60 protein-coding genes and 1 riboswitch (1 of these 61 running past the window's edge) are annotated in these 57,671 nt (G+C 38.3%); of the genes, 31 read left to right on the forward strand and 29 right to left on the reverse strand.

Going from position 1 to position 57,671, the window contains the following annotated elements; translation table 11 throughout:
• Positions 1-867 precede the first annotated feature (867 nt).
• Positions 868-2,004: a cob(I)yrinic acid a,c-diamide adenosyltransferase gene (locus AN486_RS04280; RefSeq protein ID WP_053541050.1), complete on the forward strand. Its 1,137-nt coding sequence runs from the start codon at positions 868-870 to the stop codon at positions 2,002-2,004.
• Positions 2,005-2,598: 594 nt separating this feature from the next.
• Complete coding sequence (gene ruvB / locus AN486_RS04285; RefSeq protein WP_039201976.1) at positions 2,599-3,699, forward strand: Holliday junction branch migration DNA helicase RuvB; 1,101 nt, start codon at positions 2,599-2,601, stop codon at positions 3,697-3,699.
• An 80-nt stretch (positions 3,700-3,779) separates the two neighbouring features.
• Here ruvB and AN486_RS04290 read toward each other — a convergent pair whose 3' ends face one another.
• Positions 3,780-4,136, reverse strand: coding sequence for an STAS domain-containing protein (locus AN486_RS04290; RefSeq protein WP_205748510.1), 357 nt, complete (start codon positions 4,134-4,136; stop codon positions 3,780-3,782).
• A 527-nt stretch (positions 4,137-4,663) separates the two neighbouring features.
• Here AN486_RS04290 and AN486_RS04295 point away from each other — a divergent pair.
• Positions 4,664-5,293, forward strand: coding sequence for a DedA family protein (locus tag AN486_RS04295; protein WP_027402852.1), 630 nt, complete (start codon positions 4,664-4,666; stop codon positions 5,291-5,293).
• Between the two features lie 132 nt (positions 5,294-5,425).
• Here AN486_RS04295 and AN486_RS04300 read toward each other — a convergent pair whose 3' ends face one another.
• The gene (locus AN486_RS04300; protein WP_168635972.1) at positions 5,426-6,625 is read right to left on the reverse strand and encodes an argininosuccinate synthase; all 1,200 of its coding nucleotides are present in this window, start codon (positions 6,623-6,625) and stop codon (positions 5,426-5,428) included.
• A 109-nt stretch (positions 6,626-6,734) separates the two neighbouring features.
• On the opposite strand from AN486_RS04300, the gene AN486_RS04305 reads away from it, so the two are divergent.
• The gene (locus AN486_RS04305; protein WP_290599439.1) at positions 6,735-7,721 is read left to right on the forward strand and encodes a glycosyltransferase; all 987 of its coding nucleotides are present in this window, start codon (positions 6,735-6,737) and stop codon (positions 7,719-7,721) included.
• Between the two features lie 77 nt (positions 7,722-7,798).
• Here the strand turns inward: AN486_RS04305 and psbN are convergent, their stop codons facing one another.
• The 5 genes from psbN to AN486_RS04330 form a co-directional block, all read right to left on the reverse strand.
• Positions 7,799-7,936, reverse strand: coding sequence for a photosystem II reaction center protein PsbN (psbN, locus tag AN486_RS04310; RefSeq protein ID WP_027402855.1), 138 nt, complete (start codon positions 7,934-7,936; stop codon positions 7,799-7,801).
• A 123-nt stretch (positions 7,937-8,059) separates the two neighbouring features.
• Entirely contained in the window at positions 8,060-8,704 is a 645-nt protein-coding gene (gene pth, locus AN486_RS04315) for an aminoacyl-tRNA hydrolase (RefSeq protein WP_053541046.1), read from the reverse strand.
• Entirely contained in the window at positions 8,701-8,961 is a 261-nt protein-coding gene (locus AN486_RS04320) for a TatA/E family twin arginine-targeting protein translocase (protein ID WP_053541045.1), read from the reverse strand. Before AN486_RS04320 ends, pth begins: the two co-directional genes overlap by 4 nt.
• Positions 8,962-9,116: 155 nt before the next feature.
• Complete coding sequence (gene psbH / locus AN486_RS04325; protein ID WP_015078233.1) at positions 9,117-9,320, reverse strand: photosystem II reaction center protein PsbH; 204 nt, start codon at positions 9,318-9,320, stop codon at positions 9,117-9,119.
• A 379-nt stretch (positions 9,321-9,699) separates the two neighbouring features.
• Positions 9,700-10,125, reverse strand: coding sequence for a GxxExxY protein (locus AN486_RS04330; protein WP_015078232.1), 426 nt, complete (start codon positions 10,123-10,125; stop codon positions 9,700-9,702).
• 275 nt (positions 10,126-10,400) lie between these two features.
• Here AN486_RS04330 and AN486_RS04335 point away from each other — a divergent pair, with 275 nt between their 5' ends.
• From AN486_RS04335 to AN486_RS04350, 4 genes are all read left to right on the forward strand, one after another.
• Complete coding sequence (locus tag AN486_RS04335) at positions 10,401-11,009, forward strand: hypothetical protein (protein WP_168635970.1); 609 nt, start codon at positions 10,401-10,403, stop codon at positions 11,007-11,009.
• Positions 11,009-11,482, forward strand: coding sequence for a DUF2726 domain-containing protein (locus tag AN486_RS04340; RefSeq protein ID WP_168635969.1), 474 nt, complete (start codon positions 11,009-11,011; stop codon positions 11,480-11,482). Before AN486_RS04335 ends, AN486_RS04340 begins: the two co-directional genes overlap by 1 nt.
• Before the next feature lie 227 nt (positions 11,483-11,709).
• A riboswitch (TPP riboswitch) is annotated at positions 11,710-11,806 on the forward strand.
• A gap of 7 nt (positions 11,807-11,813) precedes the next feature.
• Positions 11,814-13,187: a phosphomethylpyrimidine synthase gene (thiC, locus tag AN486_RS04345; RefSeq protein ID WP_015078229.1), complete on the forward strand. Its 1,374-nt coding sequence runs from the start codon at positions 11,814-11,816 to the stop codon at positions 13,185-13,187.
• Positions 13,188-13,295: 108 nt separating this feature from the next.
• On the forward strand, positions 13,296-13,946 hold the full coding sequence (locus tag AN486_RS04350) for a hypothetical protein (protein WP_290599440.1): 651 nt from the start codon (positions 13,296-13,298) through the stop codon (positions 13,944-13,946).
• A gap of 59 nt (positions 13,947-14,005) precedes the next feature.
• On the opposite strand, the gene AN486_RS04355 is transcribed toward AN486_RS04350, so the two are convergent.
• Positions 14,006-14,356: a type II toxin-antitoxin system PemK/MazF family toxin gene (locus AN486_RS04355; protein WP_053541042.1), complete on the reverse strand. Its 351-nt coding sequence runs from the start codon at positions 14,354-14,356 to the stop codon at positions 14,006-14,008.
• A complete protein-coding gene (locus tag AN486_RS04360) occupies positions 14,346-14,576 on the reverse strand; it encodes a hypothetical protein (protein WP_027402862.1) in 231 nt (76 codons plus the stop codon). Before AN486_RS04360 ends, AN486_RS04355 begins: the two co-directional genes overlap by 11 nt.
• Before the next feature lie 126 nt (positions 14,577-14,702).
• On the opposite strand from AN486_RS04360, the gene AN486_RS04365 reads away from it, so the two are divergent.
• Positions 14,703-14,858 carry a hypothetical protein gene (locus tag AN486_RS04365; RefSeq protein ID WP_190382823.1) on the forward strand — a complete coding sequence of 52 codons (156 nt, stop codon included), beginning with the start codon at positions 14,703-14,705 and terminating at the stop codon, positions 14,856-14,858.
• A 74-nt stretch (positions 14,859-14,932) separates the two neighbouring features.
• On the opposite strand, the gene AN486_RS04370 is transcribed toward AN486_RS04365, so the two are convergent.
• Positions 14,933-15,346 (reverse strand): putative toxin-antitoxin system toxin component, PIN family, encoded by a 414-nt coding sequence (locus tag AN486_RS04370; protein ID WP_053541041.1) that lies wholly within the window; start codon positions 15,344-15,346, stop codon positions 14,933-14,935.
• Entirely contained in the window at positions 15,336-15,584 is a 249-nt protein-coding gene (locus AN486_RS04375; RefSeq protein WP_053541040.1) for a hypothetical protein, read from the reverse strand. Before AN486_RS04375 ends, AN486_RS04370 begins: the two co-directional genes overlap by 11 nt.
• A 178-nt stretch (positions 15,585-15,762) precedes the next feature.
• Between AN486_RS04375 and AN486_RS04380 the strand changes: the two genes are divergently transcribed.
• Positions 15,763-16,656: a hypothetical protein gene (locus AN486_RS04380; RefSeq protein ID WP_168635968.1), complete on the forward strand. Its 894-nt coding sequence runs from the start codon at positions 15,763-15,765 to the stop codon at positions 16,654-16,656.
• Positions 16,657-16,763: 107 nt separating this feature from the next.
• Positions 16,764-18,524, forward strand: coding sequence for a DUF262 domain-containing protein (locus tag AN486_RS04385; protein ID WP_290599441.1), 1,761 nt, complete (start codon positions 16,764-16,766; stop codon positions 18,522-18,524).
• 75 nt (positions 18,525-18,599) lie between these two features.
• Here AN486_RS04385 and AN486_RS04390 read toward each other — a convergent pair whose 3' ends face one another.
• Entirely contained in the window at positions 18,600-18,731 is a 132-nt protein-coding gene (locus AN486_RS04390) for a hypothetical protein (protein WP_290599442.1), read from the reverse strand.
• A 43-nt stretch (positions 18,732-18,774) separates the two neighbouring features.
• Between AN486_RS04390 and AN486_RS04395 the strand changes: the two genes are divergently transcribed.
• From AN486_RS04395 to AN486_RS04410, 4 genes are all read left to right on the forward strand, one after another.
• Positions 18,775-18,966 carry a hypothetical protein gene (locus AN486_RS04395; protein ID WP_168635965.1) on the forward strand — a complete coding sequence of 64 codons (192 nt, stop codon included), beginning with the start codon at positions 18,775-18,777 and terminating at the stop codon, positions 18,964-18,966.
• A complete protein-coding gene (locus AN486_RS04400) occupies positions 18,959-19,303 on the forward strand; it encodes a type II toxin-antitoxin system PemK/MazF family toxin (RefSeq protein WP_290599443.1) in 345 nt (114 codons plus the stop codon). Before AN486_RS04395 ends, AN486_RS04400 begins: the two co-directional genes overlap by 8 nt.
• A 144-nt stretch (positions 19,304-19,447) precedes the next feature.
• Positions 19,448-19,708 (forward strand): hypothetical protein, encoded by a 261-nt coding sequence (locus AN486_RS04405; protein ID WP_053541036.1) that lies wholly within the window; start codon positions 19,448-19,450, stop codon positions 19,706-19,708.
• A gap of 222 nt (positions 19,709-19,930) precedes the next feature.
• On the forward strand, positions 19,931-20,470 hold the full coding sequence (locus AN486_RS04410) for a DUF4351 domain-containing protein (protein WP_234413255.1): 540 nt from the start codon (positions 19,931-19,933) through the stop codon (positions 20,468-20,470).
• Between the two features lie 166 nt (positions 20,471-20,636).
• Here AN486_RS04410 and AN486_RS04415 read toward each other — a convergent pair whose 3' ends face one another.
• Both AN486_RS04415 and AN486_RS04420 read right to left on the reverse strand, forming a co-directional pair.
• Complete coding sequence (locus tag AN486_RS04415) at positions 20,637-21,884, reverse strand: OFA family MFS transporter (RefSeq protein WP_053541035.1); 1,248 nt, start codon at positions 21,882-21,884, stop codon at positions 20,637-20,639.
• 431 nt (positions 21,885-22,315) lie between these two features.
• Positions 22,316-22,555, reverse strand: a complete 240-nt coding sequence (locus AN486_RS04420; RefSeq protein ID WP_053541034.1) for a hypothetical protein — start codon at positions 22,553-22,555, stop codon at positions 22,316-22,318.
• A gap of 15 nt (positions 22,556-22,570) precedes the next feature.
• Between AN486_RS04420 and AN486_RS04425 the strand changes: the two genes are divergently transcribed.
• From AN486_RS04425 to AN486_RS04455, 7 genes are all read left to right on the forward strand, one after another.
• Positions 22,571-22,783 (forward strand): hypothetical protein, encoded by a 213-nt coding sequence (locus AN486_RS04425; protein ID WP_027402869.1) that lies wholly within the window; start codon positions 22,571-22,573, stop codon positions 22,781-22,783.
• 5 nt (positions 22,784-22,788) lie between these two features.
• Complete coding sequence (locus AN486_RS04430) at positions 22,789-23,190, forward strand: hypothetical protein (RefSeq protein WP_053541033.1); 402 nt, start codon at positions 22,789-22,791, stop codon at positions 23,188-23,190.
• A 306-nt stretch (positions 23,191-23,496) separates the two neighbouring features.
• Positions 23,497-24,270: an imidazole glycerol phosphate synthase subunit HisF gene (hisF, locus tag AN486_RS04435; RefSeq protein WP_039203271.1), complete on the forward strand. Its 774-nt coding sequence runs from the start codon at positions 23,497-23,499 to the stop codon at positions 24,268-24,270.
• Between the two features lie 99 nt (positions 24,271-24,369).
• Positions 24,370-24,561, forward strand: a complete 192-nt coding sequence (locus AN486_RS04440; RefSeq protein WP_168635959.1) for a hypothetical protein — start codon at positions 24,370-24,372, stop codon at positions 24,559-24,561.
• A gap of 101 nt (positions 24,562-24,662) precedes the next feature.
• Positions 24,663-25,349 (forward strand): hypothetical protein, encoded by a 687-nt coding sequence (locus AN486_RS04445; RefSeq protein ID WP_290599444.1) that lies wholly within the window; start codon positions 24,663-24,665, stop codon positions 25,347-25,349.
• A gap of 85 nt (positions 25,350-25,434) precedes the next feature.
• Positions 25,435-26,208 (forward strand): DUF1350 family protein, encoded by a 774-nt coding sequence (locus AN486_RS04450; protein WP_290599445.1) that lies wholly within the window; start codon positions 25,435-25,437, stop codon positions 26,206-26,208.
• 7 nt (positions 26,209-26,215) lie between these two features.
• On the forward strand, positions 26,216-27,352 hold the full coding sequence (locus tag AN486_RS04455) for a SpoIIE family protein phosphatase (RefSeq protein WP_053541030.1): 1,137 nt from the start codon (positions 26,216-26,218) through the stop codon (positions 27,350-27,352).
• Between the two features lie 191 nt (positions 27,353-27,543).
• Here the strand turns inward: AN486_RS04455 and AN486_RS04460 are convergent, their stop codons facing one another.
• Positions 27,544-27,870 (reverse strand): STAS domain-containing protein, encoded by a 327-nt coding sequence (locus AN486_RS04460; protein WP_081424327.1) that lies wholly within the window; start codon positions 27,868-27,870, stop codon positions 27,544-27,546.
• 203 nt (positions 27,871-28,073) lie between these two features.
• Entirely contained in the window at positions 28,074-28,742 is a 669-nt protein-coding gene (grpE, locus tag AN486_RS04465) for a nucleotide exchange factor GrpE (RefSeq protein ID WP_053541028.1), read from the reverse strand.
• Between the two features lie 1,147 nt (positions 28,743-29,889).
• Between grpE and AN486_RS04470 the strand changes: the two genes are divergently transcribed.
• Entirely contained in the window at positions 29,890-31,467 is a 1,578-nt protein-coding gene (locus AN486_RS04470) for a SpoIID/LytB domain-containing protein (protein ID WP_290599446.1), read from the forward strand.
• A gap of 75 nt (positions 31,468-31,542) precedes the next feature.
• On the opposite strand, the gene AN486_RS04475 is transcribed toward AN486_RS04470, so the two are convergent.
• The 7 genes from AN486_RS04475 to AN486_RS04500 all read right to left on the reverse strand — a co-directional run bounded on the left by AN486_RS04475 (position 31,543) and on the right by AN486_RS04500 (position 42,250).
• On the reverse strand, positions 31,543-31,842 hold the full coding sequence (locus AN486_RS04475; protein ID WP_039201987.1) for a ferredoxin: 300 nt from the start codon (positions 31,840-31,842) through the stop codon (positions 31,543-31,545).
• 395 nt (positions 31,843-32,237) lie between these two features.
• Positions 32,238-32,537: a ferredoxin gene (locus AN486_RS04480; RefSeq protein ID WP_053541026.1), complete on the reverse strand. Its 300-nt coding sequence runs from the start codon at positions 32,535-32,537 to the stop codon at positions 32,238-32,240.
• A gap of 218 nt (positions 32,538-32,755) precedes the next feature.
• Positions 32,756-32,977, reverse strand: coding sequence for a four helix bundle protein (locus tag AN486_RS26605; protein WP_335337402.1), 222 nt, complete (start codon positions 32,975-32,977; stop codon positions 32,756-32,758).
• A gap of 16 nt (positions 32,978-32,993) precedes the next feature.
• On the reverse strand, positions 32,994-33,173 hold the full coding sequence (locus AN486_RS26610) for a four helix bundle protein (RefSeq protein ID WP_335337401.1): 180 nt from the start codon (positions 33,171-33,173) through the stop codon (positions 32,994-32,996).
• A gap of 52 nt (positions 33,174-33,225) precedes the next feature.
• A complete protein-coding gene (locus AN486_RS04490; protein WP_290599447.1) occupies positions 33,226-34,611 on the reverse strand; it encodes an MFS transporter in 1,386 nt (461 codons plus the stop codon).
• A 98-nt stretch (positions 34,612-34,709) separates the two neighbouring features.
• Entirely contained in the window at positions 34,710-41,114 is a 6,405-nt protein-coding gene (locus AN486_RS04495) for a non-ribosomal peptide synthetase (RefSeq protein WP_290599448.1), read from the reverse strand.
• A 161-nt stretch (positions 41,115-41,275) separates the two neighbouring features.
• A complete protein-coding gene (locus AN486_RS04500) occupies positions 41,276-42,250 on the reverse strand; it encodes a sterol desaturase family protein (protein WP_290599449.1) in 975 nt (324 codons plus the stop codon).
• A 556-nt stretch (positions 42,251-42,806) separates the two neighbouring features.
• On the opposite strand from AN486_RS04500, the gene AN486_RS04505 reads away from it, so the two are divergent.
• Complete coding sequence (locus AN486_RS04505) at positions 42,807-43,805, forward strand: Gfo/Idh/MocA family oxidoreductase (RefSeq protein WP_290599450.1); 999 nt, start codon at positions 42,807-42,809, stop codon at positions 43,803-43,805.
• Between the two features lie 11 nt (positions 43,806-43,816).
• Complete coding sequence (gene map, locus AN486_RS04510) at positions 43,817-44,587, forward strand: type I methionyl aminopeptidase (protein ID WP_168635951.1); 771 nt, start codon at positions 43,817-43,819, stop codon at positions 44,585-44,587.
• Positions 44,588-44,733: 146 nt separating this feature from the next.
• Here map and AN486_RS04515 read toward each other — a convergent pair whose 3' ends face one another.
• The 3 genes from AN486_RS04515 to AN486_RS04525 all read right to left on the reverse strand — a co-directional run bounded on the left by AN486_RS04515 (position 44,734) and on the right by AN486_RS04525 (position 48,866).
• Positions 44,734-45,159 (reverse strand): protease inhibitor I42 family protein, encoded by a 426-nt coding sequence (locus AN486_RS04515; RefSeq protein ID WP_290599451.1) that lies wholly within the window; start codon positions 45,157-45,159, stop codon positions 44,734-44,736.
• A 284-nt stretch (positions 45,160-45,443) separates the two neighbouring features.
• Complete coding sequence (locus AN486_RS04520; protein WP_290599452.1) at positions 45,444-46,631, reverse strand: C1 family peptidase; 1,188 nt, start codon at positions 46,629-46,631, stop codon at positions 45,444-45,446.
• 921 nt (positions 46,632-47,552) lie between these two features.
• Positions 47,553-48,866 (reverse strand): pentapeptide repeat-containing protein, encoded by a 1,314-nt coding sequence (locus AN486_RS04525; protein WP_039204852.1) that lies wholly within the window; start codon positions 48,864-48,866, stop codon positions 47,553-47,555.
• Positions 48,867-49,346: 480 nt separating this feature from the next.
• Between AN486_RS04525 and AN486_RS04530 the strand changes: the two genes are divergently transcribed.
• The 4 genes from AN486_RS04530 (at position 49,347) to AN486_RS04545 (ending at position 52,735) form a co-directional block, all read left to right on the forward strand.
• Positions 49,347-50,090 (forward strand): tetratricopeptide repeat protein, encoded by a 744-nt coding sequence (locus AN486_RS04530; RefSeq protein WP_053541019.1) that lies wholly within the window; start codon positions 49,347-49,349, stop codon positions 50,088-50,090.
• A gap of 365 nt (positions 50,091-50,455) precedes the next feature.
• Positions 50,456-51,160, forward strand: a complete 705-nt coding sequence (locus AN486_RS04535; protein WP_290599453.1) for a 16S rRNA (uracil(1498)-N(3))-methyltransferase — start codon at positions 50,456-50,458, stop codon at positions 51,158-51,160.
• The gene (locus AN486_RS04540) at positions 51,157-51,774 is read left to right on the forward strand and encodes a TIGR04282 family arsenosugar biosynthesis glycosyltransferase (RefSeq protein WP_290599454.1); all 618 of its coding nucleotides are present in this window, start codon (positions 51,157-51,159) and stop codon (positions 51,772-51,774) included. Before AN486_RS04535 ends, AN486_RS04540 begins: the two co-directional genes overlap by 4 nt.
• Before the next feature lie 196 nt (positions 51,775-51,970).
• Entirely contained in the window at positions 51,971-52,735 is a 765-nt protein-coding gene (locus AN486_RS04545) for a WecB/TagA/CpsF family glycosyltransferase (RefSeq protein WP_168635947.1), read from the forward strand.
• A gap of 301 nt (positions 52,736-53,036) precedes the next feature.
• On the opposite strand, the gene menH is transcribed toward AN486_RS04545, so the two are convergent.
• A complete protein-coding gene (menH, locus tag AN486_RS04550) occupies positions 53,037-53,852 on the reverse strand; it encodes a 2-succinyl-6-hydroxy-2,4-cyclohexadiene-1-carboxylate synthase (protein ID WP_053541015.1) in 816 nt (271 codons plus the stop codon).
• Positions 53,849-54,232, reverse strand: coding sequence for a metal-sensitive transcriptional regulator (locus AN486_RS04555; RefSeq protein ID WP_053541406.1), 384 nt, complete (start codon positions 54,230-54,232; stop codon positions 53,849-53,851). The genes menH and AN486_RS04555 overlap by 4 nt, the downstream gene beginning before the upstream one ends.
• A gap of 253 nt (positions 54,233-54,485) precedes the next feature.
• On the opposite strand from AN486_RS04555, the gene AN486_RS04560 reads away from it, so the two are divergent.
• Positions 54,486-55,697, forward strand: coding sequence for an HhoA/HhoB/HtrA family serine endopeptidase (locus AN486_RS04560; RefSeq protein ID WP_053541014.1), 1,212 nt, complete (start codon positions 54,486-54,488; stop codon positions 55,695-55,697).
• Positions 55,698-56,185: 488 nt separating this feature from the next.
• Here AN486_RS04560 and AN486_RS04565 read toward each other — a convergent pair whose 3' ends face one another.
• A complete protein-coding gene (locus AN486_RS04565) occupies positions 56,186-57,448 on the reverse strand; it encodes a mechanosensitive ion channel family protein (RefSeq protein WP_027402898.1) in 1,263 nt (420 codons plus the stop codon).
• Positions 57,449-57,646: 198 nt separating this feature from the next.
• Between AN486_RS04565 and AN486_RS04570 the strand changes: the two genes are divergently transcribed.
• Positions 57,647-57,671, forward strand: the 5' portion of a protein-coding gene (locus AN486_RS04570; RefSeq protein ID WP_053541013.1) for a hypothetical protein. It continues 785 nt past the right edge of the window; only the first 25 of its 810 coding nucleotides appear in the window; its start codon is at positions 57,647-57,649; the stop codon falls past the right edge of the window.

Consider the following 57,671-nt stretch of genomic DNA (forward strand, 5'->3'; position numbering starts at 1 on the left):
GGAGGTAGGGGGGGTAGGGGAGGGAAGAACAGAAGTTTTTTCCGATCATTACTCGTCAAAATAAATTTGACGAACTACTGACGAACTACTAATGTTAAGTTGCCAGTTAGGTAAATCGTCAGAATCAGGATATACTCAAAACGGTTGGAACCTGGACTTTTGTAAAATCACGAAAAACCTAGATTTGTAGGGGTAAAGCAAGAGCTTCATTGGTGTCAACTTAAGCTCAAATCCCTACCACATCTCGTTCCTAGTCTCTGACTAGGAATGCAGTTGATGAGGCTCTGCCTCTAATATTATTGAAGGCAGAGCCTTCTAGAATTCATTCCCAGTCAGAGACTGGGAATGAGATGACTTGAGTTCTTTGCGGCATAGAGGTTTTACGTTAAGTTGACACCAATGGGGAACAGGGAACTCTTAACTGGGAACAGGAAGAGAGTTTTGAGTGATTTTACTTTTCTTCACATACCTTTAAATTTTTCTGTTCACCTACTTAGTTTCGTTAAGATAACAGAATTGCCACAAGAGGAACACGGTAGCGTTGGGAGCTTCGCGTCTTCAGACCGCAGGGGAAAACGCACACGGGCGAATTGATTGCCTTCAATATTCGTGATACAATTAAATCGTCACTAAAGACATAAAAAGCTACCGGGGGACTCTCGGAAAGTTACGCTTGTCAGTTCGGCTTCGCTCACCGCAAGCAGATATGATTTTGCCAGTAATGGCAAACAGGATCAGGGCAAGAACCGTACATCTAAGGTAATACCTGAAAAGCGGATATTATTCGAGCAGTTGTCTTTACAATTATTCGATTAAGAATCCCCGCGTCTTTAGACCGGGGAGTGTCAATTTATAGCTTTTCAAAAAATGACAAGGAACGGTATCGGTATTCGCACAGCGCAAGTCCGTTCTGAGCGGCTTACGGGTCAAATTCACGTCTATGATGGTATTGGGAAAGGTAAGTCCCAAGCGGCTTTAGGGGTGGTTTTGCGCTCTATTGGGTTGGGAATCAATACACCTAGTGATTCTAGCCGGGTTTTATTGTTGCGGTTTTTGAAAGGGCCAGAACGGGATTATGATGAGGATGGAGCGATCGCCGCATTACAGCGCGGGTTTCCCCATTTAATTGATCAGGTTCGCACCGGAAGAGCCGAATTTTTCGGTCATGATCAAATTACAGCTTTTGATCGAACAGAGGCTGCAAGGGGTTGGGATGTAGCCAAAGGGGCGATCGCTTCGGGGTTGTATTCAGTAGTTGTCCTGGATGAAATTAACCCGGTTTTGGATTTGGGTTTGCTGTCAGTGGATGAGGTAGTAAAGACTTTAAAATCTAAACCCCAAGAACTGGAAATCATTACGACTGGACGCGCAGCACCGCCACAATTATTGGATATTGCGGATTTGCATTCGGAAATGAAACCCCATCACCACCCCACAGCCGCAGAACTTTTCATTGAAGGCATTGAAATTTATACAGGTGCAGGTAAGGGTAAATCTACCAGTGCTTTAGGTAAAGCTTTACAAGCAATTGGTAGAGGCATCAATCATCCTGGTTCTACTCGTGTATTAATTATGCAGTGGCTCAAAGGCGGTAGTGGTTATACTGAAGACGCAGCGATCGCCGCCTTACAACAATCCTATCCAGAAATTGTAGATCATCAACGCTGTGGACGGGATGCCATTGTTTGGCGGAATTCTCGTCAAGATTTAGACTATATAGAAGCGGAAAGAGGTTGGGAAATTGCCAAAATAGCGATCGCCTCTGGTGTCTATAAAACAATTATTCTTGATGAACTCAATCCCACTGTTGATTTAGAATTGTTACCCGTTGATCCCATTGTTCAAGCCCTGCTACGCAAACCTCGTGATACAGAAGTGATCATCACCGGGCGCTGTCAAAACCAACCCGCTTATTTTGATTTAGCTAGTATTCACTCTGAGGTTTACTGTCATAAACACTATGCAAATCAAGGCGTAGAATTGAAGCGTGGAGTTGATTTCTAAAGATACAGCGGTTTTCAGTTAGAGAACTCCACAAAAAAGATGAACTGCTTGCAGCAGCGCTAGTTCCCTCCGGGACGCTCTCGCGTTCGCTATCCAATCTTGTGGGATGGGCATCTTGCCCGTCCTTGTATTATTGGCAGGCTTTTCGGCCTGCACCACAAGAAATTTTGGGATATTTTTTTAATTGGAAGTCTCTTATATGAGTTACATCTTAGCCCCCTCTCGAAGAGCGGGGAGGGGTTTGGGGGTGGGGTCATTGGACTTCATAACATCGGTAAGTGCTGTATGGGCAGGGTTTTCCCGTCCTCATTTTCCTATTCCCTCTTTGTCCAATTAGCTTTGAAACCATCAAAAAGCTATCACTTTTCCCGATTCGAGACTATTCTTATCTCCTTCTGATTCTTCCTCCTGACTCCTGACTGGGCGCAGGCCCTGCGCCCCTACCTCCTGACTCCTAGCCCTCAATTTATTAATAGTAAATTTACAAAATTAAATAAATATCTGTATTCTCAATGAACCCCAAATATCCTATACTGAATCTTACCTATAAATAACTAAACCCCCATTTCTGTACTTCTGAAATCCCTGAAAATTATGGCGATTATCTCCTCCAAAAAACAGCCTCCAGAACCCAACGGAGAACCCAAAAAGCAACGGGAATCAGCCAAAGTACCCCCCGCAGAAAATCTGTTGCAATCAGAAGCTGCCATTAATGAACAAGGGAAACCAGAAGAAAGTATTCGTCCCCAGCGCTTTGCTGATTACATCGGCCAAAAGGATTTAAAGGATGTCTTAGATATAGCCATTAAAGCCGCTAAATCTAGGAACGAAGTCATGGATCATTTGCTGTTGTATGGACCACCAGGTTTAGGTAAAACCACAATGGCGATGATTTTAGCCTCAGAAATGGGGGTAAGTTGCAAAATTACCAGCGCCCCAGCTTTAGAACGACCACGAGATATCGTGGGGTTATTGGTGAACCTGAAACCAGGAGATGTGTTATTTATAGATGAAATTCATCGTTTATCACGGATGACAGAGGAAATTCTCTATCCAGCAATGGAAGATTGTCGCCTAGATATTACAGTAGGTAAGGGTTCTAGTGCCAGAATTAGAAGTATACCTTTGTCTAAATTTACCCTAGTCGGGGCAACAACCCGCGTCGGAGCTTTAACTTCCCCATTGCGCGATCGCTTTGGCTTAATTCAAAAGTTGCGTTTTTATGAAGTTGCTGAACTTACTCAAATTGTGGTTCGCACTGCCGAATTATTACAAACTTCAGTTAATTTAGACGGGGCTACAGAAATAGCCAAACGTTCACGAGGAACACCAAGAATAGCTAATAGACTACTAAAAAGAGTTCGTGATTATGCAGAAGTAAAATCTTTTATAGAAATAAATGAAACTGTAGCAGCGGAAGCATTGCAGCTATTCCAAGTTGATCCTTGCGGTTTAGATTGGACAGATAGAAAAATGCTCAGTGTGATTATTGAAAACTTTAATGGTGGTCCAGTCGGTTTAGAAACCATCGCTGCTACCACTGGGGAAGACACCCAAACCATTGAAGAAGTTTATGAACCATATTTAATGCAAATAGGTTATTTAAGTCGGACACCCAGGGGGAGAATAGCCACTAAAGCAGCCTATCAACACATGGGTTTTAAACCCCCTAATGAGCAGTTATCATTACTGTAGCCTAAGATCCCCGACTTCTCTAAGAAGTCGGGGATCTAGAGAAGTCGGGGATCTGAAAAGAATAAAAATACTGATTTAGTCTAAACTCCAGTTGCTACTGGCTGTTGATTGGTAACAGGAGCAAAAATATCTTCGTAACTTGGGAAAATTTCAAATACTGAATCAAGCTGGGTAAGTTCCAAAATCAACTTAACTGGAGCTTTAACATTGCAGAGAACCAACCGACAACCAATTTGACGCGCTGTGGTAAGTCCCTTGACAAGTGGGACCAATCCAGAACTATCCATGAAATCTACATTTGCTAAATCTATAACCCAGAGTTGGTGATGCTGAGGTTCAATAGCAGCCATCTGTTCGCTCAAGACTGTACCACTATCCAGGTCTATACTACCTTGGGGTTTGAACAAAATCACTTGGCGTTCTTGTGTAAGAGTCATAAATTTAACTGAGTATTTAAAACACAAAAGAAAGGGCAAACTGACATCCATACTGTTTATAATTCAACCGCATAATGACTGTTTTCGCAAAGTTTATGAGAATTAACAGCCGGACAGTTGAGAAAAAATTTTCCAGTATTTATGCCGTATAATTTGTTGATATGTTTTTTTAGTATAAGCATAAATTACCACTAATTTCGGTAACGAACTTATCATTATCTCAAATTATCTATAGCAATCCGGTTTGATTGGTCATTGGTCATTGGTCATTGGTCATTGGTGAAAAATATTCTTCTTTCTTCTTTCTTCTTTCTTCTTCCCCCTGAACTCCTGATAGCGCAGCGTGGCGTTAGCCATACTCCTGACTCCTGACTCCTGAACTCCTGACTCCTGACTCCTGATAGCGCAGCGTGGCGTTAGCCATACTCCTGACTCCTAACTCCTCCTATTGCGGTTTGATTGACACCCTAGCCAAAAGCAAGCAAAGATATGGTAAAGGTAAAAATTTGTAAACTCGGTGGTGCTGGATGTCTTTTGAGCTACTTTCACTAGAAAACATCCAAGAAATTGCTCATAATTATGGTTATTTAGCAATTTTTTTGGGAATATTGCTAGAAAATTTGGGCATTCCTCTTCCTGGCGAAACCGTAACAATTGTTGGTGGTTTCCTTGCTGGTAGTAATGAATTAAATTACTGGCTGGTTCTCGGTAACGCTGTGGGGGGTGCTGTAATTGGTGGCAATTGCGGCTATTGGATTGGTAGAGTTGGTGGTTGGCCTTTTCTGCTGCAAGTTGGCAAGATTTTCCGCATTTCCGAAGTCCGACTGCTGAGTATTAAAGAGCAATTTACGGAAAACGCTGGTAAGGCTGTATTTTTTGGTCGCTTTTTTGCCTTATTGCGGATTTTTGCTTCACCACTTGCAGGTATAGCGGAAATGCCCTTTGGCAAATTCCTGATTTATAACTTAGCTGGAGCGACTGCTTGGGGTAGCGTCATGGTGACATTAGCTTTTTTCGCGGGAAGAATTATTTCCCTAGAACAATTGGTAGCCTGGGTAAGTAAATTTGCAATTTTGGCGTTACTTATTTTAGTTGCTGTGATTGCTGTACCAATTTGGTTAGAGTCCCGCGAAGTGAAACAGCAAACTGAAGAATAGGTAAGAGGTAGGGGCGCAGGGCCTGCGCCCATTCAGAAGTATGGCTAACACCACGCTTCGCTATCAGGAGTATGGCTAACGCCACGCTGCGCTATCAGGAGTTCAGGAGGAAGAAATTTCTCCCCCTACCCTTTACTTGTTGCCCTGCGCCCAAATGCGGGTAGGTAGTCCCCAAACGTAGATAAAGCCTTCTGCGGCTTTGTGATCGAATTGATCTTCTGCGCCGTAGGTGGCTAAATCGGGGGTGTAAAGAGTATTGTCACTCCAGCGCCCAACTATGACGGCGTTACCTTTGAAAAGTTTTAACCGCACTACACCGGAAACTCTTTCTTGTGTTTGTTGAATAAAGGCATCTAATGCTGCTTTGAGTGGACTATACCAAAGTCCGTTGTATACAATTTTGGTATAGGTTTCTTCTATGCCTCGTTTGTACTGAGTGACATCTGCTGTTAAGGTGAGGCTTTCTAAGTCACGGTGGGCGTTAATCAAAACTATCATGGCTGGTGATTCGTAGATTTCCCGTGATTTGATGCCTACTAAGCGGTTTTCAATCATGTCAATCCGCCCAATACCATGATTTCCCACGATTTTATTGAGTTGTTCAATTAACTCAACAGGCTCTTTTGATGTGCCATTGATAGTGGTAGGAAGCCCTTTTTGGAAACCAATTTCTAGATATTCCGGTTCATTGGGAGTATCAGCTATGGCTTTGGTCATTTCATAAATTTCTTCCGGTGGCTCGTTTGCTGGGTCTTCCAATGTACCAGCTTCAATACTGCGACCTAGCAAGTTTTTATCTATACTAAAAGGAGAGGATTTTTTCACGGGTGCAGGAATACCAAATTTCTCACCATAGGCGATGGTTTCCTCCCGACTCATACCCCATTCTCTGGCTGGCGCTAGAATTTTCAGGTTAGGGTTGAGGGCTGTACAGGAAACATCAAAGCGTACTTGGTCGTTACCTTTACCTGTACAACCGTGAGCGATCGCATCCGCACCATATTTTGCAGCCGCCTCTACCAGTATCTTAGCAATCAAGGGACGAGCCAGGGCTGTACCAAGAGGATAGCGGTTTTCATAGAGCGCATTGGCTTGAATCGCCGGAAATGCGTAGTCTTTAACAAATATATCCTTAACATCCGCTACCAAGGATTCACTTGCACCGGATTTAAGAGCTTTTTCTCGAACTGGTTCTAATTCATCTCCCTGACCTAAATCTGCTGCTAGGGTAATTATCTCCTCTACTCCCCACTCTTGCTTGAGATAGGGAATGCAAACAGAAGTATCAACTCCACCAGAATATGCTAGAACAACCTTTTTAGCGCGACCCATGAATTTCTCCACTTAGGAAAACAAAGAATGAGTCATTATTATATCTGACTTGCCTAGCGGATATTTTTTTATGCAACCGTGACTTTGCTATATTTGTTTTACCCTAAATATGGGTAATAGTTTTTTGGGTGCAACTGTGTTTTTTAGTATTGTCATTCCTACATATAATCGGTTACCAATTTTGGAAAAGTGCCTCCGCGCTTTGGAGAGTCAGGAGTTTAGCAATAAAACTTATATAGAAGACTATGAAGTTGTGTTAGTAGATGATGGTTCTACTGATGGTACTTTAAATTGGTTAGCATTACATAAAGATGAGTTTCCCCACGTCCGCTGTTTTGAACAAAATCATGCAGGTCCAGCAGCAGCGCGAAATTTAGGGGTGGAAAAAGCGCAAGGTGACACAATTATTTTTATTGATAGTGATTTAGTGGTTTTGTCTAATTTCCTCCAAGCTCATACAAATGCTTTGGTACAGGGAAGGGAGAAATTAAGGAGCGATACCTCCGGTACACAATGCGATCGCTTTTTTACTTATGGTGCTGTAATTAATACTTGTAACTTCGCCAATCCTACGGCTGAACCTTATAAAATTACAGATTTTTCTGCTGCTTTCTTTGCTACGGGTAACGTGGCTATTCCCAAACATTGGTTAGAAGAGGCTGGGTTATTTGATAATGGTTTTCAACTTTATGGTTGGGAAGATTTAGAATTAGGTGTTAGGTTAAAAAACTTGGGTTTAAAATTAATTAAATGTCCTGAAGCTGTTGGGTATCACTGGCATCCACCATTTAGTTTACAGCAAATGCCTAAGTTAATTGATCAAGAAATTCAACGGGGACGCATGGGAGTTTTGTTTTATCAAAAACATCCTACTTGGGAAGTAAAAATGATGATTCAAATGACCTGGTTTCATCGTCTACTATGGGGGATTCTTTCTGTAAACGGATTATTGAATGAAAGAACTATGTCTCCGTTCTTACAATGGGTAATTAATATTGGTAAACCGCAATTGGCTTTGGAAATTGCCCGGATTTTCTTGAATTGGTATAATGTCAAGAGTGTTTATGCGGCTTATGCTGAAACAAAAAGTAAGTAAATCAAATTTATATACATCCTAGCTCATTAGGGTGGGCATTGCCCACCATGATCCATCATGTTAAATTAATAACCCTATTAATCATCGTGATCATCAAAAGGATCATCTAATTCCTGACTTGGAGGTCCAAAAGATGTATAAATTGCCATACCAGTAATAGCAACCAATGCCGAGCAAAAGGCAATTCCAAGCACCGTAGCGGGTTCTAAGTCCATAAATTTAGATACATATTATGAAAGCCATATTTATAGAATATTACAAAATTTAACTAATCGCACATTGTCCCAGAAGTCAGGAGTCAGGATTCCTAACTCCTTCCGTGAACAAGCAACCCCTCATCAAGAATCAATACCAGTAAAATTCTGAGTATTGCAAAGATTCATTGCCTTTTCTACTCCCTGTTTGAAACTAAATTCTCCACACTCAACAACAAAGTTTAAAACCTGAGACATAACTTTATTCTCAGCAGCGGAAAATCGTCCCAAAACATGAGAAACAGTATGAGAATTATCTCCATCTATTGCGCCCTTTGGTTTACCTATGCCAATTCGCAATCTGGGGAAATTTTGGGTATTTAGATGAGAAATAATGCTTTTCATGCCATTATGTCCACCCGCAGAACCGGATAAACGTAAGCGAGTTTTGCCCAAAGGTAAATCTAAATCATCATAAATTACTAATACTGATTCAGGCGGTATTTTGTACCAATTTGTCACAGCTTGAATAGCTTGTCCTGAAAGATTCATATAGGTTAAGGGTTTGAGCAAGCGGACTTTACCCTTACCTGCTGCATTCCCTTCACCAAACTCTCCTTGAAACTTGCGATTTTCAGCTAGAGAAATTTGCCAAGCACGAGCTAGGGTATCTATAGCTGCAAAGCCAATATTATGACGAGTTTGATCGTATTTAGGCTCTGGATTTCCCAGTCCAACAATTAGCTGGGGAATCACCAAAACCATTGGTTTTACTTCTTCATCTTTCATCCTTGTATATTTTCTGACTGGGTTTTTCCAGCTTCAATGTGTTTATGCTCTAATTCAGCGGTTGTTTGCACAGTTTCTTTTAATTGTTCAGATTCTTTTTTAAACTCGCTTTGAAATTCATTAGAGGCTTCTTGGAAACTGCGAATCGTTTTCCCCAAACTGCGCCCAATTTCTGGTAACTTCTTGGGTCCAAAGATTAATAATGCAACTACCATAATGACACCCATTTCTGGTAAACCGATACCAAATATATTCATTTTGCTCTCCTATAGACTGAAAAACCGCCACAACTACTCTACAGCTTTGGGATTTAGACTAATTTTATCGCTATTTTTAGGCATTTTTTTGCATAATAAAAAAACCCGGACAAGCCGGGTAGATGCTAATTGTCAGCTTGATGACTGGATAGCCATTAGCCGCCTAAACTGCGCCAATCAACAAGCACGTCCTGAATTAACAGAGACTTGTTATAAACTTGGAGAATAATTAGCAGAAATACCAAAAATAAACCCATAAACACACCCATTAAAGGTGTTGTTCCCCAACCTGGAGACACTTTACCATACTCAGCATTTAAGGGTCTGAGAATATCTCCTAACTTAGTCCGTTGTGCCATAGTTCACCTAAGAATTAGTTACCAAAGCTTTTTTAAATTTTTTCAGACATTCCCAAACCTTTACAGGCTGGGGATTCTTGGTTTAAACTTACCTATTTTCGATTGACCTAATCACAGGTTTAACAGTTCGCATTTACTCATGTCTTTGTCACGAATAATTACCCAAGCTTTTATCCAGTGGTGGATAAGTTCCCGGTTGTCTCACGGTACATGGATGAATCCAAAAGCTGTTCTTAAATTATCGCAGTTTGTGATCTTTGTTTAGCGATATTGCCGGAGGTTTTCGCCACATTTACAAAAATACATGATTTTCGGTGTGTTGATGCGGTTATAGAGGAATTAACGAACCGCAGAGGCGCAGAGTACACAGAGGGAAGAGTTAGAGAGAGAGGGCTATGCGTTTGATACCGTCTTTGAGGAGGGGAACGTTAAAGTTGATGAGGAGTCCTAAAGTGCGCTTGGTTATTTTGAGGTAGGAGAGAAGTTGAGCTTCGTGAATGGGGGCTAGGGTTTGCACAGCTTTTAATTCTACAACTAAACAGTCTGCAACTAAAAAATCTAATCTACCTCTACCTACATCATGTCCTTTATATGTCAAGCTTATTGACTTTTCAACCTCATGATGTATACCCCGAATCATAAATTCAACAACCAGTGCTTCCTTATACACTTCCTCCAAAAACCCAGGACCTAAAACCCGGTGTACCTCAATAGCAGCCCCAATAACCTCCCCTGTAAGCCAACTCATCTCCTCTCCTAACTCTCTTCCCTCTGCGTCCTCTGCGCCTCTGCGGTTCGTTTTCATCACATAATCCTTGCAAAAACAACTAATTACCAAATTAACCCAATTATCACCTCTACCAAACCTCTTACCTCCGTGTCCTCTGTGCCTCTATGGTTCGTATTCATTATAACTTCTTCTTACACACTGATAAGAAATGTGTACTGTGTTCTGAAGAAAAAGCCCGAAAATTAGCCTTTTCCATAAAATCCAAAAATCTTAGCCAAGACTCTTGTAATTTTAGAAAAAAGGGTTTATGATATTTCCATGAACCTTAGCCAAGGTTTTTGGAAAAAGCAATGTCAAAAATTATATACGATGTCATTCAACGCTTTGAGGTTGAAAACGGTGTTCCTCGTTTGGTTTCAACAAATATTCAGGTAATTGAAGGTGGGGAAGATTTGTTATCTTTAGCTATCAGTATGTTAGCTAAACTGGGTTTTTATGAGAAGTTTGAAGAGAAGCGAACATCTCAATATATAGGTTATCGAATTAAAAATCCTGGAAAAGGTTCTAAACGCTATCAGTTAATTTTCACACAGAGAAAAGATGGTTTATATATTTCTTTACCTCGTGATATATGGGAACCATATTTACTGTGTTTAAATATAACATATTATGAATGTAAATATCCTTTCATAGATCAATATTGGGTTTTACCAAGTAATTCAGACCTTTTTTTAGAAGAAATAGCTAATGAAGGATTCTGGACAAATGATCAAGTCATTGGTTATTTTAAAACCGTTGTTGATTATGAACCTCCTATAGGTTTTGAAGAAAGAGGAATCTGGGTACATTTAGAAGAAGATCAACTTTTTCCTTATACTTGGCAAACCAAAATTAAATTAAGAGAAGTTTTAGAAGAATTTATTTACCACTTTGCAAAAATATTAATGGAGAAAAACTAATGTCTGTAAAACCTAAAAGACTGGTTAATCCTTACGAAGAAAGAATGTTAGAGTTTCTCCAAACCTGCATAGATGAGAATTATAAAATTCATACACAGGTTAGCTTATGCTCATTTTGTGAATTAGGTAGCAGCCTTGATATTAAACTCAGAAACTTCTTCTTTAGCTCCAGTGTAGATGCTCTGATCACAAACAAAGACTATAAACCTTGTTTAGTTGTAGAATTTCAATCTACATATCATGATTCTCATGACGCAAGAGAGCGTGATAATAAAAAATTACATTTACTAACCTTAGCAGGAGTTCCCCTAATTTATTCAAGAATTAAAGACTTTGGATTATTACATCTTTACTATCAAAATGAAGAAGTAATATTTAATTTATTCACAGGCGAAAAACGCGAAAATGCCAAAGCCTTAATTAGAAACTATTGCGAACCATCTAATTTTTCTAACCTTCTAGCTATAGCATAGTAATTGCTAACTTACCCGCCTAGCACTGAAGTGCAAGGCTAATAACAAAAGTCGTCTCAAGACGACTGAAAAAAGAAAAGATTTGAGTCCGTTTTAACGGAGTTTGGCTATTAGCCTGGGGTTTCAACCCTAGACGGTTTGTGTAACCAACTACAAATCCTCCTTTCCCCATATCTTCACGATTTATCATCCCCCTCCCTCCAATCATCACCAAAATGCTACAATCTACACCATGCTAGGGGTGCTTGGGAAACCAAGCTGAGATCAAACCCTTAACACCTGAGTCTGGATAATACCAGCGGAGGGAAGCTGTTTATTTGAGGATTGTAATATGCGGACAGAATGGGTAGCCAAGCGACGTGGACAAGCTAACGTATCGCAAATGCACTACGCTCGTCAGGGTGTGATTACTGAAGAAATGGATTATGTAGCGAAGCGGGAAAAGCTGCCTGCTGAACTTATCCGCGCTGAAGTGGCACGGGGACGGATGATTATCCCTGCGAATATTAATCATACTAACTTAGAACCGATGGCCATTGGTATCGCTTCTAGTTGTAAAGTTAACGCCAATATCGGTGCTTCTCCCAACTCTTCTAACTTGCAGGAAGAAGTTGATAAACTCAACCTGGCGGTAAAATACGGTGCTGATACCGTGATGGATTTGTCCACAGGTGGCGGTAATTTAGATGAAATTCGTACCGCAATTATCAATGCTTCACCTGTTCCCATTGGTACAGTACCAGTTTACCAAGCTTTAGAAAGCGTTCACGGCACTATCGAAAATCTCACCGCTGACGATTTTCTCCACATCATCGAAAAACACGCCCAGCAAGGGGTAGACTATCAAACTATCCACGCGGGAATTTTGATTGAACATTTACCTTTAGTCAGAAACCGTCTGACAGGGATTGTTTCTCGTGGTGGCGGAATTTTGGCGCGGTGGATGTTGCATCACCACAAACAAAACCCCCTCTATACCCATTTTAACGACATCATTGAGATTTTCAAAAGATATGATGTTTCTTTCAGTTTGGGCGACTCCCTGCGCCCCGGATGTACCCATGATGCCTCAGATGAAGCCCAGTTGGCGGAACTGAAAACTCTGGGAAATCTCACCCGCAAAGCCTGGGAACATGATGTGCAAGTCATGGTGGAAGGTCCTGGTCACGTTCCTATGGATCAAATTGAATTCAATGTCCGTAAACAAATGGAAGAGTGTTCGGAAGCTCCTTTCTATGTTCTCGGTCCTTTGGTGACAGATATTGCCCCTGGTTATGATCATATTACCTCAGCTATTGGGGCAGCTATGGCGGGCTGGTATGGAACAGCAATGTTATGTTATGTGACACCTAAAGAACATTTAGGTTTACCTGATGCTGAAGATGTGCGGAATGGCTTAATTGCGTATAAAATTGCGGCTCATGCTGCGGATATTGCGAGACATCGCCCTGGTGCTAGAGATAGAGATGATGAACTTTCTAAAGCTCGCTATAATTTCGACTGGAATCGTCAATTTGAGTTATCTTTAGACCCCGAAAGAGCGAAGGAATATCACGACGAAACTTTACCAGCAGATATCTATAAAACTGCTGAGTTTTGTTCTATGTGTGGACCTAAATTCTGTCCAATGCAGACTAAGGTTGATGCTGATGCTTTGACAGAATTGGAGAAGTTTTTGGCGAAAGAACCTGTAGCTCAAGGTTAATTAGTGAACAACAAGATCCCCGACTTCTTGAAGAAGTCGGGGATCTAAAACCTTAGTTTTGGGAATAAAAATAAATCTAAAAGCCTTATCAAAATCGAGAAGAAAATCATGAAAATTCATCAATTGATATTCCAAGGATGTGCGCTAGTTATTCTGACTGCATTACCTTCTTTTGCAGAAACAAATAATAAGGTCATTTTAGTTCCGGGTGACAATCTTTTCCCTCTTAAATGTGAAACCATTAAGGGTAGTATTGATGCAAATGATAAGCTTGCTCCGCCGGGAACTCTTCATAATTCTGCGTCAAGATATGATTCATATAGCTTCAAGACTGACCCTGGAAATATTGTCTTTTTTGAACTTAGTAATACTAACCAGAACGATTCTAATTTTAATCCAAGACTTGAAACAATAGTGTTTAATAATGCGTCGAATTATTATAAATCAGGATTTGTATTAGGTCTAAATCCAAATAAAATACAGAAAGAAGCATGGTATTTTAGTCGGAAAGATACTAAAACCACAAATCGTAATTTGTATATTTCTTCTGCGACCTTTGGGAATTACAATTTAAGAATTGTATACGCTAGACCAAGCTCCAAGATTTATGAATCACAGATAGAGAAAGCTGTTGAAGATTCCTCAATTCTAGGTCAGCGCAAATTGTTATTAACGACATTAAAAACAAGAATGGGTCAAACACTAAATGATGATGAAAAAATACATCCCGTTGACATAAACGCTTTATGTAAAAATTAATATTTATATCATTCTTCCTTTGCGTCTTTGCTCATTTGCGTCTTTGCGCGAAACACAATTCATAAAATTTCTAATGTATGTCTGAGTGCTGCATCTACCAAAAACATTTCTGACCAAAAACCAATAACTTTATCTATTTCTGTATCTAAAACAGTTGCTAGATTATCTGTCATAATCACAGAATCAGTAATTAATCCTGTTTGTTTTCCTTCTGGTGTTCCTATATTCACAAATACTCTGCTAGGGTGTCCAGCACGAGAAACATTACTGGTAATCATAGCTATAATAGTTTGTGATAAACCAGTACCAATATTGTGAGATTGAACAACTAAAGCAGGACGACGTTTAGCAGTTTTCAAGTTTGAGTCTGGGAACAAAACCAGCACTACTGAACCACGATTATAAGGCATCGTAAACTTCCATCTCTGGTTGATCCCAATCTTGTGCAAAACATTGTAATCTAGCTCTTAATTTTGCGGCTTGTTCTTCATTAATTCCGCGAGATGACAAATCTACGGAAGCATTGGTATCGAGAAAAGTTACAATTACTCGCGCTGTATTTATGCCTGTTGGAGTTTCGGTTAGCTCAATTTTCCCGTCTTTGTAAATGCCTTCGATTGACTGTAACATTAGTTTAATTTTTGGGGTAAACTACTTTTAAAACTATGCTTTTGGTAGTAACATAATTATTATATAATATTTTTCATGTTTAGTGTGATTTTTGTACAAAACAAATGTGATTTTTAATACAATAAAATGACTCGACAATCTCACGATCAATTCGCTAAAGAATATCTAGAGGAATTATTAACACCTCTAGGAACAATTAAAAAAAGTGAAAAAGTTAAAAGTGAAGTTCAAGAAATTGATGTTTGGTTTGAACCATTTTCTTCTCAAACTCTGAAAAACTAGATTCCCGACTTCTTCAAGAAGTCGGGTATTTGAGAACATTAATATTAAAATGTAAAAATCTATGAGTGAACAAATTAAATTTCATCCAAAAATTTCTGAACCGATAAAATATCAATCTGTTTAAATGGGTGAAGAATAAGCAAATCTTCATCACCTGTAATAATACATTGAGCTTTGCCACTAACAGCTAATTCTAGGTATTTATTATCTTTAGGATCTCGACATTCACTGATTTGTTCAGTAATATTAATAAACTCGATAGTTTCTACTAAATTATCTATTAATTCCCTCCGTCTTTCTAAGGTAATATAACGGTTGAATTTTGGTCTTGATAAAACTTCTTGTAACTCGGCAAAAACAGCAGCACTTAACAAGATAATACCTACATCTTGAGCTTTATTTAATGCCTGACGTGGTTTACTTTGACTAAATAAAAATGCACTTACGAAAACATTTGTATCAAATACAAAGCGGCGTTTATTTATCATCTTGCAAAATAGATTCTAAAATTTCAGAAGTTAAACCATTAGCTTGTGCCTCTTGACTAGCTTTATCCATTGTGTTTCTAAGTTTTTGAAGTGCTTCTTTACTATTTTTTAATAAATTTGACTCCATAATTAATGCTAACTTTAGCTGAATTTGTTCCTGTTCTTCCTTAGTGCTGCGACGATAAGCTTCAGCAATATTTGATGGTACTTTGATGATTATTTCTTGTATCGTATTCATATTTTTACCATTTTTATTCTTCCTATTCGACAATTATAATCTAATTTTTGAATTGCTGCCGATTTTTGTGAATTAGTTTAACTTGTGGGGGTAAACCACTTTTCAAACTATGCTTTCGGTAGTATAATAATTATTATACAATATTTTTCATGTTTAGTGTAATTTTTGATATAATCAAATGACTCGACAATCCCATGATCAATTCGCTAAGGAATATCTAGAGGAATTATTAACACCTTTAGGAACAATTAAAAAAAGTGAAAAGGTTAAAAGTGAAGTTCAAGAAATTGATGTTTGGTTTGAACCATTTTCTGATCAAACTCAGGAAAATCTCCCTTTAGGTTTGTTAGGGAAGATGGCAAAAACTCAATGTTTATTTGAGCCTTTTCGCAATCCACCATCGGAAATAGAAATTCGCAGTTGTTTACTTAAATTATATGCTGTTCATGGCGATGTAGTTAGGAAAGCAAAACGCGAAAACAGAAATATTGCTGAATCAGAATTACCGATTTTATGGATTTTAACACCAACTTTTTCATCTCGGATGATTGCGGGTTTAGGTGCAACTGAAATTGTAGAAGATTGGGTTAAAGGTGTTTATTTTCTGCCGAATATTCTGAAAACAGCAATAGTTGTAATTCATCAATTACCAGAAAATGAGGATACATTATGGTTGAGAGTTTTGGGGAAAGGAGGAACACAAAAAAGAGCAGTTGAGGAGTTAACTGAGTTACCAGAAAATAACCCTTTTCGAGAAAATTTGTTAGAAATTTTAGCGGACTGGCGCAAGAATTTAGAATTGAGAGATAATTTAAGTAGGGAAGAAGAGGAAGTAATTATGAACTTATCACCAGCTTATTTACAACAAATAGAAGATTGGAAGCAAGAGGAACGATTTTCTTTGATAACTTCTCTTCTGGAAGGGCGTTTTGGTAGTTTAGATGCTGAGTTATCTGGTTTGGTGGAAAAGATTGCTAATATTCCTATTTCTGAACGCACTCAGTTACTTCTTTCTTTGGGTAATTTATCCCGTAAGGAATTGTTACAAAGATTGCGGAATGAGGAAATTTAGGGTAGTATATTTTTTGGCAGTTTGAGGATATTTCCCAAACTGCTGATTTTTGTTTGACAAGAACCAAGGGTTAGCACTACGGAGATTATGCAATGAGTTACGAGACGATGACAATTAAGCAAGTGATTGATAAAATTGACAATAATGAAATGTATCTACCTGCAATACCTGCAATACAAAGAAAATTTGTTTGGAAACAAGAGCAGATTGAGAAGTTATTTGATTCTATTCTACGTGGTTATCCTATTGGGACATTTCTTTTTTGGTTTTTAAATAGACCTGAAATTGATGAATATGTTTTTTATAAATTTCTTCAAAACTACCACGAAAGAGATAGGTATCTTAATGATAAAACACCATATCCTAAAATGAAAGATCAAATTATTGGAGTTTTAGATGGACAACAGCGATTAAGCTCAATATATCTAGCTTTACAAGGTACATATTGTGTTAAAAAACCATATACAAGAGGTAATAAGGATAGTGATTTTCCTGAGAAAACACTATTTATAAATCTTTTAAGTGAAGTGCATAATGATGAAGATAATGAGTTAAATTATTCTTTTCATTTTATTACTGATGAAGAATCCATAGAGCGTAACGAAAATAAACTTTGGTTTAGCGTTAGAGAAGTTCTCAAATGGACAAGAGACCCTCTTATTGATGAATGCTATGAAGAACTTCTTGCTGATAACGTTAAAAACGCAGACGTTACATCTAAGTTAAATGAAAGCTCAATTAGACTTAGAATTAAAGGGACACTCAGAAACCTTCATTCAAGAATTGTTAGCGAAAAATTAATAAACTATTTCAAGATAGAAGAACAGGACTTAGACAATATTTTAAAAATATTTATTCGTGTTAATAGTGGTGGAACTATATTGTCAAAAACAGACCTATTATTCTCTACTATTGTTGCAAATTGGGAGGATGGAAGAGATGAAATTGAAAAATTTATTGCCAGCATAAATAAAAAGGGTAATGGCTTTAGTTTTGACAACGACTTCGTAATGAGAAGTTGCTTAATGTTAACAGATTGCTCTGTTATTTTTAACGTTAGCAGTTTTAAGACTGAAAATGTTATAAAAATTAAAACGGATTGGAAAAAAATAAAAAAGGCAATATCTAAAACAGTTGATTTGCTTGTGGAGTATGGATTAAGCAAATTTACCCTTGCATCTCAAAATGTAATAATACCAATTTCTTATTACATAGTAAAAGGTGGTAATGTAAATTCACAAACGAAAAACGACATTAAAAAATTCTTATTCCATTCTTTACTTAAAAATGTATTTGGTAGTCAAGGAGATACAGTATTGACAAATCTCAGAGCTTCATTATCACAAAAAGATGAGTCAACAAATGATTATATTCTGAAAAGTAATGATTTTTCATTTGCAGAAATTTCAGCAACAAAACTACCATCAAATAGATCATTAAAAGTGACTGATGAAGATATAGAGGATTTTCTTGAATATACAAAAGGTAATTATGCGTTTCTAATTTTATCATTTTTATATCCAAATCTAAAATTTTCGCAGGTAGATTTTCATCAAGACCATATACATCCAGCATCACAGTTTACTGATGCTAAACTAAGAACAAATAATATTGAAGTTGAAAAACATAAAAATTTTCAGGAACTTAGAGATAAACTACCCAACTTGCAACTTATGGAAGGGAGAGAGAACAACAGCAAAAACGCTACACCGTTTAAAGATTGGCTTTTAAATCAACCAGATAAAGATAAATTTTTGACAGATAACTATATTGATATAAATCAAAGTCTTGAATTTAAAGATTTTGAAGATTTTTTTGAAAATAGAAGGAATAAGTTGAAAACTGCATTGCAAAATCTACTGAAATAGCAATTTTAAAATTTTACAGTACGATTGTGGTAGCGATCACTTATGGTAAAGATAGTGATCGCTTGTAATGTGATTTTAGGAAGTGCGATCGCTTATAGTGTGATTTTGGGGAGTGCGATCGCTTGTAGGATGATCTTGGGAGAGCGATCGCTTGTGGTGTGATTTTGGAGAGAGCGATCGCTTGTAGGATAATTTTGGGAATGCCATATCAAGCTCATGTTATAATATCTCCATATATAGGAAAAAAGCTATGACTGCTTTAGTACAAGAACTTCTGAATACATTCGACCGCTTGACAGACTTAGAACGGTTAGATTTGGTGTTAGAAATTTTAAAGCGGACAGTTGATTTAGATTTTTCTCCCTTATCTGATGAAGATTTAGTCATGAATGCTGAGGGACTTTTTCTTGATTTAGATGAGGAAGAAGCGGAGTATGAGTAGTCCTGAACGTGGAGAAGTTTGGCTAGTAGATTTAGGTTATGTGGCAAAAGTTAGACCATGTTTAGTAATTAGTATTCCTGCACTAGATCAAGATCGTGCATTAGCTACTCTCGTACCACACACAACCAGTTCACGTGGTTCAAGATTTGAGGCACAAATCAAAACTAATTTCCTTCGGGAAGGAGTATTTGATGTGCAAAATATCATCACAATTCCTCATGCAAAGCTTTTACGCAAATTGGGAAACATAACACCAGAACAAATGCTGGAATTAGAACAGGTGCTACTATTTTGGCTGGGATTTGACGAAAAAAACGTTCAAGATGATGATGAGTAGTCTGTGCAGCAAATTGATAATTTAGTGCTTGTGTGATTTTTGGGAGTGCGATAGCGAAGCGCACCGAAGGAATCGCTGTAAAATAAAGAGATAAAATAGAATCATCCCTATTCTTCCTATTCTTCCTATCAAAACGAGGTACAGATGACTTATTTAGAACTACATCAAAAAATTGAACAACAGATATCCCAACTACCACGAGAACAGCTTTCCTTAGTTAATGATTTTCTCGACTCTATTCAGGAAAAAAGCACCGTAAATCAACGCCCATTACGTCGTATTTCCCCCATCAAGCGAGGTAAAAAAGCAGGTGATTTACTACATTATGCTGGAACTTGGCATGGTGATGATCTTGAAGATTGTCTGCGTTTAGTTGAAGAAACCCGTTCCCAAACGCAGTTTTAATTTCTGTTACTATGTCTTATTTGCTCGATACTAATCACTGTAGCTACATTATTAATGGTAATCCTCAAGTTACCAATACCTTAAAATCTTAGTCATCGTTGTTTACTTAAATTATATGCCGTTCATGGTGATGTAGTTAGGAAAGCAAAACGCGAAAACAGAAATATTGCTGAATCAGAATTACCGATTTTATGGATTTTAACACCAACTTTTTCATCTCGGATGATTGCGGGTTTAGGTGCAAATGAAATTGTAGAAGATTGGGTTAAAGGTGTTTATTTTCTGCCGAATATTCTGAAAACAGCAATAGTTGTGATTCATCAATTACCAGAAAATGAGGATACATTATGGTTGAGAGTTTTAGGGAAAGGAGGAACACAAAAAAGAGCAGTTGAGGAGTTAACTGAGTTACCAGAAAATAACCCTTTTCGAGAGAATTTGTTAGAAATTTTAGCGGACTGGCGCAAGAATTTAGAATTGGGAGATAATTTAAGTAGGGAAGAAGAGGAAGTAATTATGAACTTATCACCGGTTTATTTACAACAAATAGAAGACTGGAAGCAAGAAGGAAAACAGGAAGGACAACTTTCTTTGATAACTTCTCTGCTAGAAGGGCGGTTTGGTAGTTTAGATGCTGAGTTATCTGGTGTGGTGGAAAAGATTGCTAAATTTCCTATTTCTGAACGTACTCAGTTACTTCTTGCTTTGGGTAATTTATCCCGTGAGGAGTTGTTGCAAAGATTGAGTAGTGAGGAAGTTTGAGGGGATTTATGAAACAACAAGACCCCCGATTTCTTCAAGAAGTCGGGGATCTAAAATCTAATTATGGGTTATTTGTAATAAACTGATGTAGGGAGTTGAAATGGGTACTTTCCCAATATAAATTGTGGAAAGCACAAGCCAAGAGGGGATGTCGAAAACGAACAAATTATGTTACTAAATCGGCATTGGTAGAGGTGCGTTTCAGTGTGAATACAGCCAAGATAATTCCCACAATTGCTAATCCCGCAGTTGGGTAAAAGAAATTTGTGTAACTACCGAAAATGTCCCTAATTTTGCCAGCTAATAAAGTTCCACCCAAAGCCCCCATACCGTAAGCAGTGAAGACAATACCGTAATTTTTGGCGTAGTCTTGGGGTTGAAATATGATTAAAGTGGAAGTAGGAGCGATCGCTAACCAACCCCCCAAAGCCAAGTAAAATAGCGAGAAAGCGACTATATAAGTTAGTACACTTCCCTTTCCAGCACTCAGCATCATAATCGAGGCAATCAAAATCAAAACAAAGGAAACAATTGCCGCCAATTTTGGCGTAAATTTGTCTGTGAACCACCCAAAAAATAACCGCCCTGCACCATTAAAGACAGCGAACAGGGAGACTGTATTTGCGGCTGTTGCTGCATCCAATTTAATAATTTCCTGTGCTAGAGGACTAGAAATACCAATAGCTGCCAGTCCGGCAAAAGAACCAATGCTATAACAAAACCACAAGCCATAAAAACTGGAAGTCTGAAGAATTGATCCTGAAGTTTTAGTATGAGAATTTGCTTGAACAGCTACAGGTGGAGTCCATCCTTCCGGTTGCCAACCTTGGGGAGGAGTTGTGAGGACAGTAGAAATAGCGGTAATAATAGCTGCAAAAGCAATACCTAAAATTACAAAAGTTTGCCGAACTCCAAAAGCATCTATCAGAAACTTTGCCAAGGGTGCAGTAATTAAAGGTGACAAACCAAACCCAATCACAGTAGCACCAACAGCCAAACCTTTTTTATCGGGAAACCACTTAGCTACCACAGCCAACGGTACACCGTAAGCGATACCCACACCCATACCAGCAATTACACCATAGGTAATAGTTAGTGTGGGAATATTGCCACCCAAACTAGAGAGAATATAACCTAATGCCGTAATTAACCCACCAACACCTGTAATCAGACGAGTATCAAAACGATTGATATAAAAGCCAGTGATTGGCATTAAAATTGCGAAGACAACCAACAGCACAGTAAATGGCAACAGGCTATCAGTGGCACCTACATTGAGAAGTTTTTCTAAAGGTTTTCTAAAAATACTCCAAGAATAAACTGTACCCAAGCACAGCAGGATAGTGATACTTAGAGGTATCAGTATCCATCGCCCTTTCTCAGCAGGCATACCGAACAATTGTACTTTTTCCATTTGTTGTTATGTGAATAAGGGTGTTGTTATGTGAATAAGGGAAATAATTTTTTTCTAGTATCTCACTTTTTGGCTAAATTAACACCAACTCAGTTACTTCTTTCTTTGGGTAATTTATCCTAATTTATCCCGTGAAGAGTTGTTACAAAGATTGAGTAGTGAGGAAAGTTAGTAATGATATATTTTTTGGCAGTTTGACGGAATTTCCCAAACTGCTCATTATTTTTTGGCGAAAGCACCTGTAGCAGAAGGTTAAGATAATTGTCGTTAAAAATCTTTATTAGGTTGAAACTGGTAACAATCTAATCAATTAAACAAAAATATAACTGTTACTGAGGTAATTTAGTGAAACCTATTCTATCACAAATTGAGAAGGAATATTCTCCTCGTAGTCCTTTACACCAGTTTCGATTTAAAGAAGTGATCGCCTTTCATTGTTTTCGTTGTGGAACTTCAAAGAAAGCAAAACTACTAACTTGCAAATCATCCCGCAACCATGAGGGGAATAAAGGACGAAGTGGACGGTTAATCAGACGACTGGCAAGAATTGCCTTTTCCGGTGGACGACCTTGATTTTGGGGAGTGCGATAGCGAAGCGCACCGAAGGTATCGCTATTAGATAAAATAGAATAAGATAATTCGATAATTCTGACTCTACATATCTCAAACACATCCAGTAGGAAAATATGACATTAACCGAGTTACTTCCGTCAATTAAACAACTTTCAGCACCAGAAAAACTCAAATTAATTCGCATCCTTGCGGAAGATTTGGACACTGCTGAAGACATTTCTCCATTAGAACCCTTTAAAACATATCACCTACCAACGCCTTATAATAACTTTGGTGCAGGAGAAATTCTCATGGAAGCACTAAATCAATCAATTTATAATGATTAAATTTTATGCGGTTTAAGTATTCAACAAGCCACCCCAGCCAAAACGAATTTGATAGTTTACCAAGAGTTCTATTAGTTTTGCGTCGAGGAGATCAAATAGTAGAAGCAATTGGTTTAGTAGATAGTGGTGCGACTATCAACGTTTTACCTTATGAAATAGGTCTTCAATTAGGCGGAGTATGGGATGAAAGCAAAGCCATTATCCAATTAGCAGGTAATATCAGTCAAGCAGCAATGCCATTTTTCGCAAATGCTGAAATAGGTGAATTTCCCTCAGTTAGATTGGCTTTTGCATGGGTGAGTAAACCAAATGCACCTTTAATTTTGGGACAAACTAACTTTTTTATGGAATTTGATGTTTCTTTCTATCGTTCAAAACTTGAATTTGAAATCAAACCTAAATCCTAACAAAATCTCTCATGTATCGTTATTGGTAGTGTCTCATAGGTAAGGCGATCGCTTGTAGGATGATTTTGAGGAGTGCGATCGCACTGCGCTTCATTGACCTATCAATATGTACTCAATACTAACATCCTCTCAAATTTGGCAAGACATCCTCAAGGTATGGTTATTTTATATGTTTCAAAGTATAGTTATTTAATTAGCTTTCCGTCTGGACAAGACCCATTATATATTGATCCTCTCTTGTCATCTATTTCCCAATTACCTTTACAATTAAAATTCCTAGCAATTACCGGGAGTGAAAAAGTCATTATGTTGTCTAAAAGAATCTTACCTTGTTTAGATGTCAAGGCGGGCAGGGTTGTGAAGGGAATTAACTTTGTGGATCTTAAGGATGCGGGTGATCCTGTGGAACTAGCCAAGGTTTACAATGAAGCCGGTGCAGATGAGTTAGTGTTTCTAGATATTACGGCTACTCATGAAGACAGGGACACAATTATTGATGTGGTTTACCGGACTGCTGAACAGGTCTTTATTCCCCTGACTGTGGGTGGTGGAATTCAAACCTTAGAAAATGTTAAAGGTTTGTTAAGGGCAGGCGCTGATAAGGTTAGTATTAATTCTGCGGCGGTCAGAAATCCAGATTTAATTAATCATGCCAGCGATCGCTTTGGCAATCAGTGTATTGTTGTGGCTATTGATGCTAGACGTAGACTTGATCCTGAGAATCCTGGCTGGGATGTATACGTTCGCGGTGGCAGAGAAAATACTGGTATTGATGCCCTTCGCTGGGCGGAGGAAGTAACAAAACGGGGGGCTGGAGAATTGTTGGTGACGAGTATGGATGCTGATGGAACTCAAGCTGGTTATGATTTGGACTTGACAAAAGCGATCGCTAATGCTGTAGAAATCCCCGTCATCGCTTCTGGTGGTGCAGGGAATTGTGAACATATTCACACTGCTTTAACAGAAGGTAAAGCCGAAGCTGCACTTTTAGCGTCTTTGTTACATTTTGGGAAACTAAGCGTAGCACAAATTAAAACTTATTTGCAAGAACGCCATGTTCCTGTCCGTCTTCCTACTTGATATCAAATACAGCGACCAACTGCATCTATTGAAGACAAAACACAGTTATCCAAAACAGTGTTAAGATAATCTTACTTCTATGAAGAAATATTAAGAAATATGTTGATTCCTATTTTAATCTTTGATGTCGCACTTGTAGCATGGTCGCTACACCTAATGGAAAAAGCTTATCAGCATAAAGAATTTTCGCTCATGCTGGCTGGTATACTGGTGGCATTAGCCGCAGCAGCAATGCTAGTAGTTTACTTTTTAATGGGAAACTGTATGACCTATTTGTTACAAGTAACTTAGTTTGGTAATTGGTCATGGGTAATTGGTAATTGGTAATTGCCATTCTGGAAATCCAGTTGTTATATTAGACTAAATCAATAGTAGTTAAGGATTTAGCAACTGTGCGAGATGATTTACAGGGATTGGATATTAGTCATGATCAACTTCAAGATGCGACTAACTTACCTGTTGATAATAAATTAATAATTATTACTGATATTATCCAGCAATTCAGTATAAGGTTGCTAAAAAAAGCTCGAAAAACAGAAATTGCTACTGTGGTTTTCGCGGGAATTACTATTTCTGTTTGTACTTACCTATTAGTAAAACTATCATCTTGGCTATCATTAATTATTTTCATTTTATGGACAAGTGGGAGTATCCAAATATTATTATATTTATTATGGAGAGGTAAAAGTAAGTTTCTGAAGCAGAATATGACCAATTCTTTGCGGATTTTACTAAATGATGTAGAAAGATATAATTCCGTGATTAAAGCCATACATATTAACGACCAAATTGAGGATGTTGGCAACTTAGGAGTAAGTATACAAGCAAGAGAAAAAGTATTATTAGCACTTGAATTAACTAGAAATGATTTAATCCGCGCTTTAAAAACAGAGAGAATCTTGCGAGAAAATAAAAGTTTTATTATCACCAATTCTGATTTATTTACTAATAATTTAGCCACTTTGGCATCAATGCAAGTTACTGAAGAAGCCACAGAACATGGTAAATTATTAAATGAAGCCTTGCAAATTTCCCTAGATGTACAGCAGGAAATGAAAAAGTTGCAAAGTCAGAGTTAATACTTTATATATATTTATAGCGGTATGCAATTGAATGAGATAAAGTCAGCAAATCGTAAAGTCTTCTATTCTACAAACTTTGGAAATGAACTGGCAAGAAATTAGAGGCAATTGGGTACTTATTCCCCGTAATCCTATCGGGATTATTCATTTTTTAGGTGGTGCATTTGTCGCCACCTTACCACATTTAACTTATCGTTGGTTACTGGAAAACTTGGCGGATCAAGGATATGTCATTATTGCTACACCTTTTGTGAATACATTAGATCATACAGCGATCGCTAAATCTGTCCTCCATAAATTTGAATATACTCTCGAAAAGTTACAAGACTCTGGAAAACTCCGCAAAATTTATCTTCCCACCTATGGAGTCGGACATAGCATGGGTTGTAAACTGCATTTACTAATTGGTAGCCTGTTTCCAATCCAAAGGGCTGGTAATATTTTAATATCCTTTAATAACTTTGCCGCCAGTGAAGCCATACCATTAGTAGAACAGTTAAATTCCCAGTTAAATTCCCAATTAGACATTGAATTTACACCTACACCCGCACAAACCAACCAAATAGTCCAAGACAGCTATCAGATTCGGCGAAATTTATTAATAAGATTTAATAAAGATAGCCTAGATCAATCAGCAAACTTAACAATAATTTTACAACAACTCTTTCCTGACATGGTGACAACACAAACTTTATCAGGCACTCATACCACACCTTTAGGACAAGATGTTAAATGGCAACCAGGAACTTCCTTTAGTCCCTTTGATGCTTTAGGACAATGGTTAAAGCAAGAAGTTTATCGAGATTTAAATCAATTAAAACAAGTTATATTGTTTTGGTTAAATCCCCTTTCTTAATAATCTCATGTTTGAAATCCTAATTATTGATGATGACCGATCCATCCAAATTTTCCTCAAAAGAATCTTAGAAAAACAAGGTTATCAAGTTATTACCGCGAGTACGGGAGAAGAAGGGATTTTAAGAACGCTGGATTCACCTCCAGCCTTAATTATATGTGATTGGATTATGCCGGGATTAACTGGGATAGAAGTATGTAATATCATTAAAAAAGATCCCAAATTATCTACCACATTTTTTATTTTATTAACATCTTTAGATTCCGTCGCAGATCGAGTTAAAGGATTAGATGCTGGTGCTGATGATTTTATCTCCAAACCTATCGAACAAAACGAACTCCAAGCAAGAGTTAGAGCCGGGTTACGTCTACATCAATTAAGTCAGGATTTACAGACCCAAAAGCTACTTTTAGAAACAGAATTATCCGAAGCTACAGAATATGTAAAATCCCTTTTACCCCTGCCTATAAATAACCCCCTGAGTATTCAGTTTAAGTTTTTGCCATCCAGGCAACTTGGTGGGGATTGTTTGGACTATAATTGGCTGGACGCTGATTCTTTAGCTATTTACCTACTAGATGTTGCTGGTCATGGACTAAAAGCAACTCTGCCTTCAATTTCTGTATTAAATCTCTTACGTTCCCGCGCTCTCAAAGATTTAAATTACTATCAACCTAGCGAGGTATTAGCGGCTTTAAATAATACCTTTCAAATAAATTATCAAAATGATAAATATTTTACGATTTGGTATGGAGTTTATAATCGAGTTAGTCGGCAGTTAACATACTCTAGTGCTGGACATCCACCAGCTATTATCATTTCTGGTAACTCTCCTACTAACACAGAAGTAAAAAGATTAAAAACTCCAGGAATGCCGGTGGGGATGTTTCCTGAAGCTAAATATGTTGATGCTTATTGTCAGATTGAAAAATCTAGTACCCTTTATATTTTTAGTGATGGTGCTTATGAAATCACTCAATCAAATGGTAATCTTTGGAGTTTGGAAGGGTTCACTCAGATTTTAATTAGCCTACAATATTCTGTTGATAATCAACTTGATTATATACTGGATTACCTAATTAAATTAAACTCCAAAGAGATATTTGAAGATGATTTATCTATTCTTCAAGTTAAATTTGATTGATCAAATAAGTAGGTGAACACAATAAAACCAAAGTGTGTAAAGAAAAGTAAAATCGCCCAAAGCTTCTTCACTCTCGCCTCTCGCCTCTTACCTCTCGCCTCTTACCTCTTACCTCTTACCTTTTGCCTCTTACCTCTTACCTCTTACCTCTTGCCTCTTGCCTTCCTATAACGACAATTTTCAATGCTAACCTACTTGGCAGAAAGCAAAAGATTTTCAAATGCTTCTTGACTAGGAACAATTGTAAATTTGCTATCCATCCCGGTTAATTCAAATAGCATTCTAACTTGTTCATTAATTGAACAAATTACCATCTTTATACCTAATTCTTGTAAAGCTTTAAATGTTAAAACGAGAGTGCCTAATCCAGAACTATCCATAAAGGTAACATTATGACAATCAACTAACACAATGGACATTCCACTTTCCATTACTTCTGTAATACTTTCTCGAAAGTTTTGAGAGCTATTGGCATTGAATCTCCCACTAATGGAAATCACTTTCACCTGCTGATTCATAATATGCTAATTTTGATTTATTTAATAAGGTTCTGATTTTGATTTTATTAGTATATCTTAACGTTAAATTGAATAAAGACATTTTGTACACAAAAATATTGAGCAATTTTTCATCAGGCATTTATTCCAGTTTCTTATAACCCAAAATAGTGATCCTTTAGAGCATTTTTGGGAGATTGAGTCGCAACAAATACAACAAATAATTATATGGGACTGACTCTAGCTCGGTATAAAAGCTGGTCGTGTTGCATATAACCTGGATAACGTACCTTAATGATTTCTCCTGGTTGTGCTGTTCCCTCTAATAATTGATGAAATTGTGGATTATAGGGAATTTGGTCGCCGACAGCAGCGATCGCTTGCACATTCCAAGTCTGTAATAATGTCTCTAGGGGTTTATCTACCAAAGGTAGTATTTTCACCGCTGATAACTGGTGATCCTCCCTGGCTCTATGTGCTGCTATTGGCCATTGTAATAGTAAGGATTCCAATATTTGTAAACTCGATCGCTGAAATTCTTGTTGTAATACTTCCCGTTGTTCTAACATTGATAATGTTAATCTTTCATACTCAGATTGTAAATCCGTAATTTGTCTTAATAAGTTTATGTTTTTATGAGAGGAATGAGTGTTGTTGACACTTGAAAATAAACCATCAACACTGAAAGTTTCTACCAACTCAATCCAAGATATTTGTAAAATCTCTGACAGTTTTACCAATACTTCCATCCGCATCTGTCCGATTTTCCCCCTCCGCAACTGCAAAATTTGCCATTGGGAAACACCAGCAGCACGACTTAAAGCGTTAAAACTATCACAACCAACTTTTTGCATTAAATTTCGCAAATTATCAGTCAAGTCAACTTGCGCCATAAAATCTGGGATATAAGATGTTGTTAGCTATTATACCTTTTTTCCAGTGAAACTATTCTTCTATACTCAACATGGTTGAAATATGGACTTTTGGAAAATTACGAAAAACCTAGATTTGTAGGGGGTAAAGCAAGAGCTTCATTGGTGTCAACTTAACGTAAAACCTCTATCCCGCAAAGAACTCAAGTCATCTCATTCCCAGTCTCTGACTGGGAATGAATTCTAGAAGGCTCTGCCTTCAATAATATTAAGTAATTGGACAAAAATATTTACAGTCATTGCGAGCGAAGGGAAGCAATCACAACCCTTGGAATTGCTTCATTTCACTTCGTTCCATATGGCTAACGCCACGCTGCGCTAACGCAATGATATTGTGTAATTAACTCTGTCTCACTACTTAGAGGCAGAGCCTCATCAACTGCATTCCTAGTCAGAGACTAGGGGACTTCCAAGAAATAAATTATCCTGATTAACGAACCACAGAGGCGCAGAGGACACAGAGGAATAAGGGTTTGAGAGATTTTTGCGTTAGGTGGTTGAGTATTTTTTTATTTGGAAGTCCCTAGGAACGAGATGTGGTAGGGATTTGAGCTTAAGTTGACACCAATGAAGCTCTTGCTTTACCCCTACCTATAGAATCAAATAGAATCAAATAGAATCAAATAATTAAGCCGCATTGAGTATAGTTGGCTTATACAGCAGCAGGTTGTCATTAAAAATTGTCGTTATCACTAAATAAATCATACTCATAATGAGTTTTATTTGCAATTGTGCCGAAGAAAAGACGTAATGGTATTATAGAAGCGCGTAAGTGAAAAATATATAATATTCCCAGTTGCTAATTATCTAACTTGAGATTGGTAATTTGTGATTCTTCCTGCCGCCCTGCATCTTCTTATCATGATTCAGAGGAAGAAGCAACAGGGAACAGGAAAAACTCATGTTTAAAAACATGAGATTGAAATAATGACACTGTTTTTTTCGTGCTACGCATCTTTTAAAAACATCTTTTTTTTGACTGAAGCTCTAAACTGGTGCAAATGAGTGTTTCTTATCTGTTCCCTGTTCCCTGTTCCCTTCTTTTGTAAATTGAGTTAATTAATTTAAAACCTCTCCGACAATATAAGGGCAATCAGAATTAGTTTGCATGAAAATATTTATTTGGCGTTCTTCCTACAGATTAATAACAACCTTGTGCTTATTGGGATTGACTGCCGCATCAGAACCCGTAAGCAAAAACCAGGATGTAAAATTGCAAATTGGTATTGTCCAACGATTTGGGGCTAAACCCACAGACAAGTTAGAATTATCTGCCACCAAGGGCGATCGCTTAACATTAAAATTTGCAGTAGGTAGTCAACAGCAAACCCTAGTCACAGACAAACCCATCCAGTTAGCAACATTCATGCAGCCCTTAACCCAAACAGTGGTTCAGGAAGTATTAGTGCTGGGTGACTTTCGCACCTTTGAAACAGCCGAAGATAACGCTAATCACTGGCGTTCCCAGGGTATAGAAGTGGAAATATCCCAACCAGAACGCTGGCAAGTATGGGCAAAACGGGACGTTTACAGCACTCCCTTAATTCGCCGCTTACTATTAAAAAGTATAGAAACATCCGGTGATAAAAATGCTTACTTAGCCACCAATATTTTATCAAAAGTCCCAAAAATTACTTGGGTAGTAAATGGTAAAAATTATAGTCCCAATTATCTGGAAGTGACTGCGGGTAAGGAATTGGTCAAAGTCAGTACCGATAACAAACTCGAATCAAAGGGTGTTTATCCCGGAAAAGTGACCTTGCAGCCTAACGCCTATGGGAATTATACCTTAGTGAATACCGTCCCCTTGGAAACCTATGTGCGAGGAGTTTTACCCCATGAAATTGGCATAGATGCGCCAATGGCAGCCCTAGAAGCACAAGCGATTATTGCTCGCACCTATGCTTTGCGAAATGTTCGCAGATTTGCGGTAGATAATTATCAGTTATGTGCTGACACTCACTGTCAAGTTTATCAAGGACTGAGCGGAATTGCTAAAAATACAGATCAGGCGATCGCCTCGACCAGAGGTCAGATCCTCACTTATAATAATGAAATAGTTGATGCTTTGTATTCTTCCACTACAGGTGGTGTTACCGCTAACTTTAGTGATATCTGGAATGGAGAAGATCGTCCCTATTTAAAACCGGTCATAGATGCTGCTAATCAAAATCTTTGGAACTTATCACATCAGAATCTAGCAGATGATCGGAACTTTGAGAAATTTATCAATCTTAAAGCCGGATTTAATGAAAGTACATGGGATGTATTCCGTTGGCACAGAGAAACGGACATCAATAAAATTACCAAAGACTTGCAAAAGTTCTTACAAGCGAAAAAAAGTCCCTATAGCAAGTTCAAAAAAATTCAAGCCATGTCCGTCGTTCAACGCAGTTCCAGTGGACGGATTTTAAAACTGGCTGTGAAAACAGATATTGGCGTTTTTACCTTACAAAAAGATGAAGTTCGCAGTGCCTTCGCTGCCCCCATCAGCACGCTTTTCTACATTCAACCATTGAATAAAGGTCAAACCAATCTGTGGGGATATGCTTTTATTGGTGGTGGCTTAGGACATGGAGTAGGTTTAAGTCAAACAGGCGCTCAGAATTTAGCCAAACTGGGTTGGTCTAGTGCCAAGATTCTGGAGTTTTATTATCCGGGGACTAAAATTAAAGGAAACAGGTAATTGGGGAATTGGTGCAACTCCTACTCAGTAGCCAATTCCCAATCCCCTTTGTAGAGTGGATTTTTTTACTAAAACTTAGTAAAGGTCTTCTTCTCTGTGGGTTTCGATAGTGACATCAGAAGTAGGATAAGCAACACAAGTCAATACATATTGAGCTTCAACTTGGTCGTCGTCTAAGAAAGACTGATCAGATTGGTCAACAGTACCGGAAATGATTTTACCAGCACAGGTTGAACAAGCACCAGCCCGACAGGAGTAGGGTAAGTCAAGTCCAGCTTCTTCCGCTGCATCTAGAATGTAGGTATCGTCTTCAACGTCAATGGTTGTGTCCAAATCTTCTGATTTGTTGATTAGTCTGACTTTGTAAGTAGCCATTTAATTATCCTCTGTTGTGAAATCGGCAGTATAAGTGATGTTTAAGCAAATTTTACAGCTATTCTGATGGGATTAAGTGCTGGTTTCAATTTACTTGAGTTCTGATCCCCAGGAAAAGGTTACAAGGGGTGACAGAAAATTAACTTTGTGAGGTTGATCTAGTTCCAAGATTTTAGAGTTCTATGATCCAGGAACTAAAATTCAAGGGAATAAGTAATGGGACAGAATTAATTACACAATTGATTTTTCTGTTCCCAGTTAAGAGTTCCCTGTTCCCTCTCTCAACGAGTGAATTTAATTTTGTCCGACTACTTAAGTAGTTGGGCAATTGGTAAAAGTCTTACTCAGTAGCCAATCCCCAATTCCCTTTGTAGAGTGGACTTTTTTACTAAAACTTAGTAAAGATCTTCTTCCCTGTGGGTTTCGATAGTGACATCAGAAGTAGGATAAGCAACACAAGTCAATACATATTGAGCTTCAACTTGGTCGTCGTCTAAGAAAGACTGATCAGACTGGTCAACAGTACCGGAAATGATTTTACCAGCACAGGTTGAACAAGCACCAGCCCGACAGGAGTAGGGTAAGTCAAGTCCAGCTTCTTCCGCTGCATCTAGAATGTAGGTGTCCTCAGGACATTCAATAGTTTGGTCTAAACCTTCGGCTTCGTTGAATAGTCTTACCTTGAAAATAGCCATTTAATTATCCTCTGTTGTGAAATCGGCAGTATAAGTGATATTTAAGCAAACACTACAGCTATTCTGATGGGATTAGCCGCTGGTTTAAATTTGCTTCAATTCTGATACTAAGGGAAAAGTTAAAATTTATGACAGAAAATTGACCCCGATTAGTAATGAAATTTAGTTACTTATTACCAATAAGTTTTTGTTATATAAAATCCGTAGGTGGATAGATGTCAAAGTGCATCAGACCTGAGTTCGGTGTTCGGTGTTCGGAGTTTGGAGTTCGGAGTTTGGTGTTTTTCCTTGACTTTTTTCGTGATAGTTACCAAAATTCTGATAATGATATCAATTTGTTGCCTAAGACATTTGACCTTTTCTGGGTTAATAGCTTCTGATTCAACTAAAACAATCAGCCAATATTCCGTTTCGCAGGCTTCTTTTAAAGAAATTTCCATTTTATGGAGAAAGTCTTTATGGCTGAAGTGCTGACTGAGATTCTCTTACATTCGCACCGATGGAAGTACCACTACGAATGAGTTGAGATGAGAGAATTTTTTCTACGCCACCCAAATCATGGAGAAAGCGACAAAGTTTGACAATCCTGACAGCAAAAGTTAAAGTTCTCTCTTGAATTCCTTGATTATCCGTCATGATTCAAATATGCGTGTCCTTTGCTCTTAAATTTTAACTCCTAACACCGAACTCAGGCATCAGGTAGTTCATTTTCTACGCAGCGCAGACGTGGATACAAGTAGGCAATCAAGGTGACGACTAGAGAAAACAGACCCATGATGATCAACATTAAACCCATGCCGCGACCATGACCAACCCCAATAATCTGGCCAATGCTATTGGCTAAAGCTCCATCTTGCGCCATGATTGGTTCAAAAAATTGATCAGCTAATGCTCCGCAGGTCAGGTAGGCCAGTGGTAAAAACCCCTGCACAGCAGCACTACGAAAAGCAAAAACCCTTCCCTGGACTTCTGGGGCTACTTTTTTTTGATAGATGACTTGAATTGATCCATTGATGATGGGAATTGTCAGAAATATCAAGAAATTGGCGATCGTAAATATAACTGTGGAAGCCTTCAACCCAGCTAATACATATAAAATGCCCAAAAATGCCATTGATACAAATATAGTATTGATCTGGCGTTCTAGCCCGCCCCAAATGCTCATTACTAGACTACCTACCAATAGTCCAGAACTGGCAATAGAATAGATAGTCCCTAGGGATTGAGCGGAAGCAAAGGAAAGCACTAAGGGTGTAGTTAAAGCTTCTGCGCTACCAATGAGAAAGTTGCTAATGGCAATGAACATGACTAATCCGAGTAGTCCAGGACGTGCTACTAAATATTTCCAGCCAAAGGTGATTTCTTGCCAAAATGAATGGGTTTCGGTATCGGGATTTTCTGTGGACGAGATTTCAGGAAATTTAACTACCAGCAAACAGATCAAGGCCAAGGCTAATGTAGATAAATCAATGATGACAATTCCTGATAATTGTACAGTTACTAACAAAGCTGCTGCTAATGCGGGGGAGAGAATTTCAGCGATCGCTAATCTGATCTGTGTCATCGAACTGGCACGACCAAGTTGTGCTTTTGGCACCAGTAATGTAGTCGCGGAGGAATAGGCTAGTCCCTGAAAAGCATTAAAGCTGGCACTAATCGCACTGACTACACACAGACTCCAAACTTCTAAGTGATTACTGATAAATAACCAAGCAATTAGCAAGGTACATAAACCCGCACAAAAATCACTAATAATCATGATCCAGCGCCGAGAAAAGCGATCGACAATCACGCCGGCAATGGGAGATATCAAAATTGTCGGTAAGGTTGTGGAGAGAATCAGTAGTGTAAATTGAGTCGTGGAATTCGTATGTTGATAAACCCAAATACTCAAAGCAAAAGTGGTTGTCCGCGAGCCAACTAGGGATAAAACTTGGCCAAACCAGATCAAGATAAACACGCTCATGCTTTGAGTTATCTCTCCTGACTGACTGGAGAAATACTCAGTCCATCTCAATAAAGACGATCCAAATCTGGGTTGTTGTTTTAACTCTGGTGGGCTGTTTTCTAACATGGCAATAGTGATTATTAGTGAACTTGTGGCAAAGCTTCATGGTTTAATGTCAGATCCCCGACTTCTCTAAGAAGTCGGGGATCTGAGTCTTGCAATGTTCACCAATCAAAAAATCCACAAACTTGAATAGTTGGATCTTGGACAAGCTGCTGAAGAATTTGCTGGTAATTGCTAAACAAAACCTCGATGGTTTCATTGGTAAATAACTCCGTGCTGTAGAAAACCTTAATTTCCATGGTGGGATTATTTACTGAAGGTGAAGAAACATAAATTTCTAAGGGAATTTCTCCATCCCACAAGTCGAGATCGCGCTTTATTGATACAAAGTCAACATCTAATATCCAGTTATGCCAATTTTGTGGAGGTAACATAGTTAGGGCTGCTGAGATATTCAATGGTTGTTTACTGGAAATAGTGTCAATGACTGTTTGATAGGCAATCTCTTTATTGTTCATTGCTTCTGTGAGAGTTTCTTGGGCTTGTTCTAAAAGAATTTCTCCAGTTTGCTCAGAATAGAGATCGGATCTCAAAATTACATCGTTGATGAAGCAACCGATCATTTTTTCAGTTTCCACCGGACTCCGATTACCAATAGTTGCCATGACTAAAATTTCGTTCTTACTATTGCGCTTGAACAAAAGTATATTTAGAGCAGTGAGAATGATTACAAAAATGCTGACCTTTTGAGAACGACAGAGAGCTTCGATTGATGTTACAATACACGCTGGCAGAACCACAGAATAAATAGCTGCGCTGGTATTTTCGTTACTCAACTGTAGCTGATTGCTAGATTCATCAGATTCTAGTGAAGTATTAGTTAGTTTTTGTAGCCAGTAAGCCAATTGCTTTTCTATGACCTTTTCATTAAAGTATTGCCGTTGCCAGAGGGTAAAATCTGCGTAATGAACAGGTAATTCCGGTAGGGATGAAGGTAAACCATTCACAAAAGCTGCATAGAGGATTCCCAACTCCTCCAACAACAAACCAAATGACCAACCATCTGTGATGATATGGTGCATATTTATTGTCAACCAATGTTCTTCTGGAGTTAGTCGCAGTAAAGTTGTTTTGATGAGAGGGACTAAAGCCAGATCAAAATGGTGCTGATATTGCAGCGCAGCTAGTCTTTCTGCTTCACATATTCGCTCTATCCAAGGTAGATTTTGTAAGTCTATAATCTCCAATGGGATAGTCAAGGATGGAGTAATTATTTGTACAGGTTGACTTTCTACTACACTAAAGGCTGTGCGTAATATTTCATGACGACGAATAATTTCATTGAAACTGGACTCCAACGCAATTGCAGAAAGAGAGCCAGTGAAACGTAAAATAAAAAAGCTGTTGTAGGCGCAACTTTCAGGATCTAATTGTTGTAACTGCCATATAGACTCTTGTGCAAAAGACAGGGGGATATAAGTATCTCGTGCTTGAGGGACAAGCGGTGGAAAGGTATCAACTGTTATGGCATCCAGTATATGTGCAGTTATTACTTGACTAAGTTCAGCGATAGTCGGGGCTGTAAATAGAGAACGCAGCGGCAGAACTATGGAAAAATGTTCTCGAATGCGAGATATTACAGATGTGATTAGGAGAGAGTGTCCCCCTAATTCAAAGAAGTTATCATAGATGCCCACCTGCTCTCGATTTAATACTGTACACCAGATTTCGGCTAATTTTGTTTCTAGCGCGGTCACAGGGGCAACAAAAGCGGTTTCTAGGGCTAAATTAGTTGTTTCTGGCTTTGGTAAAACCAGCCGGTCAACTTTACCATTAGGAGTCAAAGGTAAGGCTTTGAGGATGACAAAAGCCGCAGGTATCATATATTCGGGAAGATGTTCTTTGAGAAATTGACGTAATTCGCTACTTGTCAATGTTTCTGTGGTGCTGACAATATAAGCTGTTAAATACTTGTTTCCTGGATGATCTTCGCGGACAATTACTACTACCTGCTGAACTTGAGGATGTTGGCTTAATACTGTTTCAATTTCTCCTAGTTCAATCCGAAAACCCCGAATTTTAACTTGATGATCAATGCGTCCTAGAAAATCAATATTTCCGTCTGGTAAATAGCGTCCTAAGTCTCCAGTTTTATAAAGTTGCTCATTTTCCACAAAAGGATTAGCAATAAATCGCTCAGATGTTAAGTCAGGACGATTTAAGTACCCTCTGGCTAAACTTAGTCCACCAATGTAGATTTCTCCATAAACGCCAATAGGTAGGGGTTGAAGATAGGGATCAAGAATGTAAACTTGAGTATTGGCAATAGGACGACCTATAGGTGGAAATTTACTATCTGATTCTGCTGGTAAAATTTGTCCAGAAGTTGTAACTACTGTATTTTCGGTGGGACCATAGTTATTAAAAAACTTAAATGGTAATTTATTTGATGGATAAGAATTAAGTCTATCTCCACCAGTTAACATAGTTCGCAAAGTTGTATTTTCTGACCAAGATAAAACACATAATTGTTCTGCCAAGGGTGTAGGAATAAAACTAATAGTAATATTATGTGATATCAACTTCTCTTGAAGTGTTTCCGCTGAAAGCAAAAATTCTGATTTAATTAAATATATACTCGCTCCAACTACTAAATAAGGCCATAACTCCCAGACAGCAGCATCAAAAGCTGTTCCTGCTAACTGTGTCGCTCGATCTGATGATTTTACTTCAAAATTATTTAAGTGCCAGAACACTAAATTTAATAGTGCTGAATGTTGAATTAGTACACCTTTAGGTCGCCCTGTAGAACCAGAAGTATAGATGACATAAGCTAAATTTTCCGGGGTGAAATTATTAAGAGGATTATGAGAACTCTGACTGGCAATTTCAATTTCAAAATCTTTATCCCAACAAATGATCTTAGTTTGGGGTTGCTCTAGGGTTAATGATAAATGTGGGAGTAAGGAAGAATGAGTCAAGATGATGGACATTTGTGAATCTGCCACCATATAATTGAGACGTTCTGGGGGATAATTAGGATCGAGTGGCACATAAGCACCACCAGCTTTGAAAATTCCCAAATATCCTACTATCATTTCCAGAGAACGTTCTAAATAAACACCCACTAATATTTCTGGTTCTACACCCAAAAACTGCAAATAATGAGCTAGTTTGTTAGCTTCTGAATTTAATTGTTGGTAGGTTAATTGCTGATCTTCAAAAACTACCGCTACTGCATCAGGTGTTTTTTCTACTTGTTCCTCAAATAATTGATGAATGGATTTTTGGGGATAATCAGTTCCTGGATTATTCCATTCAACTAATAACTGATGTTCTTGGGATGCTGTTAATAAAGGTAATTTCCTAATCCGCTCTTGAGGATTTACCACAATTGCCTCAACTAAGGTGTGAAAACTCTCTACCATCCTGCCAATAGTATCAGCATTAAACAAATTAGCATTATATTCAAATGCACCTATTAATTCAGTTCCTGATGCTGACTCTTTTTCCTGCATTGATAAGGTTAAATCAAAAGTTGCCCCCGCTGTCGCTCTTGTTAATTCTATTTGTGTAACTTGCAAATCTCTTAATTCCAGTTTTGACAAGGGAGAATTTTGCAATACAAACATGACTTGAAATAAGGGACTATGGCTGAGGTGGCGCTGAGGTTGGAGGGTTTCTACAAGTTGATCAAAGGGGACATCTTGGTGAGTATAAGCATCAAGTGCCATCTGTCGCACCTGTTGAAGTAATTCTTCAAATGTGGGATTTTCTTGGAGACGAGTCCGTAAAACTAAGGTATTCACAAAAAAGCCAATTAATGGCTCTAACGCGACACGATTGCGATTACTAATGGGAGAACCAACAACAATATCTTCCTGACCACTGTAGCGAGAAAGTAAGATCACAAAAGCCGTCAGAAGTGTCATAAATAGGGAAGAACCCGATTTTTGACTGAGGTTTTTGAGCTTGTGAGTGAGTTGGGAATCAAATTGAAATTTTTGGAGATCACCGCGAAAGGTTTGAATTGCTGTTCGTGATCGATCTGTAGGTAATTCAATGACTGCGGGAATATCTGCTAATTGTTGTTTCCAGTAATCAAGCGCGGGTTGATTTTCCAGCCATTGTCTTTGCCAATAAGCATAGTCGGCGTACTGAATTGATAATTTGGGTAAGGGAGAAGGTAAACCCGCTGTCAAGGCTGAATAAATAACCGATAATTCTTGGAGAAAATTCCCTGCTGACCAGGCATCAGAAATGATGTGGTGCATTATTACTAATAGCTGGTGGGATTCTGCCCCCAATTGGATCAATGTCACTCTTAAGAGAGATGATTCAGTTAGGGCAAAAGGGCGAAGATATTCATTAGTAGTTAATCTTTGTGCCTCAGTCGTTTTCTGATCTTCTGCTAATTCTTGTAAATCAATTACAGGTAAGGTAAATGCTAATTTATCAGCAATAACTTGAATGGGTTTACCATCGGCAATTCCAAAACTGGTACGCAGGGTTTCATGACGATTAATAATTGTAGCGATCGCCTGTTCAAGTGCTATAAAGTTAAGCAATCCTTGTAAATTCAGGACTCTGACAATATTGTAAGCAGGATTTGCCCCTTCCATTTGATCGAGAAACCAAAAACGCTGCTGGGTTAATGAAAGTGGTAATTCAATATTTCGAGAAACTGGTTCTAAGGTTGGCAGTAAATTCTGGGCAGAAGATCCAATTTGTTCACTAAATGTGGCAATTGTTGGCGCAGCAAATAAACTGGCAATTGATAATTCTAGGGATAGTGCCTCACGCAATCTTGATATAACTAAACTTGCTAATAGGGAATGTCCACCCAATTCTAAAAAGTTATCATGAATACCAATTCTGGCGATGCCTAAAACTTCTGACCAGATTTTAGCAATAATTTCCTGTGTGGGTGTTTGTGGAGCTACAAATTCATTTTGAATTGCTGATATATCAATTTCCGGTAAACTGTTACGGTCTAATTTACCATTAGGTAAAATTGGTAATTTTTCCATAACCATTAAGGTATAGGGAATCATATAATCTGGCAGTTTGCTGGCAAGAAAATTACGTAATTCTCCCGAATTAAAATCTTGGTTATTGACTACTATATAAGCAACTAACCGCTGACCACTGGATACATCTTCTTTAGGAGAAACCACAGCTTCTCGAATACTGGGATGGAGTTTAATTACTGCTTCAATTTCTTCCAGTTCAACCCGCATTCCTCGGATATTTACCTGAAAATCAATTCGGCCAAGAATTTCTAAATTTTGATTACTTGAATAACGAGCAACATCCCCGGTTTTAAAAAGTCGTTGCTGAGGATTAAAAGGATTAATAATGAATTTTTGAACATTTGCCTCGGTGCGATTCAAATAGCCTCGTGCTAAGGTAGAACCCGCAATATGGACTTCTCCAGACTCACCAGTTTTGACTGGTTCAAGTTGGGAGTTAAGGACATAAACTTGTTGAATGTTTGCTAAAGGATGACCGACGGGAACATAGCCATCTTCAAGATCGTAATCTTCAGGAACAGTATAAAAACCATGGCCAATACTTTCTGTTTGACCAAGAATATTAAAAAATTGGGGTGGTGTTTTAAACAGATTGCGTAACTTTTTAATTAGTTGATAGGGTAGTAATTCGCCACCAAATACTATTAATCTTAATTGTGATTCGCTCAGAGATTCTGTATATTGTTGATCTAAACTTTCTAAGGCAATTAGTCCATAACGCCACACAGAGGGTACACCATCAGAAATAGTAACACCACGTTTTTGAATTAATTCAAATAGACTTAAAGGAGTTCTGGTTTGTTCACGAGTAGCAAGAATACTGGTTGCACCCTGAGATAAAGGTAAAAATAATTGTCTGACTGAAGCAGTAAAAGAGAAAGATGCTGTGTGGAGATAAATATCGTTACTATTAACTGGTAGGATTTTAGCGATCGCCTCAAGATAATTACAAATACTACCATGAGGCATTTGTACACCTTTTGGCTTACCAGTAGAACCAGAAGTATAGATTAAATAAGCGAGATTTTCGGCTGTGACTCCACTATCTGGATCATGGGAACTTTGACAATCAATTTTCTGCCAATCTGTATCTAAGCAAATTGTTGTGGAGTTTTCCGGTAAAGATACTAAACATTGTTGTTGTGTCACCACAAATTGCAACTTAGTATCTTCTAGCATAAATGCTATGCGTTCTTGGGGATAGGCCGGATCTATGGGTACATAAGCACCTCCAGCTTTAAGAATACCAAGAATACCGATAATCAGATCGAGCGATCGCTCTAAACATAAGCCTACCATCACCTCAGCACCTACACCAATACTCTGTAAATAATGTGCTAACTGATTGGCTTTAGCATTCAATTCTTGGTAGGTAAGTTGCTGATTTTCAAATATTATTGCTACTGAATCTGGTGCTGCTTTTACCTGAATTGCAAATAAATCATGGATACAAACACCATTTTCTGGCAAATCATTGATGATCGTAGTCGTACTTGATAAATCTGAACTCAAATCTAATTTCATGTTATTCATCACTATAATTCCCAATTAATTTTTGATTGAATTTGTATTTAGATTCCTGATATAGCGTTTTCTAATCTAATGAGGTACAAAATTATCTGTGTTTATCTGCGTTTATCTGCGTTTCATAATTACTTCTTGTCCCTCACTTGCATGGGAACTGCTATAAAAAATTATTCCCTACTTATCTTTTGGTTGTAACTTTGCCAAATAGATTTAAATGGCTGTACTAATAAATTAATTGGATTATTAAATAAACTTGATTCCCCATCTGATAGACCAAAATCCAGCTTTTCATAACCTTTCGGTACATATAAAGTCCCAAATATCCAGTCCCAAAAAGACAGAATGTAACCAAAGTTTTTGTCATAATGCTTTGGCTCAACACTATGATGAATATGATGTTGAGCAGGACTCATCAACACATGACTAACTTTATAGGGGTAGTTCAACCAAATATGAGAATGTCGTAAGTTAGCACCAGTTAGATAAAATAGAAATATCTCCCAGTTAACTCCATAAATGGATAAAAGGGAGACTTGATTACCAAATAAATAAATCCAGATTCCTGTCGTAAAACCCAGCATTACCGTCGCTACACTCATACTTAAAAGTAAATCAAGAGGATGAGAACGATAAACAGTCATGGGAGTCAGTACATCCGCAGAATGATGGACTTTATGAAATTCCCAAAAGAATGAACTTCTATGAGCTAAATAATGGTAACAATAATAGGCAAAATCCCCCGCTAAAGCCACAAAAATACTTAATGTGACATAATGATACCACTGAGGATGGGTAATTAAAAAAGGCGTTGTCAGATGGGTAATTTCTGTTAAATAATCACAAATGATATTTGCTAGATTTGGTAGAGATAATATAACTGGCAATATTACAAATATTTCTAAGAGCGAAGATAAAAAATAATACTTGTATTCAGCGATCGCTGAAGGATGTAAATAAACTGCTTTTGGCAAAAGATACTGTCTTAAATTTATCTGTTTGTCTTGTTGAGATAACCCTAATTTATATATAATCAAAGCTAGTAACAAAGCCGAAAGTATATATAACCAATGAATCTCAGATGAGCTGATAAATGGCACTAGGAATGGATAAAAAATCCGCAGATTTTGGATTTGTGTAATCATCTTAGATATTGGGAAACTAGAAATCTAGTAGATACTTCTGAAAATTATCCGGGGATTTGATATTTAAAGGAGAAAATAGACATATTTTATACACAAGATGTATAATTTCTTTTGGTATTTTCTAATTCATGTAGCATATCATGTAAAACTTATAACAGAACCTAATTATTTACAAACGCGAATTTATGAGAAATTCAAATAAAAATGCTCAAAAACCATAAAAAACCAGATATGAAAAGTTAAAATCGTTTAATTAATTGTTTATCCTGAGTTTTACACGATTTTTAAGCTGTATTATATTTATGGTAATGTTTCCAAAATTACCAAAGAGCCATAATATTTTACATTGTTGAAAAATACCCTAGTACCGCAGGGCGGAAGTCAAAAGTCAAAAGTCAAAAGTCAAAACTAATATACAGTAGGCTTTTTGGCGATTGAATATGGTTGCTTTATTTACGCCGTGATGTACTAGAGGTATTAGATATTTCCTGATGGTGGCTTATTGATAAAATACCAATGGCATTAAACCGAAACATTGAAAACTGGTGATAAATTCATGGACAATAACGAACTACCTTTATGTACACACAGTCTCAGAGTCGGTTTAGTGGGAACAGGCTATGCGGCTAAACTCAGGGCTGAGGCGTTATTACAAGATCCTCGAACTGATTTAATGGCCATAACTGGCAATCCTGAAAGAACAGCGGTTTTAGCCCAAGAATACGCAACTGAAGCGATGGATTCTTGGCAACAGCTAGTAGAACGAGACGATTTAGATATGGTGGTGATCTGCACCATTAATCAAGATCATGGTAAAATTGCTCATGCTGCCCTATCTAGCGGTAAACACGTCATTGTTGAATATCCTTTGTCTGTAGATGTCAAAGAAGCTGAAGAACTGATTGCTTTAGCAAAAACAGTCAACAAGCTTCTGCACGTCGAACACATTGAATTATTGGGTGGTTGGCATCAAACTTTAAAACAATACCTAGACCAAATTGGTGATTTGTTTTATATTCGCTATAGTACCATGAATCCCCAGCATCCAGCCCCGCGCAAGTGGACTTATAATCATGGGATGTTTGGCTTTCCCCTAATTGGGGCATTATCTCGGTTACATCGTCTGATTGATTTGTTCGGTGAAGTCTTCACTGTCAATTGTCACCAACGATATTGGCAAACTGAGTCTGATTATTACCAAACCTGTTTATGTTCAGCCCAATTATGCTTTGACAGTGGATTATTGGCACAGGTAATTTATGGTAAGGGGGAAACTTTGTGGCAATCAGAACGCAAATTAGAAGTTCAAGGTGAAAAAGGGGAAATAATTCTCGATGGTGATACCGGAATGTTAGTCTTAGCAGAAGGAACAAAGTTGATTGAAGTGGGAACGCGACGGGGTTTATTTGCCAAAGATACAACTATGGTATTAGACCATCTATTTGATGGTAGTCCCTTATATATCACCCCAGAACAAAGCTTATATGCTCTCAAGGTAGCAGATGCTGCACACAGAGCAGCAACAACTGGATTAACTATATTTTTAAAAGAGTAGATAGAAAATTGATGAAAATCGAAACCATAGTCATTTTATCCCAACGAGAAATCGAAAAAATGCGCCGTGCTGGCAGCTTGGCCGCCAAGTTATTACAACATTTAGAACCTTTGGTTAAACCGGGAGTTAGCACTCTACAATTGAATGATGAAGCGGAAAGATGGACTCAAAAGCATGGAGCAAAAAGCGCTCCTTTAGGTTATAAAGGTTATCCTAAGTCTATTTGTACCAGTGTGAATGAGGTGATTTGTCATGGTATTCCCAATGCTAAACAAATTCTCAAGGATGGGGACATTATTAATATAGATGTTACGCCTATTGTTGAAGGTTATCATGGTGATACATCAAAAACATTTCTAGTGGGTAATCCTTCCCCCACAGCCCAAAAGTTAGTGGAAGTAACTCAAGAGTGTCTGCGGTTGGGAATTGCAGAGGTTAAACCAGGGGCAAAAATTGGAGATATTGGGGCAGCAATTCAAGAGTATGCGGAGTCTTTCGGCTTTTCTGTGGTGCGGGATTTTGTGGGACATGGAATTAGTAATATTTTCCATACTGCACCAGATGTTCCCCATTATGGCATTAGGGGTAGAGGGAAGAAACTGAGAGCCGGGATGGTGTTTACCATTGAACCGATGATTAATGAAGGAACTCATGAAGCCCAAATGCTTGGAGATGGTTGGACTGCGGTAACAAGCGATCGCCTCCTGTCTGCTCAATTTGAGCATACCATTGCTGTCACCGAAGATGGCGTAGAAATTCTGACTTTACCAGACAACTCATAATTTCTCCAACACAAAATACTATGGGGGCTTAATATGCAGGTGATAGAAAAAGTAAATCCACATTCACAAGATAAAGTTATTGAGAGTATTATTAATCTCGTCAAAGTAGAATAGTCCATTGGCAGATGTGCGAAATTCCTTAAATATCATCCACGAATTTTGACGTTAATTTGATAGGTTTTTAAGGGCGGCAGATTTCTTTCCCAGGGACGTAAATAATGGAGTTCTAGCACTGCTAAACCCGAATTTTGGGCTAAAAAATGGAAAACTTGATTTTCAGATGCTCCTGGGGCTTCTGTCTCTAATGGCTTTAATACTGAATCTCCCAAAGGTTTGAGTTTGTCAGGGTCATTTTTAATAATTTGCCAACTATAGCCTGTTCCTGGATTAGTTAACAATTCAACAATCATCATATTACCTTTTTGAATAATAATCTGACTGTTATTGTTAGCATCATTGACAGTGATTTCTGATTTAGACATAGGAGGATTAGCCGTATTACTAACTTGAAAAATAATAGTCAAGGTAGTTAACAGAGAAATAATTAAAAAAACTCGCTTTGTAAGGGACATACAGCACTTTCTGATGTTAGGAGTGATTTTTTTTCATCTCGTTCCCAGTCTCTGACTGGGAACGAATTCTAGAAGGCTCTGCCTTCAATGATATTATACTCCGCAAGGGAATAAATTGAGCTTTTGCTTAAAGGTAATATATGGATGTAAAAACGCAAGTTATTACCTTTTCAAGTATAGAGGCAGAGCCTCATCAACCGCATTCCTAGTCAGAGACTAGGAACGAGATGTGGTAGAGATTTGAGCTTAAGTTGACACCAATGGGTTAGCTAAAGTCAAAACAATTATTGAGAGATGTTTTTGGAATTAACTTTAATTAATTCTGGATTGATTTTTAAAGGAGTGATTTTTTTCAAAAAGTCAGGAGAAAGCTTGTAGAAATTGCTTCTAGCTTGAGTCCAAGCTGCGCCATAACCAATGCTATTGCTGTTATAGCCAATCCACATATAACCATTATCACCCCAACCTGTACCCCAAGAATTCTTGATTAACCAAGCTTGTTTTTGATCATCCCAACCAATGAGGGTGACACCATGATTAATAGGACCATTTGCTTGCTCGTTAAATACGCCGCTAACATAACCTTGGAAAGCCGGAGTAACCCGCACTGCAACTGTTAAGGGTCCATATTTACACATAGCCTGTTTCATTTCTGCAACTGTGGGAATACCGCCGTTGGGTTTAACATATCCCCAGGCTATGGAACGGTAGGGAGTGTCTACGCTGGGATTGTAGGGATTGTTGGTGGCGGTGTAGGGTACTGTGGCTTCGGTGGCTGTGCCTTTGTTAATGAGGAAATCAAATGCTTTGGACCACCAACCCCCACCACAACTACCTGCACCACCCCAGTTAATAATTTGCTGTTCGGAAGCATCAGCAGCGGAGTTATTGCGAATGAGGTTATTCCCTTCGTACGCTCCCAAGGTAGCAAATGCCCAACAACTACCGCAACCTCCTTGGTTACGAACTGGGGTAACTTTATTTAAATTCCGCCAGTCAAAGGATTTGGCTGAGGCAAAACAGCCATTACGTTTAATTAATTGTAATTCAGGGATTACGCCGGGATTGATACGTTCAAATTTCTCACGTTCGGCTGAATCAAGATTTAAGATTTGTGCTGCAACGGCGTTTTGGATGTTAGCCTGTGTTGGTAAATCATCTGGTGCTTGGGTGGCGGCTAGTTGCTCTAGTTTATAATCTAAGGCTGTGGTGTAACCTACCTGAAAGGTGAGGTTTTTTGACTGGATATCCCGGCGTAATTCTAGTAGTTGATTTTTAATGATTAAGGGAGCTTTTTGTTCGCGCTCAAGATAAAGGGGATTGATTTTGATTTGCGATAAATTTTTATCTACAGTTTGAGATGCGGGGATTCTTATTTGGGTTTTAATTGGTTGAGCAAGAGCTATGTTTTGGAAGATTCCTAAACTCAATAAAGCCGCAGTAGATATTTGCAGAAATTTAGAATTTCTCATCAAGTTAAATACTCCTTAAACTTGTTAGTTCAGTTTTAGTTCTGTTTTTTAAAGATTTTTTTACCCATTACCCATAGGTATTGCTGTTGACTTGTGGTTTATAGGTTTAGTTCCAAGATTTTTGAATATTAAGAATTGTCAATTTCCTGTTAGATAGGTCAAAGACAAAGTTTGAGGAATTACGCAACTGATACATTGGAAGGGTGCGTCAGACTACATAAATCCTGCAAATAAACAGATTTTTGGTGTGGCACTTGCGTAAGTTGTAAGGTTATAACTATACAATTAAAGTTCAAGTAAGGCTATACTTGTTATAGTCTTAGGGACTTCCAAGAAATAAATTACCCTAATAAACGAACCACAGAGGCACAGAGGACACGGAGGAAGAAGAAATTAATCATTTTTGTCAAAGTCACTCGATTCGCAAGTTGTCTTTATTTGGTTCAGTATTAAGAGATGATTTTACAAAAGAGAGGATATCCAGATAGTTGAAACTGTTCCCTGTTCCCTGTTCTCTGCCCTCACAGACAACTTTTTCAGCAAACCCTAAATAGGCAGATAGATTTAAGAACATCAGCCGATTTAAGTCGTTATTTTCGTGAGCAAGTCTTAATAGAAGCAATGGTTATTTATGAGCAAAATTGATGATTTAACTCGGCTAAAACACATCAAAGATTGGGCAAGGGAAGCGTTATATGGCTCTACCGGATCTACCGTTCCCTTTATGTAAAACAATATTTATTGTAGGTTTGGTTGAGGGACTGAGGGACGTTTACGAAGTGTGGCGATAGCTTGCGTGGCGACGTAGGAGCCATAGCCATAACCCAACACCTCCTACTATCCTCTCGCTAATGTTGGGTTTCATGCTTCAAGTCAACCTACGAAAATTAAATTAATGGTCAATTGCCTCTTTCCTAAATTTTATCTTCCCAATTTGTTAGGAATCCCTTGACAACCACCGGGAATTGTCTGTCTGGTTTTTTCTCCACACCAAGTACAGCAATAGTGACGGGTAGATTCGGACATTCTTTGGGCGTTGGTGAAGTCGGCATTTTCGATAACTGCGCCGGTGTGTTCTCCTGTTTCGTAGTTGGGTGGTTCGCTGCGACTGCGGGGGGATGCCTGTTCAGGTAAACCATAAAATAGGCGCACTCCATTTAAATCGGCGTTGCTCAAATTGGCATCATATAAGATTGTGCGGGCAAGGTTGGCTTTGACTAAATCGCAATTACTCAGATTAGCACGAATGAGGTTAGCTTCACTTAAATCTGTCCAGCGTAAATCATTGTCGGCTAAATCTGCACCTGCTAACATGACACCTAAATCAATGACGCGCACTCCTTCTAAAAGATCTTCGGCATAACCACCACTACCATCTAGAATAGCTCTTCCTAGTCGGCGATCGCGCTGGAGGGGAGAGAGTAATTTGGAACGGGAGAGAAATCGCAGAATTTTGGCTTTACCACTGCCATCTACACTACTAAATATAGCGGCGGTGCGTCCTTCAGCGATCGCTCTTTCTTGTGGCCAATCTTCTAATAATCCTTCTTCATCTAATACTAGGTCAGAAATTCCTTGAAAGTAGGAATCTATGGTTTGCTGTTGGGTAATAATGTTTTGCTGTACAGTTAGCAGGTTTTGTTGAATGGTGAGGTCTTTAGAAATTACATATTGTCGCCATGCTACATAAACGGCGATGATAGCAATGGCAATTTGTCCCAATGCTCCAAACCATTCTGCTAAAGTCCCAGAAGCATCCCAGTTAACTCTTTTTCCCCAACTCAATAAACCACTACCCAAATTAGTAAATCTGAATAAGCCAATTATTGCTACTATTACTCCTATTAAGCCAATGAATACATTTCTATCTTGGGGTGAAAACCATTCTTGAATGATATTTTGCAGCCAGGGGAACAGGATTAACAGTGATAAAATCAAGGTTGCTAAAGTTCCCACAATCCCCAGAAATGAGTTATTAATGACAATACTAATGATAGTTGTGGCGATCGCCAAACTGGTAAATAATAAAATTCTTGGGGTAATAGCAGTTTGCAAACTGGAGTTACTTTCCACAAGAAACGTAGCCCCTTTGCTCATGTTCGCCTTGAATGCAGATTGTCCAAATATTTGTTTTTTTCCTAATCCTTCTGTTAGTAATGAGTGATCACTACCATCAGTTGCTAATTCATCTGCTTGATTTATTTCTGAGTTGGATGAGTCAGGTTCAATACTCATATTTTTAGTTTCCTCCCATCGTCTCATTATCAATTTAATTGCTGTCAAAACACTTGTATTCACAGTATTATATAATCTTTATCCTCAATCTCAGATCAATCTGGATAATTGATCACAGATAAATACGGGTAATTATGATTCTGTGCGGTTGTAAATCAATTTTTTTGTCTCCACAAGCAACAAGCACGTAATTTTACCACAAATCATTTAGAATTTTTATGTGGGATGATTCTTTTTTTTGGCAACTCACCAAATGACTCCGCCACAACAGCTATAAATAAGATCCCCGACTTCTCTAAGAAGTCGGGGATCTGACTCTGGCAGATATGGTATAATATTCATACTTTATGAAAACCTTATCCAAATCTTCATCTTGAGTTTACATAAATAAAAAACAATTAGTAATGATTAGTTGATTTCGATACGACTTAGAAGTTTCCATCAGTTTTAGGATAATTATATGATTTTTGTAGGTGCAACATGGTAGTTTGGCGAAAATTAATTGCCTCTAGTTTAATTAGTTTTCTGGCGATTGGCTGTAGTGATTTGGCAAATTCTTCTCCAGATAATACTCAACAAGTTGCCCAGGAAAGCAATGTTAATCAACTAATTACAGAGGTGCAAGATAGTCAAAAAGCCAAAAATTTATTACTACAAGGTAATGGTTTGTTGGATACCCATCGTTATCAAGAAGCTTTAAATGTATATAATCAGGTCATAGCTATTAAAGCTGATAGTGCGGAGACTTGGGTAAATCGTGGTAATGCTTTAATTGCTTTGCAACAGTATCCAGAAGCGGTATTATCTTATGATAAGGCGATCGCTATTCGTCCAAATAAAGATGAGGCTTGGTATAATCGTGGTAATGCTTTAACGGCTTTAGGAAATTATGAAGAAGCTGTTAAATCATACAATGAAGCGATCGCTATTCACTCGAATAAACATGAAGCTTGGATTAACCGAGGCATTGCTCTGACTAAATTACAACGCTACAAAGAAGCTTTGGCATCTTACAATCAAGCAATTACTATTCAACCCAATTTGCACCAAGCATATTATAACAAGGCTTGTAATTATGCCTTGCAAAATAATCTCGAACTAGCAATTGATAACCTCAAAAAAGCTATTCAACTTGTACCCAAAAAATATCAAGATTTAGCGAAAACCGACCCAGATTTTGCTAAAATTCGCGGTGAACAGCGGTTTCAAGCATTATTACATTGACACTCTCCGGTCTAAAGACCTATACTCAAAACGGCTAGAAGCTGGACTTTTTTATCATACAAAGAACAAGGTTCAAAGCCTTTCCCTAACCCTCTCCTAAGAAGAGAGGAAAAAGGAATAACATTTAATACTGGAGAGATTTACCAGAGGGGGTTCATATTTGGTTAAACTTATGAACCGTTTGCAGTATATCACCTTCCCAGATTTAAGGGACTTCCAAATAAAAAAACACTCAGCTACCTAACGCAAAAAATCTCTCAAACCCTCATTCCTCCGTGTCCTCTGTGCCTCTGTGGTTCGTTTATTAGGGTAATTTATTTCTTGGAAGTCCCTAAGACTATTCTTACTTTCTGACTCCTCCTAATATGTCCCAACTTCAACGCATTACTGTTCATCCCCAACAACTTCAAGCTAACAAACTTGTATTAACACCTCAACAACAACATTATTTGCTGCGGGTATTGCGCTTGCGAGATAGTGATAAATTTATTGTGATGGATGGTATGGGGAAATGGTGGTTAGCGCAGTTACAAGGGGAACAAGGAGAGATTTTAGAACCGCTGGAGGTAAAAACTGAATTACCTGTGGCTATTACCTTGATGATGGCATTACCCAAAGGCAATGGATTTGATGAAATTGTCCGGTGTTGTACTGAGTTAGGGGTAACTTGTATTGCACCTATTTTGAGCGATCGCACCCTATTAAATCCCAGCCCCCAAAAACTAGAACGTTGGCAGCGTATAGCCTCAGAAGCCGCTGAACAGTCAGAACGGGCTGTAGTTCCCACCATCCTCCAACCAGTAGCTTTCAACACTGCCATCAAAGAAAATATTGCCACTCATCGTTATATCTGTGAAGCTCGTGGAGATTATCCTCATTTACAGCAGATAATCAATAAAACTGCAAATGAGATCATTATTGCCATTGGCCCAGAAGGAGGTTGGACAAATCAAGAAATAGAAATAGCCAAAGAATCAGGATTTCAGCCCATTTCCTTGGGTCGTCGGATTCTTCGCGCAGTCACCGCACCCATAGTTGCCATATCTTTAATAGCCGCAAATTTTGAATGATATCTTGGAAACCATCAAAACAACACCTGATTATTTTTACCCGCTACCCAGAACCTGGGGCAACAAAAACCCGGTTAATACCTGCTTTGGGTGAAGTTGGTGCTGCTAACTTGCACAAACAAATGACCGAACATACTATTTTTCAGGTCAAAGAACTGCAAAGGACCACCAGAGTATCCGTAGAAGTGCGGTTTACAGGTGGTAATTTGGAAAAAATGCAAAATTGGTTAGGAAATGATTTAAAATATCAATCTCAGGGCGAAGGAGATTTGGGAGCAAAAATGGAGCGATCGCTCATCAATGCGTTTAATCAAAAAGCAGAACGAGTCATCATCATTGGTACAGACTGCCCTGATCTAAACTCGCAAATTTTAACAACCGCCTTCGAGGAATTAAAAGTTTGTAATCTTGTCCTGGGTCCTGCCCTAGACGGTGGTTATTATTTAATTGGGTTACAACAACCAATAGCAGAATTATTTACAAATATTTCCTGGGGAACCGCTCAAGTATTTGTAAAAACAGTAGAAATTGCCCAGAAGTTAAACTTATCAATGAGCTATCTGCAAACTTTAGCGGATATTGATCGTCCAGAGGATCTTAACCCCACTTTCTGATGTTATGAGGTACACTTTCCTATCGCAAAACCTGTAGGGGCGCAGGGTCTGCGCCCTCCACTGTATTTCATGAAACCGAGAATTGCTGTAACACCTAAACTGTTTTACTTGACAAATTCTTGTCATTCATTCAGGGAAAAACTTGATACACTAATCTTTATCAAACATTCTCCTAAATTCTGATTTTAAAAAAACTATGTTTAAATTCCCGCAAGCATTACCCGTACTAGGCTTACCAGTGCATATAATGAATAATTATCCAAACTGGTTATTAGATTGCTTAAAAGCAGGTCAAGGGACTCATGTCGTCACCCTCAATGCCGAAATGACTATGCAAGCAGAGCGCAATCTCCCATTAGCAAAAATCATTAAAAATGCTGAATTAGTTATTCCCGACGGCGCAGGAGTAGTTCTCTATTTACAATATTTATTAGGACAAAAAGTGCAACGGTTTCCCGGAATTGAATTAGCAGAAAGCCTTTTACAAATAATAGATCAAGAACAAACATCTGCTTCAATATTTTTCTATGGAGGCGCACCAGGAATAGCCGAAAAAGCAGCAGATTTATGGCAAAAACAACTTCCCACTCTCAAAATATCCGGCACACATTCTGGTTATCATTCCCCAGCAGAAGAACAACAGTTATTGCAAACTCTGACTCAACTACAGCCACAAGTAATATTTGTTGGTTTGGGAGTACCACGTCAAGAATTATGGATTGCTGAACACCGTCATTTGTGTCCTCACTCCATTTGGGTAGGTGTTGGTGGTAGTTTTGATATTTGGTCAGGTGGAAAAACTCGCGCCCCCCGTTGGTTAGCAAATAATAACTTAGAATGGCTATATAGACTATATCAAGAACCTTGGCGCTGGCAACGAATGTTAGCCTTACCAGAGTTCGTTTACAAATCCTTGATTTATCGTTGGACTAGGAAAGATGTTAATCGTTGGGAGTTCTGAGTGCAACGGTAATAGGGTTCTTTTTAGGAACTACGGTCAGAAACGGTAAGTTCTACCGAGATTGTCTGTGGAGCGGGCAAACAAGATTGGAAGTCATTCTAAGACCGCGATGAAGCAGGAAATAAACACTAAGATTATCGCTGTCCAGATGTGTCTAGACTTTGGTAATTTTGGGTAAGTTTTATAGAACGGAAACAGTTCGCAACGTAGGGGCGCAGGGTCTGCGCCCAGAATTCGGTAACAACAACAATGAGAAATCTGTAATGTACCAAATTATTGATAATGGTGCGTTACGCTGTCGCTAACACACCCTACTAAAAAATTTTTGCATATTTTGCACAAATGCTACAGTGTTTTCTAGATGAATATTATGTGCAATTTGATCAATTATTTGTAATTTAACAAAGTTACATTTTTTGGTAACTTCCATATTAATTTTCATAAATTTTTCATCTTCCTCACCAACTAATAATAATAGAGGAATAGTATTTTTAGGTAGAAATTCCCATAAACTAGGTTGAGAACCTGTTCCCATAAATTGCAGTGATTTAACTAAATTTAGCGGATTATTTGCTAATCTACTGGCTATCATAGATTGGTATTGTGGATGATTTTTAATATCCCCAAAAATTGGCTGTTGATACCAATTATGGAGAAAGTAATCAAAATCATCTTTATTTGTCATTCTCGTTAATTTTTTGGCTATTTGAGCATCACTTTTAATTCTAGCCAACCTTGCGGTTTCTGTGGCTAAACCAGGAGAAGCAGATTCTAGGATAACTTTAATAAATCTTTGGGGAAAATACAGAGTCAGATATAAGGCTAATCTTCCTCCCATTGAGTAACCAATTAAATAACACTGGTCAATTTTTAATTGATCTAATAATTGGATAATCGCTGCGGCTGTAGATGCCATTGTATAACATTCATCATCTAAAACATGAGTTTTGCCATGTCCCGGTAAATCAATGGTAAGATGGGAAAAATCATCAACTAGTAGTTTTATGGCTTGATCAAATTCATAAATATTCCCCATGAAGCCATGTAAAAACAGAATTATTGGTTTGTTTGGTTGATGATTTAAAGAATAGTGAAATTGATATTTATGGATAATCAAGGCAAAAATCTATCTAAAGCGGCTTTTAATTGTTCAATTTCTGATTCTATATTACCTGCTTGAGCGGCTCTACCAATACATTCAGTTAAATGTTCGTCTAGGACAATTCGTGCTACTTTATCTAATGCTCCTCGCACGGCGGCAATTTGTAATAATACATCAGGACATGGCGTATTTTGTTGTACCATTGTCTTGATTCCGCGAACGTGACCTTCTATACGTGATAGTCGGTTAATAATCCGCCGTAAGGACTCTTCACTGTGGACATGAGGATGAACAGAATCAATGTGTGTATGATCCGTATGACTGTGATTGTGGATATGTTCGCCTGGTTCTGATACAGGTGAGGAGTTGTTTGTGATGGGGGTTGCTCCATTCATGAGTTGTTCTATGAATATTGGTTTTGGCATTTTGGCTCTAATCAATATTTTAGCCTAGAGAGATAGGAATTTTGTATGTTGTTTAACTGCTGCTACTGAATTAGTGACAGATGGGAAATATTCATGTTTGAGCCAAGATTTGGCAAAATCCCCGAAACTTAAATGTGAGTGAAAATGTCAATAAACTAGAATGAGATGTAGATAGATTTATCAAGAAACAGCAAAAACTAGGCTTGTAGATTAGGTTGTGATTATGCGATTTTTTCAAATGCCCCGGTCTATTAGACAACTCAGTACCCATGTGTTAGCGATTTTTATGGGAGTGGTCTTGACTGTCACTTCCCTGCGGGTGTTACCTTCAGCAGCAGAACCGGGTCCAAATCCTGTCACTGAGTCATTCACACAAGTTGCTCAAAAACCATCTCCTGCTACTGCTGTCATTGGTAGTCACAGTTTTGTGACAGCAGCGGTGAATCGTGTGGGTGCGGCAGTGGTGAGAATTGATACTGAACGAACGATTACTCGCCGAAATGATCCGATGATGGAAGATCCATTTTTTCGGCGGTTTTTTGGTGATAGCTTTCCCCAACAATCACCGACGGAACAATTACGGGGTTTAGGTTCTGGTTTTATTCTTGACAAAAGCGGCGTAATTCTCACTAATGCTCACGTAGTTGATAAGGCTGATAAGGTTACAGTCCGTCTAAAAGATGGTCGCACTTTTGAGGGTAAGGTGAAAGGCATTGATGAAGTTACGGATTTGGCTGTAGTTAAGATTAATGCTGGTAAAGATTTACCTGTTGCCCCTTTGGGTGCTTCTAATAATGTTCAGGTGGGAGATTGGGCGATCGCGGTGGGTAATCCGTTAGGATTTGATAATACTGTTACCTTGGGGATTGTCAGCACCCTAAAACGTTCGAGCGCTCAAGTAGGAATCAGTGATAAACGGTTAGATTTCATCCAGACTGACGCAGCTATTAACCCCGGTAACTCTGGTGGACCATTATTAAATGGTTTAGGCGAAGTGATTGGAATTAATACCGCAATTCGCGCCGATGCGATGGGGATTGGGTTTGCAATTCCTATTGATAAGGCTAAGGCGATCGCTGTACAATTGCAACGAGATGGCAGAGTTGTTCACCCATACTTAGGTGTGCAAATGGTGACATTAACACCGGAATTAGCAAAACAAAATAACAATGATCCTAATTCCATGTTTGCAATTCCTGAAGTTAAAGGAGTTTTAGTCATGCGAGTTGTCCCTAATTCTCCGGCTGCAACTGCGGGTATCCGTCGCGGTGATGTGATTGTACAGATTGATAGTAAAGAAATTACTAGTGCTGAACAGTTACAAGGTGTAGTGGAAGACAGTACCCTTGGTCAAGCGTTGCAGATAAAAGTGCAAAGAGGGAATCAGACACAGATGCTTTCCGTCCGCACCGCTGAGTTGAAAGACCTTTCTTAGTTAGTTTTGAGTATGGGGGTATGCTTCATTCAATGGTGTCAACTTATACTCAATACGGCTTAATTATTTGATTCTGCGGGTAGGGGTAAAGCAAGAGCTTCATTGGTGTCAACTTAACATAAAACATTTATCCCCCAAAGAACTCAAGTCATCTCATTCCCAGTCTCTGACTGGGAATGAATTCTAGAAGGCTCTGCCTTCAATGATATTAGAGGCAGAGCCTCATTAACTGCATTCCTAGTCAGAGACTAGTAGTCTGTCAACCCGAAAATGACGGGTGAAGGCAAGCAGGGGGAGAAGAGAGGCAGGGGGGGTAGGGGAGGGAAGAACAGAAGTTTTTTCCGATCATTACCCGTCAAAATAAATTTGACGAACTACTAGGAACGAGATGATGATAGCGTAGCGTGGCCTTAGCTATATTCCCAGTCTCATAGCAAAAGTTTTCTTTTGATGACTGAATAACTAGAAAATTTTTGAACTTGTTTAGGCTAAAATTCAGTAACCCAATTGGCTTGTTGGGGTACGGGAATATAAATTCCGGCTGCGTCTAAGGAAATTTTGAGACGACGACGGTATTCTCTGGCTACAGTCCATTGCTTGAGGGGCTGAGTTTTGATTAAGACGCGAATCATGATACCGCGATCGCTAAAATGTTCGACTCCTAAAACATTCGGCTTTTCCAGAATTTGATGTTGCCATTCGGGATCTTGACTCATCTCCAAACCCACATTTTCAATTAATTGTAAAGCTTTGTCTACATCAGCTTGATAAGAAATCGGAATACTTAAATCAGCCCGTGACCAGCGGCTGGAGAGATTAGCTACAATCTTGACTTCACTATTGGGAATGGTAATTAAACGCCCTTCTGAATCTCGAACTTGAGTCATTCGTAGATTCAACTTTTCCACCAAACCGCCCACAGTGCCGACGGTAATCATATCACCCAGAGCATATTGATCTTCAAAAATAATTAGAAAGCCGTTAATTGCGTCTTTGATTAAGTTTTGGGAAGCGAGAGATATAGCCACACCGACCAAACCGGCACCAGCCAGAAGAGGAACAATATTTATTCCCAAGGCAATTAAGGACATTAAAATTCCCGCACCTACCCAAATAATGGTGGTGATACTTTTAGTGACACCGGAAAATGTGGATATTCTCAATTGTAGACGTTCGGAAGTTTCTGGAGTTAGTAATGCTCCACCACTAATGATGGTAGAGGTAAAATGATCGATGATAGCATAAGTAAACCGGACTATGACATACGTTCCCACACCAACAATAATTAATTTGATGGGAATTTTGGCAATGGTGAGAATCCCAATTTGTAAGGCTTGGGTAGCAGGAAATAGTCCTAAAATAATTAAATTACCACTGACCCAAATTCCAGCTTGTGCAAGTTGAAATAGTCTGGTTTTAACTTCTTGAAGATGTTGCTGTTGTTGATTAATTAATTTGGTAATGGGTTGATCATCTAAGGAATTAGACTCAAATGATTTTAGTAAATTATTACTTAAACGTTTTTGGAAACGACGGACTCCCCAACTCATAATCATCATAGTGATGGTACTAGCAGTAGCAATACCAACTTGTTGGAAAAATTGAGTTTGCGTTTCTGGTTGTGGTTGGGTTAATGCTGTTTTGATAAATGCAGTTTTGTGTAAATTCTCTGGAGTTTGGGTTGTAGCTTTAGGTATAGGTGCAATAGATATGATCATTGAACCCGTAATAGCTAAAAATTGAACTAGCACTCAAATACCTCCTTGGGTAATTCGCAAGGTTGCTATAGTCTTATCAGAGAAGGATGAAAAAGCCAAAAGTTAGATCAGGTCTTAATCTTACTTATATTGAAGATAAAGGTAGTATCTACTAGCTAATAGGTATTTATGATAAAATATGGCTAATTAAATGTATAATATCTTAGAAATAATATTTTTGAAAAATTTCCTATGTCTCGACCATCTTTTGTGATTT

Origin of the sequence: Anabaena sp. AL93 (assembly GCF_001672085.1) — a bacterium.
In the GTDB taxonomy this organism is placed as follows: domain Bacteria; phylum Cyanobacteriota; class Cyanobacteriia; order Cyanobacteriales; family Nostocaceae; genus Dolichospermum; species Dolichospermum heterosporum.

What these genes read in the sequence shown, in the direction of transcription:
- AN486_RS04280 (WP_053541050.1), top strand. Translation starts at nt 868, where the DNA reads ATGACAAGGAACGGTATCGGTATTCGCACAGCGCAAGTCCGTTCTGAG.
- ruvB (WP_039201976.1), top strand. Translation starts at nt 2,599, where the DNA reads ATGGCGATTATCTCCTCCAAAAAACAGCCTCCAGAACCCAACGGAGAA.
- AN486_RS04290 (WP_205748510.1), bottom strand. Translation starts at nt 4,136, where the DNA reads ATGACTCTTACACAAGAACGCCAAGTGATTTTGTTCAAACCCCAAGGT.
- AN486_RS04295 (WP_027402852.1), top strand. Translation starts at nt 4,664, where the DNA reads ATGTCTTTTGAGCTACTTTCACTAGAAAACATCCAAGAAATTGCTCAT.
- AN486_RS04300 (WP_168635972.1), bottom strand. Translation starts at nt 6,625, where the DNA reads ATGGGTCGCGCTAAAAAGGTTGTTCTAGCATATTCTGGTGGAGTTGAT.
- AN486_RS04305 (WP_290599439.1), top strand. Translation starts at nt 6,735, where the DNA reads ATGGGTAATAGTTTTTTGGGTGCAACTGTGTTTTTTAGTATTGTCATT.
- psbN (WP_027402855.1), bottom strand. Translation starts at nt 7,936, where the DNA reads ATGGACTTAGAACCCGCTACGGTGCTTGGAATTGCCTTTTGCTCGGCA.
- pth (WP_053541046.1), bottom strand. Translation starts at nt 8,704, where the DNA reads ATGAAAGATGAAGAAGTAAAACCAATGGTTTTGGTGATTCCCCAGCTA.
- AN486_RS04320 (WP_053541045.1), bottom strand. Translation starts at nt 8,961, where the DNA reads ATGAATATATTTGGTATCGGTTTACCAGAAATGGGTGTCATTATGGTA.
- psbH (WP_015078233.1), bottom strand. Translation starts at nt 9,320, where the DNA reads ATGGCACAACGGACTAAGTTAGGAGATATTCTCAGACCCTTAAATGCT.
- AN486_RS04330 (WP_015078232.1), bottom strand. Translation starts at nt 10,125, where the DNA reads ATGAAAACGAACCGCAGAGGCGCAGAGGACGCAGAGGGAAGAGAGTTA.
- AN486_RS04335 (WP_168635970.1), top strand. Translation starts at nt 10,401, where the DNA reads ATGTCAAAAATTATATACGATGTCATTCAACGCTTTGAGGTTGAAAAC.
- AN486_RS04340 (WP_168635969.1), top strand. Translation starts at nt 11,009, where the DNA reads ATGTCTGTAAAACCTAAAAGACTGGTTAATCCTTACGAAGAAAGAATG.
- thiC (WP_015078229.1), top strand. Translation starts at nt 11,814, where the DNA reads ATGCGGACAGAATGGGTAGCCAAGCGACGTGGACAAGCTAACGTATCG.
- AN486_RS04350 (WP_290599440.1), top strand. Translation starts at nt 13,296, where the DNA reads ATGAAAATTCATCAATTGATATTCCAAGGATGTGCGCTAGTTATTCTG.
- AN486_RS04355 (WP_053541042.1), bottom strand. Translation starts at nt 14,356, where the DNA reads ATGCCTTATAATCGTGGTTCAGTAGTGCTGGTTTTGTTCCCAGACTCA.
- AN486_RS04360 (WP_027402862.1), bottom strand. Translation starts at nt 14,576, where the DNA reads ATGTTACAGTCAATCGAAGGCATTTACAAAGACGGGAAAATTGAGCTA.
- AN486_RS04365 (WP_190382823.1), top strand. Translation starts at nt 14,703, where the DNA reads ATGACTCGACAATCTCACGATCAATTCGCTAAAGAATATCTAGAGGAA.
- AN486_RS04370 (WP_053541041.1), bottom strand. Translation starts at nt 15,346, where the DNA reads ATGATAAATAAACGCCGCTTTGTATTTGATACAAATGTTTTCGTAAGT.
- AN486_RS04375 (WP_053541040.1), bottom strand. Translation starts at nt 15,584, where the DNA reads ATGAATACGATACAAGAAATAATCATCAAAGTACCATCAAATATTGCT.
- AN486_RS04380 (WP_168635968.1), top strand. Translation starts at nt 15,763, where the DNA reads ATGACTCGACAATCCCATGATCAATTCGCTAAGGAATATCTAGAGGAA.
- AN486_RS04385 (WP_290599441.1), top strand. Translation starts at nt 16,764, where the DNA reads ATGACAATTAAGCAAGTGATTGATAAAATTGACAATAATGAAATGTAT.
- AN486_RS04390 (WP_290599442.1), bottom strand. Translation starts at nt 18,731, where the DNA reads ATGGCATTCCCAAAATTATCCTACAAGCGATCGCTCTCTCCAAAATCA.
- AN486_RS04395 (WP_168635965.1), top strand. Translation starts at nt 18,775, where the DNA reads ATGACTGCTTTAGTACAAGAACTTCTGAATACATTCGACCGCTTGACA.
- AN486_RS04400 (WP_290599443.1), top strand. Translation starts at nt 18,959, where the DNA reads ATGAGTAGTCCTGAACGTGGAGAAGTTTGGCTAGTAGATTTAGGTTAT.
- AN486_RS04405 (WP_053541036.1), top strand. Translation starts at nt 19,448, where the DNA reads ATGACTTATTTAGAACTACATCAAAAAATTGAACAACAGATATCCCAA.
- AN486_RS04410 (WP_234413255.1), top strand. Translation starts at nt 19,931, where the DNA reads ATGATTGCGGGTTTAGGTGCAAATGAAATTGTAGAAGATTGGGTTAAA.
- AN486_RS04415 (WP_053541035.1), bottom strand. Translation starts at nt 21,884, where the DNA reads ATGGAAAAAGTACAATTGTTCGGTATGCCTGCTGAGAAAGGGCGATGG.
- AN486_RS04425 (WP_027402869.1), top strand. Translation starts at nt 22,571, where the DNA reads ATGACATTAACCGAGTTACTTCCGTCAATTAAACAACTTTCAGCACCA.
- AN486_RS04430 (WP_053541033.1), top strand. Translation starts at nt 22,789, where the DNA reads ATGCGGTTTAAGTATTCAACAAGCCACCCCAGCCAAAACGAATTTGAT.
- hisF (WP_039203271.1), top strand. Translation starts at nt 23,497, where the DNA reads ATGTTGTCTAAAAGAATCTTACCTTGTTTAGATGTCAAGGCGGGCAGG.
- AN486_RS04440 (WP_168635959.1), top strand. Translation starts at nt 24,370, where the DNA reads ATGTTGATTCCTATTTTAATCTTTGATGTCGCACTTGTAGCATGGTCG.
- AN486_RS04450 (WP_290599445.1), top strand. Translation starts at nt 25,435, where the DNA reads ATGAACTGGCAAGAAATTAGAGGCAATTGGGTACTTATTCCCCGTAAT.
- AN486_RS04455 (WP_053541030.1), top strand. Translation starts at nt 26,216, where the DNA reads ATGTTTGAAATCCTAATTATTGATGATGACCGATCCATCCAAATTTTC.
- AN486_RS04460 (WP_081424327.1), bottom strand. Translation starts at nt 27,870, where the DNA reads ATGAATCAGCAGGTGAAAGTGATTTCCATTAGTGGGAGATTCAATGCC.
- grpE (WP_053541028.1), bottom strand. Translation starts at nt 28,742, where the DNA reads ATGGCGCAAGTTGACTTGACTGATAATTTGCGAAATTTAATGCAAAAA.
- AN486_RS04470 (WP_290599446.1), top strand. Translation starts at nt 29,890, where the DNA reads ATGAAAATATTTATTTGGCGTTCTTCCTACAGATTAATAACAACCTTG.
- AN486_RS04475 (WP_039201987.1), bottom strand. Translation starts at nt 31,842, where the DNA reads ATGGCTACTTACAAAGTCAGACTAATCAACAAATCAGAAGATTTGGAC.
- AN486_RS04480 (WP_053541026.1), bottom strand. Translation starts at nt 32,537, where the DNA reads ATGGCTATTTTCAAGGTAAGACTATTCAACGAAGCCGAAGGTTTAGAC.
- AN486_RS26605 (WP_335337402.1), bottom strand. Translation starts at nt 32,977, where the DNA reads ATGGAAATTTCTTTAAAAGAAGCCTGCGAAACGGAATATTGGCTGATT.
- AN486_RS26610 (WP_335337401.1), bottom strand. Translation starts at nt 33,173, where the DNA reads ATGACGGATAATCAAGGAATTCAAGAGAGAACTTTAACTTTTGCTGTC.
- AN486_RS04490 (WP_290599447.1), bottom strand. Translation starts at nt 34,611, where the DNA reads ATGTTAGAAAACAGCCCACCAGAGTTAAAACAACAACCCAGATTTGGA.
- AN486_RS04495 (WP_290599448.1), bottom strand. Translation starts at nt 41,114, where the DNA reads ATGAATAACATGAAATTAGATTTGAGTTCAGATTTATCAAGTACGACT.
- AN486_RS04500 (WP_290599449.1), bottom strand. Translation starts at nt 42,250, where the DNA reads ATGATTACACAAATCCAAAATCTGCGGATTTTTTATCCATTCCTAGTG.
- AN486_RS04505 (WP_290599450.1), top strand. Translation starts at nt 42,807, where the DNA reads ATGGACAATAACGAACTACCTTTATGTACACACAGTCTCAGAGTCGGT.
- map (WP_168635951.1), top strand. Translation starts at nt 43,817, where the DNA reads ATGAAAATCGAAACCATAGTCATTTTATCCCAACGAGAAATCGAAAAA.
- AN486_RS04515 (WP_290599451.1), bottom strand. Translation starts at nt 45,159, where the DNA reads ATGTCCCTTACAAAGCGAGTTTTTTTAATTATTTCTCTGTTAACTACC.
- AN486_RS04520 (WP_290599452.1), bottom strand. Translation starts at nt 46,631, where the DNA reads ATGAGAAATTCTAAATTTCTGCAAATATCTACTGCGGCTTTATTGAGT.
- AN486_RS04525 (WP_039204852.1), bottom strand. Translation starts at nt 48,866, where the DNA reads ATGAGTATTGAACCTGACTCATCCAACTCAGAAATAAATCAAGCAGAT.
- AN486_RS04530 (WP_053541019.1), top strand. Translation starts at nt 49,347, where the DNA reads ATGGTAGTTTGGCGAAAATTAATTGCCTCTAGTTTAATTAGTTTTCTG.
- AN486_RS04535 (WP_290599453.1), top strand. Translation starts at nt 50,456, where the DNA reads ATGTCCCAACTTCAACGCATTACTGTTCATCCCCAACAACTTCAAGCT.
- AN486_RS04540 (WP_290599454.1), top strand. Translation starts at nt 51,157, where the DNA reads ATGATATCTTGGAAACCATCAAAACAACACCTGATTATTTTTACCCGC.
- AN486_RS04545 (WP_168635947.1), top strand. Translation starts at nt 51,971, where the DNA reads ATGTTTAAATTCCCGCAAGCATTACCCGTACTAGGCTTACCAGTGCAT.
- AN486_RS04555 (WP_053541406.1), bottom strand. Translation starts at nt 54,232, where the DNA reads ATGAATGGAGCAACCCCCATCACAAACAACTCCTCACCTGTATCAGAA.
- AN486_RS04560 (WP_053541014.1), top strand. Translation starts at nt 54,486, where the DNA reads ATGCGATTTTTTCAAATGCCCCGGTCTATTAGACAACTCAGTACCCAT.